Here is a 57,671-nt window from a genome sequence, read left to right as displayed (position 1 = left end):
TCACAAATGAATTTCTTCGAAAAGGTGCCTTTGGAAACAATAATCAGGGATATACTCTCTGACCTGGAGGTATTGATACAGGAAAAGAATGCTATCGTGACAGTGGGGCAGCTGCCTACAATCGAGGCGGTACCCAGCCAGATCCGGCAGGTATTCCAGAACCTGCTGAGCAATGCCTTTAAGTTCTCCCGCAAGGATGTACAGCCAATGATCAGTATTATGGCAACCCGGATTGCTGAAAAACGGTTTGACAGTATTGCCGATCCGGAGGGCAAATATGTCTGTGTGACCATTTCTGACAATGGGATCGGGTTCGATGAGAAATACCTGGATAAAATTTTTGTACTCTTCCAACGTTTACATACTAAGGACAAATATGAGGGAACTGGCATAGGACTTGCGGTTACGCGTAAGATCATTGAAAAACACCACGGAATTATTACGGCGCAAAGCCGTGAAAAAGAGGGGGCGACGTTTACTATTATACTGCCTGTAAAGCAGGATCAGGAGATAGGATGATCTTATTTTAATGCCAACATATTAATAGAAGTCCTTATTTTTGAACCATGACAAAGAAGAGTGTAATTTTCACATTTGCCAGCTTTATTTTTGGAGCTTCGGCTTTTGCTCAGAGTAAAACTACGGTGGGAATCCTCCGTTTTCAGTCCAACGCTTCTCAGAATACGAACAATGTAACCGCTATCCAGGATGCGGTGGCAGATGTATTCCTGAAAAACAAGCGTTTAGCAGTGGTTGGTCAAACTGATACTTCTTTTGAACAATCCAAATCGGCTGGTGCTCAATTTATTATCTCCGGAAGTATTGCGAAAGCGACCATGGAGATGAGACAGACCAATGTACCGATAGTAGGTACGACCAATACGAATGTGGCGGAGATCTCGTTTACACTGAATGTGACAGATGCAGGGCGTGGCGAAGTGATTGCTACTACGACCGTGAATGTGAGTGGTAAGGGGAAAAATGCATATGATGGGGCGATCAGTGATGCGAAATCACAGGTAGAGAAGTTTATGAAAGAGAACTTTAAGCTGACGGTGAGCATAGCGGAGATCGAAGATAAGAATAGCCTGGGTGCAGCCACTTCGGTGTTGATAGCAGGAGGTACATTGCTGGGCCTGAAGGTGAATGATGAATTCAGGGTGTACGAGGTGACGGAGATTACGGTGAATGATAAGGTGATGCAGCGGAAGAAGACCCTGGGTAAGATCGTCGTTACTAAAGTAGAAGATGAGAATTTTTCAGTGGCGAATGTAACAGAAGGAGGCGTTGATATTACAAAGAAGGTAGGAGATAAAGCGAATTTGAAATGTGAGCTGGAGAGTGAGCCTTCAGGGTTATTCTGGAAGAAGAACTAATAAGTTTAAAGGATTTAATTAGAAAAGCCCTTCGTATTAATACGAGGGGCTTTTTTCTGATAATAGTTTTCATCCCCCGTTGGAGAATTCCTTCTTTCATGAAAGTTTTATTGGGCTAAAAAGGAAAGCCGCTCCTTTCGAAGCGGCCGTTCCCCGTATTGCTCATTTTAACACTTACTCTAGTTCTTCATCTTCCTTATTCACTGTCTTGGCTTTCCTGTTTCTTTCCACCCATGCATACAGTGGTGGTATTAACAGTGGTGCAAAGATCAAGGTACTTGTCAGACCACCGATGATCACTGTTGCCAAAGGACGCTGAACATCAGAACCGATACCTGAAGAGGTAGCTGCCGGAATCAGACCCGCAATCGCTACGATCAGGATAGATAACAATGCGCTCAACTGCTCTTTTGCACCCAGGAATACGCTGTCCTGCAGGGTATGATCCGGTTTCTCCCGTAGCCGGTTGATAGCCGAAACGAGAAGTACACCTGCCATAACAGAGATACCGAAAATACTTACGAAGCCCACACCTGCCGATACGTTAAAGTGATACCCACGGATCAGCAGGGCGACGATACCGCCAGCCAGTGCAAAGAGGATACAACTTACGGTTACAACAGTTTGCGGCATATTTCTGAAGAGGATAAACAGTACTAAGAACACCATCACGATCGTAAGTGGAATAGTGAATGACAATTGCTTACCTGCACGTTCCAGGTTTTCATACTGACCACCATAGATAATGGAGTAGCCTTTTGGTATATGCAATTGTGCATTGATCTTCTGACCTACTTCACTTACAAAACCGCCCTGGTCACGACCACGGATATTTGTTCTCACCGTCACCATACGTTTACTATTGTAACGATAGATGTTCGTCTGACCCTGTACATAGCTGATATCTGCCAGTTGGTTCATTGGAATCAATGCACCGGTAGCGGATGGTACCTGTAAGTTTTTCAGGGACTCGATCGTACTACGTTCACCAGGCGTATAGCGGATGACGAGGTCATAACGTTTGGTTCCATCGTACAATGTAGAGATGGTTCTACCCCCAATCGCTGCTTCGATCATACCCTGGATATCTGCTACGTTGATACCGAAACGGGCGGCGTTTTCACGGTTTATATTGATCGCAATCTGCTCCTGCGGGCCTTCCTGCTCAATATTCACAGATTCAGAGCCCTGCATGTGTTTGACGATATCAGCAATCGTATCAGCCTTTGCACGCATCATGGTGAGGTCGTCACCTACGATAGAGATAGCGAGATCCGCCGCACTACCGGTTACAATTTCCATTACCTGGTCAATGATCGGCTGACCGGAAGAGAACTTCACAGAAGGCATGGCTTTTTCCAGGTCATGCCTGATATCAGTAACCAGTTGTTTTTTAGAAATGGTATCGCTCCACAGTTTGTATTCTTTCAGACCTACCAGGATTTCGTTACGGTTGGTTGGGAAAGGATCCGTACCATCGTCATTACGACCTGCCTGGGTGATAACGAAGGCGATCTGTGGATATTTAGCGATGACTTCCCTGATCTTCGGAGAGTACTTCGCATTCTCCTGGATGGTAATACCAGCGGGGAAGTTACCACGGAGGAAAATAGAACCTTCATCCAGTTCCGGTAAGAATTCAGAACCTAAGTTCGCACCGAATAATACCAGTACCACTACGACTGCAAAACCTGCCAGCACCGTCGTTTTCGGACGTTTCAGGGTCTTGCTTAATAATTTACCATACTGTTTGCTCAGGAAGTCCAGCACAATATTTTTGTGCTCCTTCATAGGCTTATCTGTATTATTAAATGCTTTCTTAAAGGCGAAGGAGATCAGTACTGGTATGAGTGTGAGTGCAGCCAGCATAGAGCCGATCACTGCAAATGCCAGGGTCAGCGCCATTGGAGAGAACAGTTTACCTTCTACACGTGTCATCAGCAGGATAGGCATATAAGCCAGGATGATGATGGTTACGGAGAAGAAGATCTCACGGCCTACTTCCTGCGAAGAGCGGAGGGTCAATGCAATGATACCCCGTTTCTTTTCTTCTGGTGGCGCCGTTCGATACGTTCGTATCAGGTGTTCCGCCATTACGCAGGCCCCATCCACGATGATACCGAAGTCGATCGCACCGAGTGATAAGAGGTTCGCCGGAATACCGGTTAACCGCATCAGTATAAATGCGAAGAGGAGGGAGAACGGAATGGTGAGTGCTACTACCAGTGCACTTCTCAGGCTACCCAGGAAGAAGATGAGGATGATCACAACGATAGATACCCCTTCTAACAGGGTATGACCTACGGTTTCCAGCGAGTGATCGATGAGGAAGCTACGGTCATACAGGGTACGGAGGTGTACGCCTTTGGGCAGTTCATCTCTTTCCAGGTCCTTGATCCTATCTTTCAGAATCTTCAACACTTCACTGGGGTTCTCATACCTGCGCAGCAGAATGATACCTTCCACGCCATTGCTCACATTGGTTTTCGTAGCGTTGAAAGTATAGCCCATTACACCGCTTGGTGGCGGTGGGGCTACTTCAACCGTAGCTACATCACGCAGGTAAACGGGGTTACCGTTAGCTGCTTTGAGTACGATATTACGAATGTCGGCTTCTGTCTTTACAGCACCCAGACCACGTACGGCAAATCCCTGTTCACCGCGGCTGATTACGTTACCGCCTGTATTCTGGTTATTCTTTTGTACGGCATCGATCACATCCTGTAAGGTGAGATCGTATTTACGCAGTTTATCAGGAGCGGTTAAGATATGAAACTGTTTGAGCGGTCCACCGAAAGTGGTGATATCCGCGATACCGGGTACCTGTAACAGGTAGGGTTTGATGACCCAATCCTGCAGGTCACGGATTTCGGTGGGTGTATAACCGGGAGGAGCTTCCACTACATAACGGAGGATTTCACCTACGGCAGTAGTAAGGGGTGCCAGTTCCGGGGTTACGCCATCCGGGAGTTCGGCGGCAGCCAGTCTTTCATTCACCTGCTGGCGGGCGAAGTAATCGTCCGTACCATCGGTGAAGGTAAGTTGTACAACGCTGAGGCCGAAGATAGTACGGCTACGGCGGTCAAGTACATTTGGCGTATTTTGCAGCGCTCTTTCGATGGGGATGGTCACTTGTTGCTCAACCTCTTCAGCAGCGCGGCCAGGATACTGCGCCACGATGATAACGTTGGTATCAGCAATATCCGGGTAGGCTTCAATCTTGAGCTGGGTAAAACACCAGTAGCCGATACCCATCAGGCCAAGTCCCATGAGGATGACCACCCACCTGTTTTTTAGAGAAAATATTAAAAGGTTACGAATCATTGTCGGATTATTTCGGTCAAATCTGGAATCGTTCTACTTTGGTGGTGATGATGAACCCACTGGTGATCCGCTTGCGCAGTTCTTTCAGTGTGTGCAGCACTTTTTCTTCTTCATCGATGAAGGTGATCATGATAGGTGGTTCATCGAAGCTGAAGATGCTGTCAGGGCGTTTCATCTGATGATGTTCCCCAAATCCGATCACTCCACGAAAAGCAGTAGCGCCGGCTACCTTTTGCTTGAGGAGGAACTGTACGATGTATTCGTACAGTGGCTGAGCGCCATGAACTTCATCCTTATCTATATAGATCTGTGCTTGTAACATTGTGGTTAAGGGTTTTATTAGTATCCGAAACTTAAACCTTTCAGCTGCATCACACCTTTGATCACCACATTGTCGCCATTCTGAAGGCCATTATATACTGAAATACGGTCACCGATCTGCTGACCAGTGCTCACCTGTTTTCTAACGAAAGTGGTAGGTGTTGTTTTTACAAACACATAGTTCTGGCCTTCGGCAGTGATGAGGGCATCTCTTATTACATTGATGGAGCCTGTACCTGTTTTCGTATTACCAGTAACGGTGAAGTTCACCATCGCAAACATACCCGCGCGGATCTCTGAATCCGGGGCTGAGAGCCGGATACGCAGTTTCACCATGCGGGTAACGTTGTCGATTACATCGGCGATGGCCTCTACTTTCCCGGCAAGTGGTTTATCGGGAAATGAGGATAGTATAACAGTGCAGGCAGTTCCTTTACTTACGTTGGTCAATTGTGTTTCGGGGATGTCGCAGATCACGAAGGCATTGCCAGGAGCGGTAGCGCGCAGGATTTCAGGATCGAAACCACCCGCTTTCAGACCGGATTCGTGTTCTACCAGCTGTGCTTTTTCATTTGCCAGGTTGGTTTGTTCCATTGCCAGGCTGGATTTAGCTTCCAGCAGATCTTTGCCGGAGGCGGCACCGTGATCGTAGAGGTCCTGTGTACGGTCCAGTTCTATTTTACGTTGCTTGATATTGATCTCTTCGATATGATTGACATTGATCTTGTGTTGTACCAATTGTGTATAATCACTTTCCAGGTCTGGATTGTCGAACAACACAACGTTTTGCGCACCTTCCTGGGAGCGGATTACAGTTGCCGCCACCTTGCCGGGGGCGTGCAGGGTACCACTCAGGGCAGAGTCACCTACAGGTTCGGTAGTGAAGAAGTTGGCCGAAGCAGTATCCGGGAAGGTGATCTGCTGTCCATTGTTGGTAATGGCAGGACCGGGATCGTCCGTCACTTCTTTTTTGTGTTCTTTCTGACCACATCCTGCCAGCAGGAGGGAGGCCACTAAAAAATATCCGGTAATGCGTTGCATAATTATAATTGGTTTATAAGGCCCGTAGCGAATAAGAGTTGAATATAGCTTTGATAGTAAGATTGCAGTCCATCGTAGTACAGCAGTCGGGTATCGTACCAGTTACGCTGTGCATCCAGGAAGTCAATGATGGTGGTGCCACCGCGGAGGTAAGCATACTTTACATTGTCGAGGATCTGTTGAGACTGGGAGAGGATGCCGCTGAACTTAGCCAGGTTTTGCTTTTGCAGCTGGTAAGTATTGTAAGCGGTGGTTACTTCTGTCTGGATCGTACGCTGGGTGGTATTCAGTTCCTGGTTTGCCTGTTGTGCCTGTATGTATGCCTTTTTGATCTCACCCTGGTTCCTGTTAAAGAAGGGAAGATCGATTGCAGCATAGAAGCCGATGTAAGGCACAGCGTTCTGCGGGTTGTAGATGATACCTAACTGGGGTTGTGGTACAGCGAGTGTTTTCTGGTATTTCACATTGCTGTTGCGCTCGTCGATGGCACTTTTTACAAGGGCGACGTCTGAGCGGTTGTCCATAGTCTGGGCAATGAGGCTGTCCAGTGTAGCGCTGGGGGCAAGAGTCTGTACATCGCTCAGGGTATCGATATCCACACTGGAAGGGATTCCGGTAAGGAGGCGCAGGTTTTGTAACTCATTCATGTAATCTTGCTGGAATACGCTGAGTTGTAGGTTGTACTGATCCAGCAGCACCTTTGTACGGGCGAGGTCAGTTTGAGTGATCACCTGGTTTTTGTAGCGCAGCTCATTGATCTTAACGAGGGTATCGAGGTTGCCTTTGCTGTCTTGCAGGAGGGCGAGCCGTTTTTTGAGCACCCAGCAGGTGATCCAGCTGTTACCGACGTTGAGAGAGAGGTTGCGTACGTTTTCCTGGTATTCATTGTCCGCCACTGTAACATCCTTTGAGGCTGTTTCAATTTTGTACTTACGCTGGTTGGGCCACTGAATAGGTTTCGTGAGCTGATACCATACCTGTCGGTTTGAGTTGGAAGACCAACGGGTATTGGGGGCGAAGTGAGCAGAATTGGCCAGTTGTAAGGTCTGGTTATTCAGGTTGGGATTAGGCCGGAGTTTGGCGGTAGTGACATCTGCCTGTGCGGCGGCGATGTTCATGTACTGGGCCTTAAGCACCGGGCTGTTAGTTCTGGCGGTATCGATAGCCGCTGCCAGGGTGAAGTTGGTTTGGGCGACAGCAACGTAGTGTATACATGTGAGTACACTGGTTACTACAGCCAATAGGAAGAGCTTCTTCATGTGATGCTGTTTGTCCGCATTTTATTTGTCAATAATTGCAAATTTCAATAATGGGGAGAATGGTTTAAAGACGGGCGGTTGATTTTAACCCGTTTTTAATGAAATTATTAAAAAGGGAATAACAGAATTTGTGGGGAAAATGTTTGGTGGGAGTGGAATTGGTAATGTTGGTGGGAGTGGGGGAAGCTTAAAAATGGAATAGGGTAGGGTTACCTTTTTGAGGGGAAATTGGCGGATCTATGCGATTTGCCGGATCTAAGAGATTTGTCGAAGGCAAATCTCTTAGATCCGGGGGGATTGTTTTCGGCGGCCGAAGGCAGGCGGAAAATGGCTACTGGCTTATTGGGAGATTGTCATTTGCTGGATGATGTTTTCAACTTCTGCCTCGGTGGCGCGTAACCTGGTCTGGCAAAAAGTGATCAGTTCTGAAGCCCGCTTTACTCTTGCTGCGAGCACATCCACAGAAACGGATTCCGTTTCTATTTCCCTGGCTATTTGTTGCAGCTCTTTATAAGCCGCTTCATATGTGAGATTCGTTTCCATCTGAGTTAATTGTGTGAATAGTGGCCTGTACGGAGGCATCAGCCATTTGTACGGTGATGTCTTCTCCTGATTGTAAGGCGGTGGCAGTTGTAATCAGTTTGCCCTGGTAGTAAACCAGTGCAAACCCCTTTTGTAATAAGGCCGTTGGGCTCATGAGGCGTACAACCGTTTCGTGATGTTGCAGCTTTTGCTGCTGCTGTTGCAGCAATTTACGGCTGAAGCTATGTAAGTTTTGGCGGAGGTAGGACAGGTCCTGTAGTCTCGAGGCCGTTAATTGTTTAGGCTTGGATAATATCTGTGCTGACAGTTGTATCATCCCGTTTCGTTGTTTAAGTAACAGGTTTCGGGCTTGCTGTGGTAATAACTGGTTATACCTGATCAGGCTTTCTTTTTGCCGGATCAGCACATCCCTGCTTCTGTTGATAATTGCATTGTTGAGGGCAGACAATTGTTGTTGTTTGCCAGAGACGGATTGTTGGAGCCGGATGATCAGTTGTTTTTGTGTACTGATCATGGCATCTTCAAACTGCCTGTTATGGGCGATGATCAGTTCTGCCGCGCGGGTAGGGGTTTTGGTGGCAGTATGGGCCATCATATCCGTGATGGTTTCATTCTTATGGTGGCCGATACCGGTGATGACAGGAATAGGAAATCCTGCTACAGCCTTACCCAGCTGGTACTGATCAAAGAGTAATAAATCTGTTTGTGCGCCCCCGCCCCTGATGATGACTACTGCATCGTAGTGTTTTCCTGCATCTTCGACTGCCTGGAGTTGTGCACATACCTGTGCGGCATTGGCTTCGCCCTGAACGGTCGTGAAATAATTGTCCGTATGGAAAATATACCCGTGGGCGTTGGCCTGGAGGGTATGCATGAAATCCTGGTAGCCGGCAGACGAAGGGGAGGAGATGACGGCGATCTTTTGCATGACAGCGCTGAGGGAGAGTTTTTTATTGCGGGTCAGGTAGCCTTCCGGTATTTGTTGAACAATATCTCCACACTCAGTCACGAGGCGCTGCAGGGTGGCTTGTTTCTGCTGTTCCAGTTGTCCGATGGTGAAGCTGGGATCTATATCCAGCACGGACAATTTGAGGCCGTATACGGCGTGGTATTCGACCTGTACCTGTAGCAATACATGCATGTCATTGCCAAAACGCTGACCGGTGGTGGCTTCGAAATCCCTGATCCGCAGGCTGCCGTTTCCCCATGCAGTGGCGGAGATTTTGGCGGTGAGCTGGTGGGTACGGGGATCTTTTTCGACCAGGTCAAAGTAATGGTAGCCTTTGGCAGGGTAGAAGGAGTGGCTGGTAATGTCGGCCACGATCCAGCTACTTTGACGGGAGAAGGCGTTTTTGATGGTACCCTGGATGTGGGCGGCCAGTTGTGATAACGTTATGTATTGTTGCGTACTCAAAGTGAGGACAAAGGTAGTAAACAAAAACGACTGCCTGGAAAGGCAGTCGTTTATAATAATTCCACGTTATGAAAACAAATCCATAAAAAGCTTCAGGCTGCTTTTTATTATTTTAACAATATTAGGAAGATGGTTACTTAAATCAGTTAATGGCTAGTTAAAGTATTCAGCATTAACATATTATTTACGAGCAGCGGGCGGGGCTGTGGGGGTAAAAATAGGCGATCGCCTATTTTTTGTTTGGAAGGTTTGTTGTATAGGAGGGTGAAAAAAAATCGCTTTTACCTTCGGCAAAAGCGATTTTTTTGGGCGTTTGTTGGCCTGCGGCCGGCTGAAAGAATGAAGCGTATTAAGCGCAACCGGGCTGCTTAGGTTCCAATGCTGGCTGCTTAAATTAGGGTGGTAAGAAATAAGTCGAGGCTTTCTTCTTTAGGTAAATTTAGTTTTTGTTTTAAGCGGTAGCGTGCCATTCTGATACTCTTCGCTTCTACGGCCAGGCGGGAAGCAATCTCTTTGTTGGTGAGCCCCATTCTTATGTAGGAACAATATTTTAGATCTAATCTTGTGAGGTTCTCTTTTGCTTTTTGCTGTAAGCGATTGAAGAACTCAGGATCTATTTCTTTGAAATCAGCTTTTGCTGCTTCGAATTCTTCATCCATTTTCCGGCTATCAGTAATGATGCGATCCATTTGTCGCAAGAGCGGATCAGTGCCGGATATGGTGGTGATCTTTTTTTGTAAGGATTGCAACAATTCATTCTTCTCTTCCACCTGCAAGGCGCCGGCCAGCAATTCTTTTTGTAATCGTTCCTGTCTTTCCTGCATGAGCAATTGCTCTGTTTCTAATCTCGCTCTTTCTTCTGCTTCCAATTTAAGTTGCAATTGCGTATCATGTTTTTCTAATTCTAACAATTGCTGGTTTTGTAAGCTGGCTCTTAAACGGAAATGATATGATCTGAAAAAGAAGATCAGGGCCAGTATAGCAGCGATAGCTAAAGAAATGTAGAAGAAATTCAATTCATTATTGAAGGAAGCTTTCTGTTGTAATAGCTGTAACTCCTTATCTTTTTTCTCTGCTTCGTATTGTGCACCTAAGCGTTTTGCGGTAGACAATCTTTCTTTGTCAAAAGCCTGTTGGTAGAAATCAACGTATTGTTTGTAATACTTTAAAGCCTTTGCCGTATTGCCTTGTTTCTCCGCCACATTCGCCAGTGCCTGCATGATATGAGATTTAACCTGAGCGCCACCTGCAGGATAACTTTCTACTGTGTAAAAGGCGGTTAATAATAAGTTTTCCGCCTCTTTCAGGTTGCCATCGTGTACTGCAATATCACTTAGCATACCATAGCAATTGGCCAGTATTTCCTGCTGCTCCGTGATCTTTGCATATTCAGTGGCCATGTACAGATAATGCATGATACTATCCTTTTGCTCCGGCCAGTATTCTGCAAACATATTGGCGGTGTTCAGCGATAATAACGCGGGTGCACTTCGGGTTACCAATCTTCCATTCTCAGCTTTAATGATGAGCAATGCCATCCTGTTGCAATACAACGCTGAGTCAAGAAGGTATTTGGAGGTATCATTCATCTTCGACCTGTATTTGTATTCCAGGTAGGTGCCCAATGCCTGGTATCCATTCACCAGGTCATCCGGCTTTTGGGTTTGCATGGCTGTGGAGAGAGATAACCTTGCATATTTTTCCTGTGCATCCAGGTCATTCCAGTCGCCGTAGGTGGCAGCTGTGAAGTAATAGATGGCCGGCTCGCAGGTTAATTTCTTTTGTCCATCCAATACCCGCAATGCTTCAAAGAAATAGTGGGTTGCACTGTCTTCCTGCTGTTCTATGATATGTAGCCATCCTTTGCGGTAATATGCTAATCCCAGTGCCTGCTTATCGCCCGATTTACGTGCGAGATATAAGGCGCTATCCATTGCTTTTGTAGCTAATGAAAAGCTGTCATCGAGCGCATATTGCTGTGTAAGATTGCTGAATATATTTGCCCGGTATTTCAGGTCTTTCAGGCCAGTGCTCATGGCCAGCGCCTGCTGATTGAGTACGATGGCTGCTTTCATGTCTTTATTCCCGGTAATCCGCGCCATCATCATGGTGCTGGTTATCCGGTCTTCCAGCGGTAAGTCCTTGCGGGACAATAGGTTTTGTAGTGAATCAATGAGGATTGACTGTGCATAAGCTGGCATTGGCAGACACAGTGATACAATCAACAGGATAAGGTATATTCTTTTTTGGGTCATTTAGCAAAAATAATGAGTATTCGCGAGTATTCTTACTCAGCTGACCACTCTCCTTTCCCCAATCTGTTGTCTCCACATAGCGTAGTATAATCCTTTGATTGTCAATAAGTGGTCATGTGTGCCTGTCTCTACGATCTTCCCTTTTTCCAGCACGTAGATGGTATCTGCATGCATAATTGTGGATAACCTGTGTGCGATGAGTATGTTCAACTGCTCTCTGCTGGCCGATATAGACCTGACTGTTTCGGTAATTGCTTCTTCTGTGAGCGAGTCCAGTGCCGATGTAGCTTCGTCAAAAATCAATAATCGCGGATGCCGGATCAATGACCGGGCGATGGAAATACGTTGTTTTTCCCCGCCTGATAGTTTTAGTCCTCCTTCACCCAGCAAGGTATTCAGGCCCTGTGAAGAGCGTGTGAGCAAGGGGGTTGCAGCTGCCTTGTGCAGGGCTTCGATCATTTCTTCTTCCGTTGCATCGGGTTTTACAAACAATAAATTGTCTCTGAATGTCCCTGCAAACAATTGTGTTTCCTGCGATACAAATCCAATCTGTCTGCGCAGCTGGTTGTAATGAATTTCATCTGATGCCACCTCGTTGAAATAGATATGACCAGATACGGGCTGATAAAGTCCCAGTAATAGTTTCACCAGTGTTGATTTACCAGATCCTGAAGGGCCTACAAAGGCAATGGTTTCTCCCAGTTGGGCGTCAAAACTGATATCATCCAGGGCGTTTTGTTCTGCTGTCTGGTGGCGGAATACAATGTGATCAAAGCGGATATTTTCCAGTGGTCCTAAAGTGACCGGGGTGTCAGGTTTATCTTCCACAGGTTTCTGCATGAGCTGATCAAATAACAGTAAGGAGCCTTCTGCTTCCCTGTAAAAGAGAATAATATTTCCCAACTCCTGCAATGGTCCGAAGATGGTAGTGGAAATAAACTGCATGGCAATCAGTTCTCCTGTACTCAATACTTTATGAAAGATAAGCCATAGTAAAATGAAGAGAATAGATTGACGCAGGATGTTCAGTGTAGTACCTTGCAGGAATGAAAGGGTTCTGACCTGTTTTACTTTTTTCATTTCCAGGTCGAAGATATTCTTAGTAAATGTTCGCAATCTTCTGATTTCCGGAAAGGTAAGACCAAGGCTCTTAACGAGCTCGATGTTGCGCAGTGATTCTGTGATGGAACCGGAAAGTTTTAAGGTTTCTTTGTTGATGCTGCGCTGAATTTTTTTCATCTTCCTGCTCAGTGCACTTGTCAGTGTACCTAACACACCCACGCCTACGAAAAACACAGGTACCAGCATCCAGTTTTTATGCAGGGCATACCAGGTGAGTACCCCTACACCTACTACAGATGAAAACAGGATGTTGATAAACGCATTGAAAAACCGTTCAGTATCGTTTCTTACTTTTTGAAGTAGTACAACAGTTTCACCGCTCCGTTGTTCTTCAAACTCCTGGAAAGAGAGGCGTAGTGTTTGTTTCAGGCCATCGTTGAAGATCTGCATACCAAAGCGCTGTACGATAAGGCGCATCACAAAGTCCTGCAGGGAACGGGCTAACCTGGCAACCATGGCTATTGAAATAGCGATGGTCAGCCAGAACAGCACACCTTTGACTAGAACGGTTTCCGTTCTGTCACCGGGGTGCAATGCATAATTGTCGATGATTTTACCAAAGATAATGGGGTCATACATGGTGGCCACCTGGGCGATGCCTGCCAGCACCAGCGAAAGCACGATCATCCAGCGATGAGGGCGCATGTATTGCCAGAAAATTTTCATGCGAATACAAGCGGCAAAAATTACACCACGTTGTTAATTTTTCAGGCTGGCTGGCAATATGCCATGCACTTTGCGGAAGGCGGCAGTAGGAATGCGTGGGGGGCCGGGGCCTGGATGAATAGAATGATTTAAAATATTTCCACTGCCGGCAGGCCTGGATGAAGACAATAATATTGAACTGGATCACCTGCTGGCAGGCGCCCTGCTTTAAAAGAGAAAGTACTTAAACCAGTAAATAACCTCCCTTATTCCTAATAATATTATTTTAACCATTCTATGCCCTAACCTGTCATAACTTAATAATATAATTTATCATATTACAGTAGTAACCAATATTTTGTGAAGCCCCTTGTGTGGTAAATAAAAAGCTGTATATTTAATATCATATTGGCTTTAGTATCATTATATATTAAGCAATATAGAACTGGAACCCCGGCCGCCAACAGCATTCCCATGAAAAACTATGGCCACAACCAGGGGGACCAAAGCACTAAAGAACCCTATTCGTATGGAAAGAAGAAATTTTTTAAAGCAGGCATTGATCACTGTAGCAGGCAGTGCAGTCTTGCCCGGAACTGTGAAAAGCATGGCATTATGGGAAGAACAACCTCCGTTTATTATCGATGCTAAGAATCCTGGAAAATTCTTTGAACCACACTGGAACAAAGGGGTTGGCGCCGGCAGGGCCAATGATGCTTCAAGACCAGTCTGGGGGGACCAGCTTTCGGTGGCGGCCAAAGCCTGTGGCTTTAAGTATGCACGTTTCACAGGCATTTTTCACGATGACATGGGGGTGTATAACGGGGGGCTGTATAACTGGACCCTGGTAGACGACCTGCTTGATAAAACGCTCAAAGCGGGTGTGAAGCCATTTATTGCATTCAGCTTCTTTCCAAAAGATATCGCCGGCAGCGATGCTACCCAGTTCAGCTGGAAAGCAAGGGTAGTGCCACCTACAGATTTTACAAAATGGAATGACCTTATCACAGAATTTACCAAACACATTGTGGGCAAGTATGGTGAAGAGGAAGTGAATAAATGGTATTTCGAAGCATGGAATGAACCGGATCTGCGTACATTCTGGGATGGAACCAAAACACAATATTTTACTTTATACAAAACAACCGTAACCGCCATGAAGGCGGTAGTGCCTAAAGTTAAAGTGGGCGGCCCTGCTACCAGCGGGCTTTCTGGCGATACACAGGGGGCATGGCTGGATGAATTCCTGGGCTATTGCAGACAGGAACAACTGGCAGTTGATTTCGTGACAGCGCATCCATATCCATCAGACAGTGCTGGTAAGCCCCGTGAATTAGGCGCTACGGCAAAGGATCTGACAGCATTGCGTGGTACGGTGATCAGAAATTTTCCACAGGCAGAAATCTTTGTGACCAGGTGGAGCACCAGCCCCATAGCTTCTGATGCGGTGCGTGACGATTTGCCAGCAGCGGCTTTTATCGTGAAAGAGAATGTGGATGCTGTTGGATTAGTGAATGGTGTGTTCTATAGTTCATTCATAGACGGACCTGAGGAGCTCAAAGATACTTTCCATGGCGGTCAGGGCTTGATGAATGCCAATGGTATTGCAAAACCAGCATTCCATGCTTATCGTATGTTAAATGCGCTGGGCGAAGAGTTGTTGTATAATAAAGATGGCATAGTCGTGACCCGTCATAAAGATTCAAAGAAGATCAGCGCCATTCTTTATAATATTCCTGTGACAGTGACAACCGGCGTATCTGGAGGAGATAGGGCAGCAGTGACTGCAATGATGTCAAAGGGAGAGACAAAATTATATTCATTCAAGATTCAAAATATGCATCCTGATGCCCGTTTCAATGTGGATATCTTGTCAAAAGAAGATGGTAATGCCATCTTTCAATGGACGAAGGCCGGTAGTCCGGAGCCATTGAACAGAGACCAGGTGGAAGTAATGAAACAGGTAGCCAATGGGTTGAATGAAGAGCAGGTTTTATCCAGTGCAGCCGGTGTGTTGTATATAGAGAAGAACCTGGCGCCCTGGGATGTGGTATTGATTGATGAATTGTCTAAATAGATAAAGGTCTGTCTTTATTTCGTGCGAAAAATGAAGGCGGCTTATTGATATTGTTGACGTTCATCCTTTTTATATTGTCATTTTGACAATATGGGTTATTTTTATACGCATATCCATGCGTTATGAAAAAACTATTTCTGCTACTCAGCAGTCTGTTCGCCTTACAAACCTTTGCCCAGCAACCTGGTCTCAAACTCTGGTATCGTCAACCAGCCGGAAATGTATGGACAGCTGCCTTACCTGTCGGCAATGGTCGTCTGGGTGGAATGGTCTATGGCAATCCTGCTCATGAAATCATTCAGCTCAACGAATCAACTGTATGGACAGGCAGTCCGAACAACAACGACAACCCCGATGCTTTGGCTGCATTGCCAGCCATCAGGCGATTGATTTTTGAAGGTAAGCAAAAAGAAGCACAGGACCTTGCTGCTGAAAAAATGCAATGCAAAACCAGCAGTGGGCAAATGTTTCAGCCAGTAGGCAATCTGAATTTAACCTTTCCCGGTCATGACCAGTTTACCGGTTATTACAGGGAGCTGGATCTGGATCGTGCTGTAGCTACTACACGTTATACCGTAAATGGTGTGACCTATACCCGCGAAGTCTTTGCCAGCGTACCAGCACAGGCGATTGTCGTACAACTGAGCAGTAGTAAGGCAGGTAGTCTGTCATTCAGTGCATACTTATCCACATTACAGCCAAATGCACCTGTCAAAGCAGGGGGCGATACCCTGACCATTCATGGTATTACCAATAGTCATGAAGGCGTAGAAGGAAAGGTCGTGTTCTATGGGATCTCAAAGATTGTGACCAATGGAAAACTCACAGCGAATGATACGGCTATCACAGTCAGCGGCGCAACGACGGCGTTGATTTATATCTCTATTGCGACCAACTATATCAACTACAATGATATCAGCGGGGATGCGGTAGCGAAAGCAGGTGTTTATCTGAAACACGCCAGTACTAAAGGATTTCCGGCGTTATTGCAGGAGCATGTAGCAGCTTATCAACATTATTTTAGCAGGGTCTCAATTGACCTGGGTACATCGCCAGCGGCGAATGAGCCGACTGATGTAAGGTTGAAAAACTTCGCGCATACTTACGATCCGCAGTTTGTAGCATTGTATTTCCAGTTTGGACGTTATCTGCTCATTTCCTGTTCACAACCTGGTGGACAACCTGCTAACCTGCAGGGCATCTGGAATGCGGAAATGCGGCCGCCATGGGACAGCAAGTACACGATCAATATCAATACTGAAATGAATTACTGGCCGGCAGAAAAAGATAATCTGCCGGAGATGCATACGCCATTGATTCAAATGGTGAAGGAACTGTCTGTCACAGGGCAGCATACTGCGCGGACTATGTATGGTGCGCGGGGATGGGTAGCGCATCATAACACTGATCTGTGGAGGATTACAGGGCCTGTAGACAGAATATTCTGGGGTGTGTGGAGTATGGGAGGAGCGTGGTTGAGTCAGCACCTCTGGGATCGTTTTTTATACAATGGTGATACTGTTTATTTGCGGGATGTATATCCTGCAATAAAGGGAGCCGCTTTGTTTTTTGTAGATGACCTGGTGGAGGATCCTGTACATCACTGGCTGGTGATCAATCCCGGTACTTCGCCTGAGAATGCGCCGAAGATCAGACCGGGTGTATCTTTTGATGCAGGGTGTACGATGGATAACCAGATTGTATTTGATGCATTGAGTGCAGCGATCCGTGCTGCGACTATATTGAAGCTGGATGCTGCTTTTACCGATACTTTACAAATGGTGAGACGTAAGCTGCCACCTATGCAGGTGGGGCAGTATGGCCAGTTGCAGGAATGGATGGAAGACCTGGATAATCCGGAGGATCATCACAGGCATATTTCTCATTTATATGGGTTGTTTCCTGCTGCCCAGATTTCTCCTTACAGGCATCCTGAATTGTATAGTGCCGCAAATACTACTTTGCTGGAAAGGGGAGACGTATCCACCGGTTGGAGTATGGGCTGGAAGGTAAACTGGTGGGCGAGATTGCAGAATAGTGCGCATGCATTGCAATTGATCAGAAACCAGTTGTCACCCGTAGGGGAGCATGGTGGGGGTACTTATACCAACCTGTTTGATGCGCATGCACCTTTCCAGATTGACGGTAATTTTGGTTGTACCTCAGGTATTACGGAAATGCTGATGCAGAGTCATGATGGGGCGATACAGCTATTGCCCGCATTGCCGGTGGAGTGGAAGCAGGGCCATGTGAATGGATTGAGGGCGAGGGGTGGGTTTACCATTACAGCGTTGGAGTGGAAAGATGGGAAAGTGGTGAAGCTGAAGATATTGTCAACCCTAGGTGGTAATTGCCGGATCCGAGTGCCGAATGCTTTGAAGGGAAAGGGTTTGGTGACAGCGAATGGGGAAAACCCGAATCCATTTTACGAGGTAGTGGAGATTGCACAGCCGATTGTAAAAAATGCCACGAAGGTTTCGCCTATGCAGATTTCATCTACACAACTATATGATTTGCCGACACAAAAGGGCAAAACGTATGTACTTACAAATTAATTGCTTATTTTTCTATTATGGTCAAACGTACATTACTATCATGCCTTTGCATGCTGCAGGCACTCACCGGCATGTCTCAAAACGTATACCTGTTCGCATATTTCAAGGGAAATGGTGAAGATGGGTTGCATCTTGCATACAGCAAAGATGGTTATAAATGGTCGGCATTAAAGGGTGATTCTTCTTTTTTAACACCGTTGGTAAGTAAGGATAAACTGATGCGGGATCCCTGTATCATCAGGGGAGGAGATGGGTTGTTTCACATGGTATGGACAGTGAGCTGGAATGATAAAGGCATTGGCTATGCTTCGTCAAAAGATCTGGTTCACTGGTCTGAGCAGGAGTTTATACCTGTGATGGCGAAAGAAGATAGTGCGAGGAACTGCTGGGCGCCGGAGATCACGTATGATGCGGCCTCAAAGACGTATATGATTTACTGGGCCACGACTATTTCAGGTCAGTATAAAGAAACAGCGGCAGCGAAAGAGAGTGGGTATAATCACCGCATGTATTATGTGACTACTAAAGATTTTAAAAAGTATTCGGCTACTAAATTGTTATATGATCCGGGTTTTAATGTAATTGATGCAACGATTGTAAAAGACGGTTCAAAGTATATGATGGTGATGAAAGATGAGACTATTGAACCACCTGCCAAATACCTGCGTGTGGCATATAGTAGTAAACTAACAGGACCGTATACCAAGGCAGGGCCTTCTATTACAGGTAAATACTGGGCAGAGGGGCCTACTACGATGCAGATCGGGAACACCTGGCTGATCTATTTTGATAAGTATACAGAGCATAAATATGGGGCGATCAGCTCTACAGATGGGAAGGTGTGGAAAGATGTTTCAGACCAGGTCAGTTTACCGAAAGGGATCAGGCATGGAACGATCTTTACGGTGACAGAGAAAGAGTTCGGCAATTTACTAACACAATAAGTTGGTTCCAGTTCACTAACTCAATAAGCCGGCTGCATGGCCACTTAAGAAAACCAACTTCTTATAAAGAGCTTCTGTCTAAGCCGGAGATGATTTTCGTACTATCTTTAAAAATAGGATGCATTCAAAAAGAGTGCATCCTATTTTGCTTTTATTTTGTATAACTCCAAAATTAATGACAATGAAATACAGGAAACTAGGCACTACAGGAGAATCATTATCTGCTATCGGACTGGGCTGCATGGGAATGAGCCAATCATATGGTGTTCCCGATGACAAAGAATCAATCGCAACTTTACACCGCGCACTTGAACTGGGTATCAATTTCTGGGATACTGCGGATGTATATGGTGATGGAGAGAATGAGAAACTCATTTCCCAGGTATTGGTACCCAACCGCGACAAGATATTTATCGCCACCAAGTTTGGCTTTAAATCGCTGGGTCATGGTAAACAGGTTTTCGACGGTTCGCCGGCTTACATGAAAACTGCTGTAGAGAAGAGTCTGCAACGCCTGCAGGTAGATCATATTGACCTTTATTATGCACATAGAGTAGATCCCAATGTTCCCATTGAGGAAACGGTAGGGGCAATGGCTGAACTGGTGAAAGAAGGAAAGGTAAAGTACATTGGTCTTTCCGAAGCTTCTCCTGCTTCTATCCGCAAAGCCCATGCAGTACACCCAGTTACTGCTTTGCAGAGTGAATACTCTTTACTCACGAGAAATGTGGAAAAGGAGATCCTGCCGCTCTGCCAGGAGCTGGGCATCACTTTTGTGCCATTCAGTCCACTGGCCAGGGGGCTGGTTACTAATACCCTGGATGTAAGTACACTGCCGGAAGGTGATTTCCGCAAAGGTATTCCCCGTTATCAACAGGAATATGCGGATAACAATGCGAAGCTGGCAGGCGGTTTTGCAGCATTAGCTGCTGGTAAAAACGCGACGCCTGCACAGCTGGCACTGGCATGGGTACTGGCACAGGGAGCGAACATCATCCCGATTCCCGGTACAAAGAAGCGGAAGTACCTGGAGGAAAATGCAGCAGCAGTAGACCTGGATCTCACAACTGAGGACCTGTCTGCACTGGAGGCATTACTGAAAAAGTATCCGGATACCGGCGCCAGGTATACGGAAATACAGGAGAAAATGGCGAATAATTAACCCAAATTAAAAGCACGTAAAAATGGCAACAACATTTAAACTTGGAGGAACACTGGAAATAAACCGTCTTGGTTATGGTGGTATGCAACTTACAGGTAAGGGCGTATTTGGAGAGGTGGATGACCGTGAGAATGCAAAGAAGGTATTGCAGGCGGCTGTGGCAGGTGGTGTAAATTTCATTGATACAGCGGAAGCATATGGTCCAAAGACGAATGAAACACTGATTGCAGATGCCCTGCATCCGTATAAATCAGACCTGGTTATAGCTACCAAAGGTGGTTTTGTACGTCCGGGTCCTGATAACTGGGTGCCGAATGGTAAACCTGATTTTATTCGGGAGAATATTGAAGGCAGTCTGGAAAGGCTGAAAGTAGATACGATAGATTTGTGGCAGTTACACCGAATTGATCCGAAAACGCCTGTGGAAGAGACGTTGCAACCGGTGATAGAAGCGGTAAAGGCAGGAAAGATCCGTTATGTAGGTTTATCGGAAGTGACAATAGACCAGATCAAACAGGTGCAGCAGATACTGCCGATCGTGTCTGTACAGAACCTGTATAACCTGGGTGAAAGGAAGTGGGAAGATGTGCTGGATTATACTACGGAACAGAACCTGGCATTTATTCCCTGGTACCCGCTGGCATCTGGTCCGCAAAAAATGGCGGACAAGATCAAGGCAATTGCTGATAAGCATCAGGCAACAACGGCGCAGATCGCATTGGCGTGGTTGCTGAAGCGGGCAGATAATATATTGCTGATTCCGGGAACCAAGTCAGTAGCGCATTTGGAGGAGAATCTGAAAGCTGCTGAGGTGGAATTGACAGCAGAGGAATTTGATGAATTATCAAAATAAAAGCCGGCTGGCCGCCAGATAAAGCCGGGCCGTGGGCCATATTACGAGATCCCAAACGTTTTTACAGAAGGTGAAATCGTTTGGGATTTCTCTTTACGAAAAAAGCATATTATATTTATTTTTTTAACCACGTTACTCTGTCCAATATGCTTTCTTATCCTGTACGTATCGCCCTGATTGCCGCCCTTGGCGGTTTTCTTTTCGGCTTTGAAACAGCCGTTATTTCAGGTGCGGAAAAAACCATCCAACAATTATGGTCACTCGATTCATTCTGGCATGGCTTCACGGTGGCCGCCAGTCTGATCGGTACTGTCATCGGTTCATTGGTTGTAGGCGGTCCGGCCCGCAATCATGGCCGTAAAAAAGTTTTGCTCACTATTGCCGTTATTTTCGTGATCTCGTCTATTGGCTGTGCTTCTGTCTCTGCATGGTTCCTGTTTGTATTCTTCCGTTTTACCAGTGGATTTGCAGTAGGGGCCTCCTCAGTAGTCGGGCCTATGTACATTTCTGAAATAGCGCCTGCACATCTCAGGGGCAGGCTGGCAGGTATGTTTCAGTTAAACATTGTAGCTGGTATCTTTATCGCTTATCTCACTAATTTCCTCTTTATAGGTTTAGGAGATCATGCATGGCGCTGGATGCTGGGAATAATGGTGTTTCCTTCTGCCCTCTTCTGGGTTTTGCTTCGTTCTATACCTGAGAGTCCCCGCTGGCTGATCCTTAACAACCGGGAGGCAGAGGCGATTCCTATTATGAACCGTTTACTGGAAACGGATGTCAATGGTGCGATACAATCCATCAAAGAATCTGTGCAGGCACACCAGGAAAAGCTGTTCCAGCGCAGGTATATGAAACCTGTGATGTATGCGGTATTGCTGGCGATGTTCAACCAGTTGTCAGGTATCAATGCGATCCTGTATTATGCACCACGCATATTTGAAATGGCAGGATTTGATGAAAGCAAAGCCTATTTGCAACCTGTGTACATTGGTGCGGCGAATCTCCTGTTTACCATGCTGGCGATGACGGTGATTGACAAATTTGGTCGAAAGACGTTGATGTTAATCGGGTCAGTAGGTATGATTGTTTTCCTGGGGCTGACGGCTTATGCTTTCAGGGATGCGCATGCTGCGAATAGTAATGTATTGATTTACCTGATTGGGTTTATTGCATTCTTTGCCTTCTCACAGGGTGCGGTGATCTGGGTGTTTATTTCAGAGATCTTCCCGAATTCTGTACGTTCACAGGGGGGATCACTGGGTAGTTTTACACATTGGATTATGGCGGCGATCATTTCCTGGACGTTTCCGATCATTGTGGAAGGCAGTGAGCATGGCGGTTTCTACTCATTTGTATTCTATAGTGTGATGATGTTGTTGCAGTTGTTGTTTATACTGAAAATGATGCCAGAGACGAAGGGTAAGTCATTGGAGGCGATTCAAAAAGAGTTGGGGATCAGGTAATTTTTCAAATACTCAAAAAGAGGGGGTGTATCAACAGACAGATACACCCCCTTTTTTTGTTTACAGCGCCAGCGGCGGGCAGGAACGTAACCGAATTTTGATTAAATTAGAAATCATTAACCCTTGCCACGCATGAAGCAACTACTCTTTGCCCTACTGTTTCCCCTCACGGTAGGCGCCCAGCAAACTCCCTTTGTTCTGAAAGGACAGATTGGCCATCTCGGGCCTGACTGTCAATTATTCCTGACCTATCTTTCCAATGGAAAGGAAATCAGTGACAGTGTACATTTGCAGGATGGAAAATTTGAATTCAAAGGCACCATCAATGAGGTTTCCGATGCGTTGCTGATGTTGACAACCCCACAAAATATGGCTGCTCTTCCATTGGATGCTATTCTCTTTTACATAGAAAAAGGGACGATGGAACTCACTGGCAGGGATTCGCTGATAACGGCCACCTTTACTGCCGGTCCTGTAAACCAGGAATACCAGGAGCTAAAGGCCCGGCTCAAACCAATCCGGGAAAAGCAAAAGAGCATCTATCGCGATTATACATCAGCGCCACTGGAAGCCCGGCATCTTCCAGCATTTCAGTCATCCATCGCGGATGAATACACAATCACCAGAAAGGACGAAAAGCAGGTGTACCTTAGTTTTGCAGCAACACATCCCAATTCCATCATCAGCATAGTAGCTTTGCAGTGGTATGCGAATGGGGCGCCGGATACGAAAGCCGATTCTTTGTATCAATTGTTATCGCCGGTGATAAAATCAAGTACGCAGGGGAAAGCCTTTAGAAAGCTCCTGAAATAGTTATATTTGATTCCATAACAATCAACAAATGGCGGACTTGTCTGTTTTTTATAAATTAGATGCTGATATTGCATGGGAGCCAACGGATCCCGGGGTAAAGAGAAAGGTCATGGCATACAGTGAACAGCTCATGATCGTAAAAGTGGCTTTCGAAACTGGTGCAGTAGGTACGTTACACGCGCACCCACATTTACAGATGTCGTATGTGGAAAAAGGATCGTTTGAGGTGGAGATAGCCGGCCATAAGAAAATATTGCAGACAGGTGATGTATTTTCTGTACCGTCTGGGGCCATCCATGGGGTAGTTTGCAAAGAGGAAGGAGTACTTATTGACGTCTTCAATCCCATGAGAGAAGACTTTTTACATAGATAATCAATTGTTTATCAACAAAAAGCGAACATTATGTTGTCACAAAGAATGCAGGAAGCGCTGAACAAGCAGGTTTTAATGGAGGCGCAGTCATCACAGGCTTACCTTGCCATGGGTAGCTGGGCGGACATTCAGCCAGGTCTGAAAGGAGTAACAAAATTCTTCTTTAAGCACAGTGACGAAGAGAGGATGCATATGCTGAAACTGATCCATTATATAAATGAGCGTGGAGGTTTTGCCCTCGTACCGGCATTGGCGCAGCCAGTGCTGACCTTCCCATCATTGAAGAAGGCTTTTGAAGAGCTGTTTGCCCATGAGGTGAAGGTAAGTGAGGGTATTAATGAACTGGTAGACATAGCATTGCAGGAGAAAGATTATGCTACGCACAACTTCCTGCAGTGGTATGTAAATGAGCAGATTGAAGAGGAAAGACTGGCCCGTGAGTGTAATGATAAGCTGGAACTGATTGGAGATGACAAAAGTGGTCTCTATTTGTTCGATCGTGACATAATGACGATGGAGCAGGAATAGGAAAAATATAACTCCTTGATATAGAAGGGGGAAGTAGTCCGGTAAAGGACTGCTTCCCCCTCTTTTTTTTGCACTAATCTGAGGCCCGTAAATATTAATGTATCGGTAATAATATATATTATAAATAATTAATTCAGAAAGATTTATTATTTTTATTTGCCATATACTTTTACTACATTGCTGTCCGAAATATAATGAAAAGTTAGAATGCAAAAAGAGGTTAATATAAATGATCTATGGGAGCGCTTCACGAAGGTGAGTGATGCCCGGTCATTTGAGGGTTTATTTCATGCATTAAACCCGCGACTCATTAAATTTTGCAAGCTGTACGTTCATTATCATCAAGTTGCTGAAGAGATAGTATCGGATGTTTTTGTGAAATGCTGGATGGACAGGGTTCAGATGCAGGCGGTAGAAAAGCCCGAAACCTATCTGTTTATTGCTGTAAAAAACCAGGCCCTGAACTATAATAAACGTTTTTCCAGTATACAGGTAGTCAATATTGAAGACCATGACGGAGGCGGAGTGTTGATTAATGAAGCCTCGCCGGAGTTGGAACTGGAGAAGAAAGAGCTGATTTTCAAAATGGATCAGGCGATTGGTACACTTCCCCGTCAATGTGGTATCATATTCCGGCTTATCAAGGAAAATGGTATGAAATACAAGGAGGTAGCAGAGATTCTCAACATTTCACATCGTACAGTACACACTCAGATGCTCCGGGCTATGAAGAAGATGAGTAAGGCGATGGATCCATATTTGAAGAAGGTAAACCGACAGGCGACAGACAATCTCATTAGTGCTATATTAGTTTTATTCATATTTATGGGTAATTAGGACTTGGAATTATATGTTAAAATTTTTTTTAAAGCTTGTACGCATATTACCATTAAAAAATTGTCCTATATACAAAGGGTTATTCCAACGGACAATGAGCGATCGTTTTTTTGAAATGGTTATAAAGGACCTGGTTGGTGACATCACACCTCAAGAAGGCCAGGAACTACAACATATCATGCGTGAGGATACTGCTTCAGCAAAGCAGTATGACATGTTCCGTACCTACTGGGCTCAGAATCAAACTGATTATATAGATGGGCGCAGGCTTTTTGAAAATGTGCAGACAAAGATAAATGAGTTGGAAAAAGAAGCAGGTACACCGGTCATGGCGCCACTGATGAAGCCTGTACACCATACAGGCCGTATGCGCTGGGTAGCAGCTGCAGCATCACTGGCACTCCTTATTACAGCAGGCGGCTTTTATTATATATATCAGCGCGGCTCCATGATGCAAAAAGTGACTGCCAAAGGGCAGAAATCCACTTTTATAATGGAAGATGGTACAAGAGTGACACTCAATGCGGACAGTAAACTTGAATATAGCGACGACTTTGCGACTAAAAACAGGGAAGTATACCTGACAGGGGAGGCATTCTTTGACGTACATGCAGATCCACAAAAACCTTTTATCATCCATACTTCCAAAATGGATATCAAGGTACTGGGTACTGCTTTCAACGTAAAATCTTATCCAGACGAAGCTTCTTCTGAAGCTACGCTGATTAAAGGGGCGATAGAGGTTACCGTGACTGACAATCCATCTGAGAAAATAATATTGAAACCTTCTCAGAAACTGGTGCTGACCAACTTTGACTCTACCAGGAGGAAAGCTGTCAGCATAAAAGATTTAGTACCCAATGTACCTAGTGTAACATCCATGACCTACCTGAATGACAGAAAAGATTCATCGGTAGTGATGGAAACCAGCTGGTTACAGAACAAACTGGTATTCCAGGACGAAGATTTTGGTACGCTGGCCAAGAGAATGGAACGCTATTACAATATCAGTATCCATTTCAACCGGGTTGGCTACAGACAGTTGCGGTTTACAGGTGTTTTAGAAGGGGAGACAATAGCAGAAGCATTGAATGCATTGCACCTGACAGAGAACTTCAACTATAAGATTGAAGATTCAACGATCGTAATATATTAAAGAAGAACCAGGTAAATCAAGAAATTCCTTTCATAAGTAGTGAAAGGTGAGATGAGGACCCTATGCCGATGCCTATGATGTGTAATACCTATGGAATCGCCCTTTCATTTCACCAAAAGCAAAGTAAAAACAACTAAAATTTTGTCTATGGGAAAAGAAAGCGATTACTACTGAATAAATGCGGGGATCATTTAAATAACCCCCGCTGAAAGATGACTTATTCCAATAAAACTGCGGGCCTTTTCGCACGAGTACTGCCGTTTTAACACTTTTATCACCTTTAACATCTAAGTTATGAGTTTTTATGTACGCCCTAAGGGCGTCAAGATCCCTTACGGGCTTTTAAGGCCATTGCTGATTTTACAACTAACGTTAGGGTTCATCCTTTTCCTGAATCTGCATGTAGTTGCAAATGTTCTTTCCTCAAAAACGATTACACTGAACCTCCGCTCTGTTGAATTTAAGGAGGTACTTTCTATTATCGAACACCAGAGCGATTACCGCTTTATGTTCAGCAACAGGAATATCCCTAACAAAAGCAAAGTGGATATATCTGTGAAAGATGCACAAATCTCCACCGTGATGGATATGATCCTGGACAATTCAGGATACACCTATCAGGAGCTGGCTAACAACCTGATTGTGATCGTGCCCAGGGGTGAGAGAATCACTACTGTGAAGATCACCGGTAAGGTATTGGATCAGACAGGTGAAGCTTTGATTGGTGCTTCAGTGAAAATCAAAGGAACTTCGGATGGGGTAGCTACAGATGAAAATGGTGGTTTTACTTTAAGTGTACCTGACGATGCAATCCTGGTGGTATCTTACGTAGGTTTCAAAACACAGGAAGTTCCTGTGAACGGAAAGACTGCGTTGACTATCACGTTGCAACCTGCAGATAAGATGATCAACGAATTTGTAGTAACGGCACTGGGTATCAAGAGAGAAGAAAAAGCGCTTGGTTACTCAGTTTCTACTATTACTTCCGAACAAATTAACGCATCTGGTAACACCAACTTCGCTTCCGCCTTATATGGTAAGGCGGCGGGTGTGAAAATCACCACAGCGCCAGGTGGTGCTACCAGTGCCGTTAACGTTCAGATTCGTGGTGTAAACTCACTAAACTATAGTACTCAGCCGTTGTATGTGGTAGATGGTGTGCAGATCAGAAATAATAACGAATCCGGTGGTGTAGGTGGTAACTCTTCCGGTTATTGGGATGACCCACGTATCCGTGGTAACGGTATCCTCGATATTAACCCTACTGACATCGAAAACCTGACCGTATTGAAAGGCGCGAGTGCGACAGCCTTGTATGGTTCTGATGCATCAAGTGGTGTGGTTGTAATCACTACCAAGAAAGGCCAGAAAGGCAGAGGACTTGGTGTTGATGTAAACTACAATACTACAAGAGAAACAATTGCAAATGCGCCTCAGTACCAGAACACTTACGGTCCTGGTTATGACAGAGCGAGCAACGTTTCGTTGGGTGCTAATGAAGATGGTTGGGTACCTTATGGTAGTAATGGTGTGGTCCGACCTTTCTTCAGAGCCTATGGCCAGTTCGGTCCTAAAATGACTGGTGAGATGGTGCCATGGTGGGATGGTTCTATGCATCCCTATTCACCTCAGCCCAACAACTATAAACAAATGTTTCAGAAGGGATACAATTCAAATTTGAATGTATCCCTTTCGAATATGAACGAAAAAGCAAATTATCGTTTCAGTTATACACGCGGTGATTATAAAGGTATCCAGATCGGTACCAACCAGGGTAAAAATACCTTCAACCTGAACAGTACGATCAAGCTGCATAGTAAGGTGAGCTTAGATGTAGTAGGTGGTTATGTGAATACGACCGTGACAAACAGGGCCCGTCTGATGAACCGCCTGTTCAACTCCTTCGATGGTTTCTTCGGTCGTTCTGAAGATATGGCTGTTGTGTTCGATAAGTACAAAACATCTAAAGGTTACAAATGGGTTCCCTATAATAATACCCAATTAAACCCGGATGAAGCATTGGTGTTCAACATCCGCCCGGAATTGCTGAACTTCCTTTGGTATCAGTTGAGGAATAATGAAGTGGAAAACCAGGATCGTTTGTTGTCCAGCATAACACTTAATATCGATCTGGCAAAGGGATTGAAACTCCGTACCAGGGTGGGTAATGATTTTACCAGCATCAATACAGAAGCTAAAGAGTATAACGAATATCCTATCTCTTTCAATACGACCAGCAGTACCGGTAAATATTCTGTTACCAAAAACCGTTATTCTATTGTATATACGGACTTCTTAGCCACCTATGCAAATGACCAGAATAAAGTATTTGGTTATAGCGTCAGCGGTGGTTTCCAGAGCCGTCAGGAGAGTTTTACAGATCAGTCTTCCAATACCAGTGGTGGTCTGGTAACCGCTAACTGGTTCTCTTTGAATAACTCTTATAATGCACAGACTACTTCCGAGGTACGTAGTAAGTTGCTGAAATACGCTTACCTGGGTATCGTGAACTTAAGCTATAAAAACTTTGTGTTCCTGGAAGGTACTGCCCGTCAGGAATATTCTTCTACGCTGCCTATAGCGAATAACCATTATTTCTACCCTTCTGCGAACTCTTCATTCATCTTCTCAGAGGCTTTTGAAATGCCCAAATGGTTAAACTATGGTAAGCTGCGTGCATCTTATGGTATGGTTGGTAATGCGCCTCCTCCATATGAATCAAATATCGTATATACGCAGAAACCGCTTGCTACTACTACCGGTTCTGTGCCTGTACTGACTGCACAAAATGCATATGGTAATGCGAACCTGAAGTCTGAAAAGAAAACTGAAATGGAGTTTGGTCTCGAAACCAAAATGCTGCAAAGCAGGATTGGTATAGACATCTCTGTTTATAACAGTAAAGTAAAAGACCTGCTGATGCGTTTGTCCACACCGGTATCCAATGGTGCATTGACACGTATTACCAACGTCGGTGAATTGAATAGTAAGGGTCTTGAAATCGCTTTCAATGCAACCCCGCTGAAACGTCCAAAATCAAGCTGGAACACCCGCATTAACTTTGCATTCAACAACTCTAAGGTGGTAAGCCTGGCTGATGGTGTAAACCAGATCGTATTTAAGGGTGGTGATGCCAACTCCGTGGAAATCGTAGCAGAAAAAGGACAGACTATCGGTAACATCTATATGTATCCTTACGCTAAAGACGAGAAGGGTAATAAGCTTGTGAACTCCAGTGGTTTCTACTATGTAGACAAGTCTAAATATGAAAAAGCCGGTAATATTCTTCCTAAAGTAGTGGGTGGTTGGTCTAATACCTTCAACTACAAAGCGCTGACACTGGATATCACCGTCGACTACCGCTTTGGTGGTGAGATTTTGTCCATGCCACAGAAATATGGTACCAACGCTGGTATGTTCAAGTCTACCATGAAATACAGAGATGAAGCAAATGGGGGTCTTCCATACTATGTGAACGAACAGGGGGTAGCTACCAGACTGGCGAGCCACAATGCGGTTTCTCCATATGGTAAAGTATACCATGATGGTATCATCCTGCCTGGTAAGAAGGAATCTGATGGTTCAGACAACGATATGATCGTAGAAGCAGCTAACTATTACCTGACTGTATTTGACGCTTCATCAAATGGTTATAACGGTCCTGCAGTGATCAAGAACAATTATATTAAATTCAGAGAAGTATCATTGAGTTACGCCTTGTCAAGAGGTACTGCCCAGAAATTACACATGCAGAATATTCGTTTGTCTTTGATCGGTAGAAACCTGTTTTACTTCTACAGAACGCTGAAGAACATTGACCCTGAGGCTCCTGTAGGTCAAAGCTGGTTAAACCAGGGTGTTGATGAAGGCTCTACCGGTGCTACCCGTAGTATTGGTTTTAGTTTAAATGCAAGTTTCTAACTATTCTGAAGACCTAACAAACAGACATGATCATGAAGAAATACTTTTTATATATAAGTTGTATTATTACACTGGCCATTGGGATGACCGGTTGTAAGAAGCAACTTGAAGACTATTATACAAATCCCGATAAAACGACCGATCCTACTATTGAGAAGTTATTTTCCTCTATCCTGGATAATAACCGTATTCGGCCTATGTACTGGGACCTTCGTACTTTACAGCTTAACCAGATGGGTAAGTATTGTCAGATGACCGCGTTTTTAAATGAGCTGACAACCTATTCCCAGAACGATGACTATATTGAGGATCGCTGGAATGATTTCTATACACCTAATAACCAGGGTAGCAATGCGAATGATGCAGGTAGTGGTAGCGGGCCTATGGCACAATACCGCACTATGCAGCGCCTGTACAAGGAATTGCCTGTAGATGAACGGCCTAATATGGAGGTGTTCATGATGGCAGGAAGGGTATTGCTGTTGGATCAGGCAGCACAGATGGTAGATATGTTCGGAGATATTCCTTACTCTGAGGCAGGTAGCCTGGATGCTACAGCTACGATCTCCAATCCTAAATTCGATTCACAGATTGCAGTATACGATACCGTATTAACTCAGTTGAAAGAAATGGCAGACTGGTTTGCAGCAGCTACGCTCAATACGGTTGCTTCCTCCGCTTTCGCTAACCAGGATTATGTGGGTCATGGTAGCCTGTCTAAATGGCGTCGTTATATTAATTCCCTGCGTCTCCGCTATCTCCTGCGTCAGTCTTATTATGATGAGGCAAGAGCTAAGACTGAGATCCAGGAAATTTTATCCAGCCCACTACAGTATCCATTGATGGATGGGGATGGGGTAGGTGATAACTATAGTCCTTACAACACGGATATGTTGTTATTCCAGTTGACGACCTATACGAACAATCTGAATAGTGCCTTCACCGAAATCAGTGCGCATGCAGCGCCGGACTATATGCTGAATACGGTGATGTTGCCTGTGGATGATCCACGTATTCCGCTGATGTTTGATAAATTTGGGGCTACTGTAAATGGTGTATTTGTTCCGAATGCAACTTACAGAGCCATGTCACAACAGTGGACTTCAACGATGCAGGGGGACAGTATTAATAACTACTCTACCATTGACTCCACTACTTACCGTTTCAACTCTCACCTGCCAGGTATTATGATGAGTGCAGCTGAGACCAACTTCCTGAAAGCGGAAGCTTTTGAACGTTGGGGTCTGACTGGCGGTACTGCGGCAGCGAGTTATGAACTGGCGATCCGTCAGTCCATTGCGTTCCAATATTACCTGCACTCCACCAATACTACCCAGTATGAATCTGTAACACAGCCTTCTACTGCTGTGGTAGATGCATTCATGGCTAAAACAGCGATTGCTTATTCAGGTACTTCAGAGGAAAAACTGGGTAAGATCTGGACACAGAAGTGGCTGGCATTTGGGTTTACACAGTGTGGACAGGCATGGGCTGAATATCGCAGAACCAACTATCCACAGATCACCGTTTGGCAATCAACTTCTTCCATATATCCTACTCCTCCAACCAGGTTTACTTATCCTGCTAGTGAGAAGGCATATAATACAAGTTATGCAGATGTTCAGGCAAATGATACCAGGACCACAAAAATTTTCTGGGATGTAAACTAATCAACATACTTATAATTTAGATGGTGGAAGGCCACAAGGATTTTTATCTTTGTGGCCTTCCTGTTTTTTAAATAAATGATATGAAGAAAGGATTATTGTCATGTTTATTATTGAGTGGGTTATTGCCTTTGATGGCACAGAACAAGGCTACACTGGTAAGAGAGGAAATGGTGATGGATAAACCACCGGTACCGGCAGCCCATGCTTCTACGATGACAGAACTGGCAGATGGCAGGCTAATGATGTCGTGGTTTGGCGGGAGCCGGGAGAGTGCGAAGGATGTATGTATTTATACTGCTATATATTCCGGCGGAAAATGGTCAGCACCAGTGGTGGTGGCAGATGGGGTCGTGAATGATACTACCCGGTATCCGGCCTGGAACCCGGTGTTGTATACAAATAAGAAAGGGGAGTTGCTGCTGTTTTATAAAGTAGGACCTAATCCACGCGAATGGTGGGGATTGATGAAGACTTCTAAGAATAATGGGAAGACCTGGTCTAAGGCGGTGCCACTGCCGGATAGTATTTTAGGGCCAATCAGGAATAAACCGGTGTTGTTGTCTAATGGGTTGTTGTTGCATCCTTCCAGTACGGAGAGCCTGGATGAGAAGGTGTGGAATGTGCATGTGGAATTTTCAGATGTGTATGGAAAGAACTGGAAGCGGGTAAATATAGATTGTGATACGTTTGGGGTGATACAGCCTACGATTCTTTTTCATCCCGGAAATAAGCTGCAAATGCTGTGTAGGAGCAGGCAGAATGCGATTGTGGAGAGCTGGTCTGCAGATAATGGGGCGACGTGGTCAAAGTTGAGGAAACAGGATATGTTGAATCCGAATAGTGGGATTGATGCGGTGACGACGAAGAGTGGGGTGCATGTGTTGATTTATAATCCGGCGGTGAGTGGGAAGGATTGGTCTGATGGGAGGAATGAGTTGAGGGTAGGCGTGTCGAAGGATGGAGAGCATTGGGAAGATGTGTATGAGCTGGAGAAGCATGAGAAGGGGGAGTTTAGTTATCCGGCGGTGATAGAGGGGAAGAATGGGGAGATACATATTAGTTATACGTATGATAGGAAGAATATAAAGCATGTAGTGATAAAGCTTTGAGTAGTTTAAATTAACGAGCCTTATAAGTTTTGCCTTTGGCAAAACTTATAAGGCTCGTTTCTGGCTTTTTGATTTTTGCCGGAGGCAAAATCAAAAAGCCAGAAAAATCACGAAACCGGAAATAATCACGAAACCGGAGGCAAAATCCATCTGGTAATTTTTAGTATACTTGTTCAAGTAAAACAGCATCAACTCATGAGTCAGCAACTAGAAGTATGGATGCGCGGCCCCGTTGCAGGCATCCCCACCCTCCTCCAACCCATCGCCCACGCCCTCCTGCAGGCACAGGAAGAAATTCATGCCCACCTCAAAGACTTCCCTGCATCCAAAATCTGGGACACCCCATTCGATTGCGCCTCTGTCGCCTTCCACCTCCAACACATCAGCGGTGTACTGGATCGTCTCTTCACTTATGCCGAATCCAAATCCCTGAACGAAGCCCAACTCACCGCACTCGCTGCCGAAGGCAAAAAACAATCACATATTACAATGCATTCATTACTCACTGCCCTCGATGCGCAAATCACCATCAGTCTCGCTAAGCTACAATCCACTGAAGAATATGCCCTCGCTGTACCCCGCGGCATTGGTAGAAAACAAATTCCCACTACACTGGGGGGATTATTATTTCACTCCGCAGAACACACCATGCGCCATACCGGCCAGTTAATCGTCACTATAAAAATATTAAAACATCAATCCTAACGGAGATGGTTATATAATGAAAAAAGCGTGCTTCATCGCTAAGCATCTAATTGTTAATGAATTTTAAACATTGTTAACACAATTTAAAACCCGGCTTATCAGTTTTGGATTGTGAAAAACTTCTCTATTTTTACTACCGGTAGCTAAATCGAAAACTCTGAAATGAGAACTGATGTAGCATTGAGAGAGTCGCTGATCATAGACAAAAAATTAGTAGACAGCATTGTATAATCGACGTTATTGAACCTGGAGTTACATTGTTTTTAATCAGTCATTTTAACCGAACTAAAATCAAAAATGGAGATGATGATTGAATCTGCGTAATACCTGCCAGTTTTTTTTCAAAAAATTATGTGTGATTGAAAGACCGTAGTGCAAAGTGACTATTGTTCCTGAGTTGTAGAACTAAACCAAAAGCTTTGTCCACTGCCAATTCCAGCAGTGCACAAGCGAAATTCGTGCGTCATTCTGATCGTAACTGCATGCGCTGAAAAGCTTTTTTTCATCGCACAGTGAATGTATTGTCATTTTTTAAATAATCAATTGCTATCGCTGCAAAAACAAGTTGCTGCGAGCGGGGGAAGTATATGCCAACTTTAAAAGGATACGCTTAATAATTCTGCTTAATACCAAAATCAAAGTATATGAAGAGAAGACTCGTTTTTCTTTCTCGGATATGCCTGCACAGTATATGGATGTTATTCCTTTCTATGCTCGCATTTTCCCAGGCCCGCACCATTACCGGAAAGGTTCTGGATGCAGGCGGACAAAGTCCCTTACCCGGTGTGACCGTACAGGTAAAGGGTGCTACAATCGGCACCCAGACCAAGGTTGACGGTTCTTATTCCCTGAATGTTCCCAGTGGTAACATTTCCCTGGTATTTACTTTTGTAGGTTACAAAACGGAAGAGTTTCCGCTAGGATCTTCCAATACTGTCAATATTAGTTTAACTGCGGATGTTACTGCGCTGAAAGACGTGGTAGTAGTAGGTTACGGTACGCAGAAGAAACAGGAAGTTACTTCGGCTATTACTTCTATTGAACCGACAGACTTCCGTCAGAGTGGTGCCCGCAATGCGCTGGACCTTGTACAGGGTAAAGTAGCTGGTCTGCAGATCACCCGGACTGGTGGTTCTAACCCCAATACCAGTCCAGCTATCCAGTTGCGTGGTGTAACTTCATTAACCGGTAGTATGTCGCCACTGATCGTAGTCGATGGTATTCCTGGTGGTAACCTGGATCTGCTGCAACAAGATGATATCGCATCCATCTCTGTATTGAAAGATGGTTCTGCTGCTGCCATCTATGGTACACAGGCGAATGGTGGTGTAATCATCGTGACTACCAAGAAAGGTGTGAAAGGCCCTGCCCGTGTGACTTACAACAACTACTTCCGCAAAGAATTCAAATCACGTATTCCTAAATTCCTCACTGCTGAAGAATATGCAGCGAAGATTGCCGATGGTGAAATCAATGCTATTGACAAAGGTTACAGAACTGATTTCGTAGACCTGCTTGTAAATCACGACAACTTAACACAAAACCATAACCTGGCATTTTCTGGTGGTGGTGAGCAGTCTAACTATCGTGCAAGTGTGTATTACCTGAACCAGGAGGGTATCCTGAAGGAAAATGAGCGTCAGCAATATGGTGGTCGTCTGAGCATTACCTCCAAAGGATTGAATGATCGTTTGACTTCCCAGTTCAACCTCGCTACCAACTTCAATAAAGCGAACCTGCTGACAGATGGTGGTAACCTGCAGGGGTATTATACTTTTAACCCTACTTATTCTCCATACAACCCTGATGGATCCTGGTATTTTGAGCAAACCAGTACCAACGAACTGGCCAGGTTGCACCAGCAAACAGACATTCGCCAGCAGCAAACTACTTCAGGCGATGCGAAGGTATCCCTGGATATCGTGAAGGGGCTGAAAGGATCCATTTTTGGTTCTGTAACCCGCGATAGCTATTCTGAAGGTGGTTATGCTGACCTGCTATCTGAGCTGTCTGTTGAAAACTATGACTCTTCCGGCTATGCATGGCAGTCTTCTTTCCTGAACCTGAAATATGCTATAGAGCCAACACTGGAATATAATATCACTGTTAACAAGAACCATAACTTCACCGCTATTGGTGGTTATAGCTACCGTTATGAAGTAGAACAATATTTTGATGCCAGTAACTACGGCTTCGTAAATGACATCTTCGAGGAAAATAATCTTGGTGCGGGTAACCAGCTCCTGACTGGTAAAGCAAGCATGAGCAGCTATAAAAATGATAATAAGCTCATCGCATTCTTTGGTAGAGTCAACTATAACTACAAAGATAAATACATGGCCAGCGTGATCCTGCGTCATGAAGGTTCTTCCCGTTTCGGTGCGAATAATAAATGGGGTAATTTCCCGGCGTTGTCTTTGGGTTGGAACATGCGTGATGAACCTTTCATGCAGGGTGCTACTTTCCTGGACGACCTGAAACTGAGAGCTGGTTATGGTGTAACTGGTAACTCTGGTATCAGCAACTACAGCTCACTGGTGACATTAGGTACCGGTGGTAACTATCTGAATCCGGATGGGGTATGGCGCCAGACTTATGGTCCTAACAAAAATCCTAACCCAAATCTGAAATGGGAAAGAAAATCTGAATACAACGTGGGTGTTGACTTCAGTTTCTTCAAAGGCCGGCTCTCAGGTGCGATCGATGTGTACAAACGTATCACCAATGATCTGCTGGAAAACGTAACGACCCAGCTCCCTCCTTTTGTGACCAGTAGCATCTATGCAAACGTAGGCCAGGTATCTTCCAAAGGTGTGGAAATCACCCTTACCGGCGTACCTGTCAGAACAAAGGATTTCTCCTGGACAGTAGACGTAGCATTCAGCAATTCGAAAAATATTCTGGACCGTTATTCTAATGAACTGTATACAATCAAATACCAGTCTTATGCTGATATTGGTGGTTATGGTGCGCTGGGAAATGCGATCCGTACTTATGAAGGTGACCGTATCGGTAACTTCTACGGTAAGCGTTTTGCGGGTCTGACTGATTCCGGAGACTGGCTGTTCTACAAAGCAGATGGTACTAAAGCTTCTGCTGACCAGCTGGATAGTGAAAAAGACTTTGCAGTGATAGGTAATGCCGTTCCTAAAGTATACCTGGGTATCACCAATACTTTCAAGTACAAAAACTTTGATCTGAGAGCGTTCCTGCGAGGTAAGTTTGGTTACAATATCCTGAACACCATGGAAATGTTCTACGGTTCCAAAGCTTCATTACCTAGCAATGTGCTGAAAACAGCGTTTACCAAGAATGGTAAGATCACAGGCGGTTACCAGTATTCTGATTACTACATAGAGAAAGGTAATTTCATGAAACTGGATGAGTTGACTTTGGGTTATACTGTTCCATTCAGGAGCAAAAAGACTATCCAGAGCCTGAGATTGTATGCAACTGCTTCTAACCTCTTTATTATCACGAAGTATACAGGTAACGATCCTGACTACGTAAGAGATACAGGTCTGACACCAGGTGTTGATGCCCTGAATGCTTCAGATAGCCGTACTCCATATATGGGCACCCGCGGCTTTATGTTTGGATTGAATGTAGGATTCTAACATGTACCCATTTAAAACTTGTCGAATGAAACGATTTAAAAAGATAGCTGTATATACAAGTTTAGCTTTACTTCCGGTACTGGCGAATAGCTGTACTAACCTGGATGAAAAAGCATACGATACACTGCTTACTAACAACTTCTATAATAACAAGAACGAAGTAGTGTCTGCCGTACTCAGACCTTACACCCACGCAAATGCATGGATCACCCCTGGCCAGAGTGGCTGGTGGCGTTTGAGCGAGCTCTCTGCCGATCAGCTGGCATGGCCACAGAAAGGTCGTCATGGTTACGATAATGGTCAGTGGATCCGTCTGCATTACCATACCTGGACTGTAGATGAATCTACAGTACGAAACTGCTGGAACCTGTTGTGGACAGGTCTGGGTTTCTGTAATGACGCCATTGGTAATATCGATAGTCGTGATGCAAGTGCGATGGGCCTTACACAGGAAGAGAAAGATGGCTTTACGGGTGAACTGCGTTTACTGCGTGCTTTCCATTACCTGCGCCTGATGGATATTTATGGCAATATTCCAATCGTCACTAAAGTGGGTGACCCTGTCAGCCCCGAAACAAAGCCTCGTGCGGAGGTATTTTCATTCATCGAGCAGGAGATCAAAGACAATCTTGATAAGAGCCCTGTGCTGTCAAAAGCATTGCTGGGTCGTATGTCCAGAGCAGGTGGTTATGCTATGCTCGCTGAATTGTACCTGAATGCTGAAAAATGGTCTGGTACTGCACGCTGGGATGATTGTATCGCTGCCTGCGATGCGCTCATTAATAATACCGCCGGAGGTATGAACGGTGCAATGGCACTGGATACGAATCTGACAGATACTTATAAACCAGCTAACGATCTGTCAAAAGAAATAATCTTCTCTATTGCTTACGACTATATTGTCTCAAACTTTGCACCACAGTGGCCTGGTGATTTCTATCACTTTAACCAGAGCCAGATCAATGGTAACCCGATCAATGGGAATGATGGGGTAGTAATGATACCTGGTGTGTATACTACATTTGAAGATGCTGATAAGCGTAAGAGCGAGTGGATGCTGTATGGCCCACAGTGGAAGTATGGATCTAATGGTACTGATCCGGTAATTTGTAGTGGAGGTAATGAGTATGATGGCCAGCAGCTGGTATTTGTGGATAACATCCGGAAGAATGCACAGGGAAGCACTGTTTCTGATATGACACAGGGAGAAGAGAACAGTGGCGTGCGTTTTAACAAATACAGACTCGGTCCATTGAGTGATCCAAGTTATCGTAGTTGTGACTGGGCAGTATATCGTTTGTCATGGATATATTTTGTAAAGGCAGAGGCGATTATGCGTAAGAATGGCGGGGTGGCTACACAGGAGGCCGTTGACCTGGTGAATACAATTAAACAACGTGCTTATAGTGCGGCGGATTGGCCTGCGCATCAGTATACTGTTGCTACACTCACATTGGATGAGTTGCTGGCTGAATTGGGCCGGGAGTTCATTTTTGAAGGGTATAGAAGGCAGGAGCTGATTCGTTTTGGGAAGTATACGACAGGTACATGGTGGGATCATGTGGCTTCTGATAGTTACAGAGAGTTGTTCCCGATTCCAAGAACGCAGTTGCAGTTGAATGCGAACCTGAAACAGAATGATGGGTATCCGAACTAAATAGATCGGTATCCAAATTTAATAGTCAAATTAAAAAGGTTTTGCCGCTGGCAAAACCTTTTTAATTTGGAGGGGAACCCACCTTCTATTTTTTACCTCCGGTGAAAATAGAAGGTGGGTTTTTTAATCGAATAATGACAGCTGTGTGCTATTGCTGCTATTTCCATTTATATGTATTATTTCTCCGAAGTTGGAAAGAGAAATACCTAATAGTCGTATCGGTTTGTCCTCGTGATCTACTGCTGCCAATAACTTTTTCGCTGTTCTTACAATAATATCAAGATCGTCCGTTGCAAATGGCAATGACTGATTCCGGGTTATTTGCTTAAAATCGCTGTACTTTACTTTTAGCGTAATTGTACGCCCCTTTAAATTGTGCCTTTTAAGCCGCGTAGTGACCAGTGTTCCGATCCTTTCCAACTCCCTGTTCATCTCTTCAACCTCCGTTAAATCGACCGGAAAAGTGTCTTCTGCGCCTGCTGATTTTGTTTCTCTGTGTGGTTGTACTTCTCTCTCATCAATCCCTCTTACAATCCTGAAATAAAACGCTCCTGGTTTTCCGAAATACTGCTTGATTTCATTCTCCGATAATCGTTTCAGATCCGCACCGGTATGCAATCCCATCTTCTTCATTTTCTCTGCTGTCACTTTTCCCACTCCATGAAACTTTTCCACAGGTAATTGTTCCATGAAGTGATTGATCTGAGACGGTCCGATAAAAGTCAGGCCATCCGGTTTATTCATATCAGAGGCAATCTTTGCCACGAATTTATTGATAGATACGCCGGCGGATGCAGTGAGTTGCAGCTCATCTTTAATTGCCTGTTTGATGAGCCTGGCAATCTCGATTGCCGAACCAATCCCCTGTTTATCCACACTCACATCCAGGTAGGCCTCATCTAATGACAAAGGTTCTATTAGGTCTGTATACCGGCTGAAAATTTCCCGGATATGCCTGGACACTTCTTTATACACATCAAATCTTGGATAAACAAAAATCCCTTCGGGACAAAGTTGAACCGCTCTCCTCGAAGACATGGCAGAACGGACGCCGAATTTACGGGCTTCGTAAGAGGCTGTAGCAACTACCCCGCGGCTATTGGGGGAGCCTCCTACGATAACAGGTTTGCCGCGGTATTCAGGATGATCCCGCTGCTCTACGGAAGCATAGAAAGCATCCATATCGATATGAATGATCTTTCTTTTTTTATTTGCTTCCTGTTCCATAGCACCTGTCTATAAAGTGCAAAGATACATTAATCATTTACCATCACCGCCATATAATCTTTTTCAAATGGCTCCCCATATATCTGCTCATATTCGTTTTTGAAATTCCGGAATAAACTCCTCGCTGTTGCATGCTGGTGCATAGTTACCAGCGCCCTGCACTTGTACATCACCGCTTCCTCACAGAGGGAATCAAAATGCAGCATACTATCGCAGGTCTGTATAATCTGTTCCGGGTGTAACTGTTCTGCATGCTCATCCAGGTGCCTGGTAAAAATATTGAGCAGTTCTGTACCCAGGTCCGATTTAAATTTATCCAGCCAGCTATAATCTGTCTCCATCAGTAAGCCTCCCCTGCCACATACCTGTACCAGTTGTGCGATGTGGTGATCTTCCATTAACTGATGGCTATGCCGGATATCCACATATACACCCTCCTCAAATGTTAATTTCCATTTCCCGTTTTCCTTCGCTAAACTATAGTCGCCTAGTTTCTCAAGAATGTTTTTCAGCTTCACCATATTCACCGACCGGTTATTCTTTGCATCTTTTACTGATCGCCCTGTCCAGAGTATTTCATTAATCTTTTCGGAAGAAATACCTTTTCTGCCGAATGAGGAATGCAGGAATATTAATAAGAATAATTCTTTCACCAGCGGACTGAATAACTTGCTGATATCATTTCCTTCTTTATCGATGACGGTAAAATGTCCGAATAAATAAATCGATGCGTTTTTCTTTTCAACAGGTGCAGGGAGTTCAATGACCCTGAATACCGGGGCTTTTATGGGCGGTTCCGGTAAATGATAAATAGTGATCCTGGGGGCGGTCTGTTCCAGTTTCTTTCTCCACAGTGATAACCCGATTAATAAACTGGTTAATACCAGCAGACCCCATAACAGGTATTGGTAATTCTTAACTCCCACACCTTCGTCATGCATTAATAATACTGGTGGAAAAAGTATGGTGTTAATCTTTATTGTGGTGACGTTATTCTCTGGATTGTATAAAGTGACGGCGATTAATTCCTGTCCTCTTGCATAATAGTATAAAGCTGCGCTGGACTTAATATCATAAAACTGGTAAGGCAATTCATTGCCCAGTTTCTCATATGCAGGTTTATCAAGAGACCCTTTAATTAACTGCAATGCGGACGCCATCCTGTCATTCGCATAAGACAGTGCATAATAGGCACGTTCTTTTGTATCTATCACCATCGTATTCCCAAAGGCTATGGGCACCTCTGGTTTATCCAGCGTATAGATCTTTTTGAAGGTATGGGTCTTTACATCGAATAATAAAAGGTCGTAAAAATTTTCAGGGTTCAGGAGCTGATCGCCAGTAGCACTGCCGTGTCCACCGAGTATATAAGCCGAATCGCCTTTTTCAGTAGCGCCCAGTGCTGCCATATATCTTGGTGCAAATTTATCGCCCTTTGCAACGACTGTTTTCCACTGATCATCTGCGGTGCTATACTTTTGTACTTCGGCTGTGTAATGATAATGTCCATAACCACCAAAGATGTATAAGCTGCTATCGTAGGGTGAATAAAAATGACTGTGCTGCCAGAATCCTGTTACTTTATTTCCTTCAACAGGATTACTCCATGTATGTTGTGTATTATCAAACCGGGCTACCTGTTGCTCATCTACAAAGTAATTCAGGAGTTGATGTCGTTTTGTATCAAATTCAGTCACATTGCCAGCTGGCAATATGCTGGATTGTGCCAGTGGTACTGCACTGAGTTTATTTCCATTACAGGTGAACTGATAGAGGGAATCACTACCTGTTATATATAATATGCCATTTTCTTTATCGAATGTTACGCCAGCGTTACCATTTACAGTAATTGTTTGCCGGGTATTCCATTCACTATATGCTTTTGCAAGCCAGATAGGATGTTCGATTACTGCTTTGCTATGACTGATCAGATCAAATTCCTTTTCTCCATCATGCTGTCGTAATGGCCAGTGGTATTGGGTTTTGCCGGCCTGTGCAATCTGTATGTCGCGCAGTCGCATGGTAGGCAGGTCAAATGTATTGCATTGTTTATAATGATTTGCACCAAAGAAGATGCGCAAATGGTTTCCTAAAGAAGCAGGCATAGTAGTGCTTCCCGCCAGTTGGCCGTTAATTTTTAATGTCGTAATACGCGTAGCCTGGTTGAATGAAAACTGCAGGTGATACCATTTTCCTACCACTTCTGATGGAGGGAATTTGAAAAGAATACCTGTGTATTCATCGCCGGATACGAGATTAATGGACTGTGTCTGGTTACTATATATAAGGTCTGTATTTTGTCCCAGTTCATTAGTGATTCTAAAAATGTAACCGAAATAAGAATCATATCCCGGTGCAAATGAGAGATCAAATGAAAGGTCGCAATCGTCCTTTACAGTAAGCGGGTTGTCTGGAAAAAGATTCAATGAAGTACGTAACTCCTGTGCAATTTTTTTACCTGCAAACTCAAGCCCATACACATCTTGCGCATATAAACCACATGGCAATAATGCGAACAGCGACAACAGAATAGTAGTAATAAATAGATGGTTTTTTACTACATCAGAAGAGGTAAGCCCTGGCATACTCCGATTGGCTTTTTTAAATAACGTGGCAAATTACTTTTTGGTTGTCTATTAAATGCAAAAGGAACGTTAAGTTAACTTTAAATATCCTGCTGCGTTAACTGAAAATAATTAATTAATCCGGAGAATCATAATTTTTTCTGATTAATGACCACGTTAATCTCTAATTAACCGCCCTGTTCACCCCTGAATTCTTCTTTTGCAGTACAAAAAAAATACTCCTCATGAAAAGATGGTTATGCATCCTTCTATTTACATGTTGCGTGCTGAACACATATGCACAGTCGCGTATCGTGAAAGGCCGGGTGACTGACGAAAACGGGCAACCGATTATTGGTGCAACAGTAAAAGTACTGGGCACTGCTATCGGGGCTGGTACTGACGAGAAAGGTCAATTCAGTCTGAATGCAACAGAAAATCCAACTTTGGTAATCAGTTCCATCGGCTTTTTGTCCGACACCGTACAGGTACCTGCACAAGGTGATGTTCGTGTAGCGATGAAAAGTAATGTATCATCCCTCAATGACGTAGTTGTAGTGGGTTATGGTACACAGAAAAAAATAAACCTGACAGGTGCTGTAACACAGGTAACTGGCAAGGTGTTGGAAAACCGCCCTATTCCAAACCTCAGCCAGGGGCTGCAAGGTGTAATCCCTAACCTGAACCTGACTATGGGCGATGGTAAACCTATCCAGTCACCAGCTTACAATATCCGTGGTACGACCTCTATTGGCCAGGGTGGTAATGCACTGGTACTGATCGATGGGGTGGAAGGCGACCCAAGCATGCTGAACCCATCTGATGTAGCCAGCATCAGTGTGCTGAAAGATGCATCTTCCGCTGCGGTATATGGTGCAAGAGCTGCCTTCGGGGTTGTGCTCATCACCACCAAAACACCTTCTAAAGATAAGGTGACTGTGACCTACTCTTCCAACTATTCCAGCAAAAAACCTACTACTGTACCTGATATGGTATCTAACGGGTATCAATATGCAACGGGCTTCAGCGATGCATGGTCTGCGTGGAACGATTATGCACAGACTCCTCAGAATATCAACAAAACCCAGAAGTTCTCTGCAGCTTACCTGGCAGCGTTGAAAGAACATAACGACAATCCTGCCCTGTCTAAAACAGAGCTGGACGGGAATGGTAACTATGTATATTATGGTAATACTGACTGGTATGACTTATTATATAAGAACCATACTTCAGCAATGGACCAGAATCTCTCTGTTTCTGGTAGCAGCGGTAAGGCCTCTTATTATATTACCGGTCGTTACTATGGTCAGGACGGTCTCTTCCGTTTTAATTCTGACGATTACAAAATGTATAACATGCGTGCCAAGGGTACAATTCAACTGACCCCATGGTTGCAGATATATAATAATACAGAATACGCCAACCGCTCTTACCACAACCCACTGAACGTAGGTGAAGGGGGCGGTATTTTCAGAAACATGGCGGATGAGGCACACCCTACTTCCATGCTGCTGAACCCGGATGGTACCCTGACCTATTCAGCAGCTTATACAGTAGGCGACTTCTATTATGGTAAGAATGGCATCAACCTGTATCGCCAGATGTTCAGAAATACCACTGGTTTTACTGCCAATATTTATAAAAATAAACTCCGCATCAATGGTAACGTAACCTGGCAGAACATCACTGACGATCAGAAGAGAAGAAGAGTACAGGTTCCTTATAGTGCTGCACCTGGTGTAACTGCCTATGTAGGTACTGGCTATAATGACCTGATGAATTCCGATTCATCTACCAAATACCTCGCTACAAACCTGTATGCAGAGTACGAAACTAACATTGGCCCTAACCATTACTTCAAGGCAATGGCAGGTTTCAACTATGAACAATCTACCGGTAGCGGTTTCTCCCTCACCAGAAATGGCCTGATTTATAGCGATGCAAATGATATGAACCTGGCACTGGGTAGCAATATCTCTACTGCCGGTGGTTATGAGAAGTGGGCGATCCAGGGTGAGTTCTTCCGTTTGAACTATGCCTTCAAAGAGCGTTACCTGTTAGAAGTAAATGGTCGTTACGATGGTAGTTCCAAGTTCCCTACCAACCAGCGTTATGCGTTCTTCCCATCTGTATCCGGTGGTTGGAGAGTGTCTAGAGAAGCATTCTGGAAAGTACCTGCTAAAGCGATCTCTGACCTGAAACTGCGTGGTTCATGGGGTTCACTGGGTAATGGTAACATCAACTCTTATGCATTCCAGGAAAAATTTGCAATCACACAGAGCGGTCGTGTCATCAATGGTGTAAGGCCGCAGCAAACCGGTCAGCCTTCTGTGATTCCGAATGGTCTCACATGGGAAACGTCTACCACCCGCAATATTGGCCTGGATCTGTCTGCACTGAACGATCACCTGACTTTCAGCGGTGATATGTATACCCGTGTGACTACCGACATGTTCACCGTAGGTCAGACACTGCCTGCAGTATTCGGTACAGATGTTCCAAAAGGTAACTATGCAGACCTGAAGACGAAAGGATGGGAAATTTCCCTGACCTGGAGAGATCAATTCAATGTAGCAGAGAAACCACTCCACTATTCAGTTACAGCTAATCTCGCCGACTATACAGCAACAATTACTAAATATAATAACACCAACAACAAGCTGACTGACTACTACGCAGGTCAGAAGTATGGTGAAATCTGGGGTTATGAAAACGATGGTTACTGGACTGCGGACAACGTAGGGAAGGCTGCTGCTTCACAGGCACTGTTCAAAGCATCTACCAGTGGTCAGTGGCTGCCAGGTGATATTAAATTCAAAGACCTGAATGGAGATGGTGTGATCAACAACGGTACAAACACGACAGGTAATCCTGGTGATATGAAAGTGATTGGTAACTCAACTCCACGCTATACTTATGGTGTAGGTGTGAATGCAGACTGGAACAATTTCTTCTTTGGTGTATTCTTCCAGGGTGTAGGAAAACAAGACTGGTGGCCTGGTAACGAGAACGATGTATTCTGGGGTCAGTACAACAGGCCTTATAACTATATGCCTAAATCACAGGTAGGTAAGATCTGGTCAGCAGAGAATCCAAATACTTACTTCCCACGCTATCGTGGTTATGTAGCACAGAATGGTTCGGGTGAACTGTATGCTAAGCAGACCAAGTACCTGCAGAATGTAAGATACCTGCGTATGAAGAATATACAGGTGGGTTATAGTCTGCCAAAGACACTGGTGTCAAGGGCAAAACTGCAGAGTGCAAAAGTATACCTGTCAGCAGAGAACCTGTTCTCCTGGTCTCCGCTGTATAAGGTTACCAAAGACCTGGATGTGGAAAGCATTGGTCGTTCCGACATGATCACCAACCCGAATCCTACAGACAATGCGGGTAACGGTAACAACTATCCGATTCTGAAGAGCTTCACATTAGGTTTAAACATTACCCTGTAAAAAATAAAAAAAAGCAACATGCAACAATATATTACCCGGTTGAAATGGACCTCGATGGCGCTGGTGTTGTGGGTACTGGCAGGCAGCTGTTCGAAAGAACTGGAACAGCGTCCTGTATCCACTGCAGACAGAGATGCGATCTTCGGAAACGAAGCCGGTCTGAAATTATACGCCAATTCATTTTACGATGTACTGCCTGCTATGGGCGATGTGTTCAGAGGCGATGCAATGGCAGATTACAGTGCGGTGAATGCTGTTCCTGATTTTCTTCGTGACGGTGCTTACAACTCCCGTGTACAGGCGGAAATTGACAACTGGAAATGGACCAAACTGCGTAACATCAACTATTTCCTGGCGAACAATACCAACCCTGCAGTAGGGCAGACGATTCGTGAAAACTATAATGGTCTGGCGCGTTTTTTCCGTGCCTGGTTCTACTTTGATAAAGTAAAGCGTTATGGTGATGTGCCCTGGATCGGTACCCCAATGGGTATTGCAGACAGTTCACTGTATGCAGCACGCGACAGCCGTAAACTGGTAATGGATTCTATCATAGCTGACCTGGATTATGCAGCCGCGCATATCTCGCTGAATACTGATGCAACAGCCAGCCAGATCACTAAGTATACAGCGTATGCACTGAAATCACGTGTATGTCTTTTCGAAGGTACTTTCAGAAAATACCATACTTCTCTGGGGCTTACAGCTGATGCGCCTGCTTTATTGCAGGCAGCGGCCGATGCGGCAAAGGTAGTGATGGATCAGGGTAGTTTTAGCCTGAATCAGGCAGGTGGCACCAGTGGATCTTACCGTCAGCTGTTCATCAGTGCATCGCCTGTAACGACAGAAGTCATGTTGTCTAACGTAGCCAGCAGTACCCTGTCTGTCTTCAACGATGCAAACTGGTATTACACCAGTGCTACATATGGGGTGCGCCTGAGTTTAACACGTAAGTTTATCAACACTTACCTGAACATTGATGGTACCCCTTTCACCAGTGTGAGCGGTTATGAAACCAAACCATTTGTAGAAGAAACAAAGAACAGGGACCTGCGCCTGTCACAGACTATTCGCATGGGTAGTTACACCCGTACCGATAATGGAAAAACAGTTGCTGCTCCGCCGGTATTTTCTTATACTTACACCGGGTATATGCCTAAAAAATGGTGTCTGGATGATACCTATTATGACGGAGGGTCCAACAATACGAATTCCATTTGTATCATGCGTTATGCAGAAATACTGTTGAACTATGCGGAAGCCAAAGCTGAACTGGGTACACTGACTGATGCCGATTGGGCAGGTACAGTAGGTGCGCTGAGGGCAAGAGCTGGTATTACCAGTGGTATTACTACAAAACCAACAGTGGCTGATCAGTATTTAGTTACAAACTATTTTAACAAAGGTGGTGATCCTACCGATCCTTCTATCCTGGAGATCAGAAGAGAGCGTGGTATAGAGCTGGTGCTGGAAGGTTTCCGTTTCTATGACCTGGTAAGATGGAATGATGGTGAACTGCTTGTACAGCAGTGGAATGGTATGTATGTACCAGCGCTGGATGTGCCAATGGACCTGAACGGTGATGGGGTGAACGATGTATGTTTCTACCAGACATTGCCTGCTACACAGGTGAGGGGTGTGACTTACATTAGTGTAGCGCCTACCGTAAACGGGGTAACGAATCCTACACAGTTGTCTCATGGTACGTATGGAGAGATCAAATGGCTGGATAACATTTCCAGGGTAACCTGGGCAGACTTCCGCTACCTGTATCCATTACCATACACAGAACTGCAGCTGAACACAAAGCTGGTGCAGAATGTAGGGTGGGAGAATTTGTAATTATTATTTCATAAAATAGATGCAGATGAAAAAATGGTTCTTAATGATGGTTGGCTTTGCCGTAATGACCACCGCTGTGATGGCACAGCAATTTACGGTAGGCACTTACAACATGCGCAACAATAACCATGACAATGGTGATGTAGAGCGCGGCGATGGATGGCAACAACGGTACCCGGTGATCACGTCGTTAATTCGTTTTCACGGGTTTGATATCTTCGGCACACAGGAGTGTCTGAAAGATCAGCTGGAAAATATCAAAGACAGTTTGCCCGGTTATGCTTACATCGGTGTAGGTCGTGATGATGGAAAAGATAAAGGAGAACATTCTGCTATCTTCTATAATACCGCGAAATTTAAACTGCTGGAAAAGGGAGATTTCTGGATGTCTACAGTGACAGACAAGCCTAATAAAGGATGGGATGCCGTGTTGCCAAGAATTTGTTCATGGGGTAAATTCAAAGAAATCAAAACCGGTTTTACTTTCTTTTTCTTCAACCTGCACATGGATCATATTGGTGTAGTAGCGAGAGCAGAGAGTGCAAAGCTGGTAATGTCGAAGATTAAGACAATGGCGGGTAATACACCGACTATCCTGACAGGTGATTTCAACGTAGATCAAACCAATGAATCTTACCAGCTGATCAATAATTCAGGCTTACTGAAAGATGCATATGAAACCACTGCTTTACGTTATGCGCTGAACGGTACGTTTAATGCATTCAAACCTAATAGTAAGACTGACAGCCGTATCGATCACATCTTCCTGACCAAACAGTTCAAAGTGCAGAAGTATGGTATACTGACAGATACTTATCGCAGTAAAGATGCAAATGCATCAAAGACTGATTCCGGCAACTTCCCGAAAGAAGTGGGTTTGGAAAAGTATACTGCGAGAGAGCCATCAGATCACTTCCCTGTAATGGCGGTAATTAGCTTAAAATAATTTTCTACTATCCTGCGGAAACCCAGAGGCCGTATCAACAATAAGATACGGCCTCATTTTTTTCGGGTACCTATGGGAATAGGTAGTCCTTTAAGCAATTTGGAGGAGGTTTATTAATTCCTGGTATACCCTCTTTTTTTGTCTTATTAAATCAATAAAAATTTTGTGCGACCTGCTGTACTTATTCCACTATTACTGCTGTGTTGTTGCCGCCCGGCAGCGCCTGCAGGAAATGAACAATATATAGACCCAACGATTGGTAATATCTCACCGTTATTACAAACAACTAAACCACAATTGCATCGACCTAACCAGATGATCAGGGTGTATCCTATCCGAAAGGATTATACCGATGATCAGATCACTGCATTTCCCTTACAGGTAGTAGGGCATAATGCAGGAGAGGTATTTTGTATAAAACCTGTAACAGATAGTACGGGATGGGAAAGGAAACAGCTGTATGATCATGAGCAGGAAGAGATTCATCCATGGTATTATCGTAACTGGCTGGTTGAAGATCAGATACAGGTAGAATATGCGCCCGGTCGAAAATGCGGTATGTACAGGTTTACGTATCCTGCACATGGAGCACATCGCGTATTGTTATCACCTGTGGATAACTGGGTGCTGAATGGGAATGGAGAGATAACAGGAACGAGTTTATATCATGGTGATACGAAAGTGTATTTATATGGGCAGTTTGACACGCCTTACGATGCTTCGTTAACTTTTAAAGATAGTGTTGTGTCATTGCGATATGCCATCTCTTATATCAGTGTGGCTGCAGCGAAAGTGAGCTTTGAACAGGAGTTGGCCGGGAAAGGATTTAATGAAATAAAAAAATCGGCGGAGGCAGCATGGCGCCGTGTGATGAACCAGGTTAGTGTAGAAGGTGGTACAGCAGCACAGCGGCGTTCGTTTTTTACAGCGTTGTACAGGTTTCATGAGCGCATGGTGAATATCAGTGAAGAAGGTGCTTATTACAGTGGTTTCGATAAACAGGTGCATGCAGATGTGCGGCCTTTTTATGTGGATGATGCAACGTGGGATACTTACCAGGCCATGCATCCATTGAGAATGATATTGCATCCGCACCAGGAAGAAGATATGTTAGCATCTTATGTACGGATGTATGAGCAGAGTGGATGGATGCCTACATTTCCGAGAGTATATGGGGATCATCCGTGTATGAATGGGTTTCATTCTACGATAGTATTTTTGGATGCATATAGAAAAGGATTGCATATTCCGGAAATGGAGAAAGCATATGAGGGGATGAAGAAGAATGCATTGCGGGCGACGATGTTGCCGTGGAGAAATGGAGGGCTAACGCCGTTGGATATATTTTATGCACAGCATGGTTATTATCCGGCATTAAAGCCTGGTGAGCGGGAAACAGTGGCAGCTGTAGATACATTTGAAAAAAGACAGGCAGTGGCGGTCACGTTAGGGCATAGTTATGACGACTGGGCATTGGGTGAACTGGCGAAAGAATTGAAGCATGCCGATGATGCGGAGTTTTTTAACGTGCGGTCAAGGGCTTATTTGAATTTGTGGAATGGGGAGAAAGGGTTTTTCATGCCAAAGGATAAACAGCATGATTGGATAGATATAGATCCGGGATGGGATGGAGGACCTGGGGGCAGGGATTATTATGATGAGAATAATGGCTGGACGTACCAGTGGCAGGTAGCATTTAATATTCCTGCATTGATTGAGATGATGGGAGGGAAGCAGGGATTTGAGCGAAGGCTGGATACCTTGTTTCATGCGGGTCTGGGCAGACAGCGGTACCAGTTTTGGGCGAAGTTTCCGGATGCGACGGGGTTAGTAGGGCAGTTTTCGATGGGGAATGAGCCGGGTTTTCATATTCCGTACTTATATAATTATATAGGGAAGGGGTGGAAAACGCAAAGGATGATACGTTCATTGCTGGATATATGGTTCAAAGACAATGAGTTTGGGATACCGGGAGACGAAGATGGGGGAGGAATGAGTGCGTTTGTAGTGTTTTCATCGATGGGGTTTTATCCTGTCACGGCGGGGGAGCCTGTGTATACCATTGGTAGTCCTGTATTTAGTAAAGTGGTGGTGCATTTGGAGAATGGGAAGGATTTTACAATGGTGGCACATAATTGTTCAGTGGTGAACAAATATGTACAGGGGGTGAAGATGAATGGGAAGGAGCGGAAGGATTTGTTTTTTACACACGGGGAGTTAATGGCTGGTGGGGTATTGGAATTAGAGATGGGTGATAAGCCGCATTTCTAGCGTACATTTCTACATTCAGCTTGCATTTCCAGGCCGCCCGTAGGGCTATATCCGACAGAGAGGTTTCACCGAAGGGGAGAAACCTCTCTGTCGTTTTTAAGTACCAGTACTCAGGTTCCAGAAAGTAAAAAAATAATATCCTTCTGGAATCATGTTGATACCCAGTTACTTGTTACGTAATAATAAAAATTGCAATATAAATCTCGTTTGTTGCACAGGTTTTATCAAACTAATCCCCCATACATTGCGTATATTTTGAATGTATTTATACGCTCATTTTTAGTTTACCTATGATACACTTACAAGATAGCACTGTCTACGTAGCAATCTTTGGAATTTTTGTTTCCTTGATTGTTTTTTTATTGACACGACATTTCTTTTCCCGACATGGCAAGACTGACTACATTAAGAAGTTGGAAATTGCCAATAACGAAATGTTGTATTCCATCAGACCGTTGCTGGTAGAAAAAAAGGTTCCCTCAAAAGAGATCTTAATGGCCGTAAGATTTTCGACCGCTAAAAAGTACGGTGTCGAACAAAATGATCTTTATGATGAATTCTCTCTAACCAGCGATTTAATCAATGAAACGATAGCTAACTCGTTCCTTACATCGGATCAGAAGTTAGAGTTCTGCAATCTTTTACAATCAATTAAGTAAAAGAACGTCGTGTAAACCACTTTTAAAGGTCCTTAAGATTTTTTCTTAGGGGCCTTTTTGTTTGTGGAGGTGGCGGCTGGTTTCTTTGCTGTTGCAGTTGATTTTGTTTTCGCAGCAGAATTTGTAGCAGCTGGTTTTCTCGTTAATCTTTTCAGTTCTTTATTAGCGAGTTCTTTTGCTTCGGTGTCCCCAAATTTCAATGCCTGTTCGTAGTACTTCACGGCATTGGTGGTATCTTTCTTTTTATTGTAGATATTCGCGATGTTGTTGAGTACGATAAAGTCTTTCGGCTCTATAGCACTTGCTTTCAGGAAGTATCTCAGTGCCATATTAAGATCTCCTTTCATGGTATAGACGATACCGAGATCTGACAGACTTTCCACATGTTTAGGATAGTATTTCAGTACGGTTTCGGCGATTTCCTTCATGTTATCCGCCTGGCTTTTGCCGGAGTTGTAGATGGTGGCTACATATTCCTGGATGGCGCTGAGCATGAAATCTTCAGGTTTGTCCAGCAATTTGTTGTCAGTCCATTTCCATTTGTTCTGGATGGTGGTGGAGTAATTTAATACGTTGACCAGTTCCTGCGTGAGGGCAGCATATTTGTACGTTTCGCCCAGCATATATACTTTACCGAAGCGCATATCGAGGCGGTCGGGGTACTTGGCGATGCCGGCGTTGATGTATTTGAAACCTTTACCGAGTGGTTCAGCTCTGTAACCGATTTCGCTGGTATATCCTGTTTGCTTTTTGGCTTTGGGTTTTGTATCAGCGTCAGGGTGGGTTACTTTGGTAACAATTTCAGTTTTACTCCTGCTTACGTAGAAATTGAAATAGGCAATGTACAATTCTGCATCGTTAGGACGGCCTTTTTCCCACTTTTCTAACAATTTCTTTTGTTTTGCCGTATCCCCCTGTTCACATAATTTTTCGAACTCCTGTTTGTAATTCTGAGCCAGAATGGAAGTGGTGGACAAAGAGCATAATAGAAGAAGCGTAAATAAATGTTTCATAGTCATCATAGGATCTAGGATCGGATAAATAATCAAGCTAAACTTCTGCACAGGGGTTCCTGGAAACAGATGGAATAACATTGTATTACTACAATCTGACATTTGCTGACTTATGCCCATGTCAATTTAGACACTAAAGTATCTGATTGCCTGTAATTTCTGATTTAAACTATTGATTATACAAATATAAGTATATTATAACGTATAGGACATTTATAATTTTATTTTTGGATAGGGCTGCTTATTAAGTGGTCGTTATCCGTTGTATTCGGCTAATCGTTGGAGGAGGGGAAGGAATGCTTCGATGAGTGCAAGCTCTTCTGTGGAGAAGAGGTTGTCCATTGCTTTTACGAGCCATTCTTCCTTAATCCGGCGGTTTTCGTCGAGGTGTTGTTTACCGCTTTCTGTGAGGGAGATAAGGATTTTTCTTTTATCTGACTCGTCGGTGGTGCGTGCAACGACGCCTACTTCAACTAATCTATTGATAATCTGTGAAATAGCTTGTGCAGAGATGCGTTCCAGGTCTGCAAGGGCAGATGGAAGCATGCTACCGTGTTGGTCCAGTAAGCCCATGGTAAGGAGTTCGGCATTGGAGAATGCGGAGGAGATGTTTTGTTTTCGCAGTTGCCTGTTGAGGCGAGTGACGGTGCTGCGCAAGGAGGCAGCTACCTCATAGGTTTTAGACATTTGACAAAGGTACTTTAGTTTTTTTGAATTTCCAGCCAGGGGATATTCTCATTTATGGAGGTCCAGGCTATTGGCAGGAAATGGAAGAAATCACTCTTTTCCAATCAATTTTGATTCATTTTACGCCATATCAGACCTTATTTGGCCCCGGTTTACCATTGTTTACGATTCAGTTTTAACTTTTACGTGAAATAGAATTCCTTAAAAAGTTGTAATTTCGTAAAGTAACTTTATCAATTTAGTTTAGCATATGAGGATAGCAAGGTCATTTTTAAGCAATTCATCTATATTTCGTTCACTTAAACACAAGAACTTCAGATTACACTTCACAGGTCAATCCGTTTCCCTCATCGGTACCTGGATGCAAAGAGTTGCCATCAGCTGGTTAGTATACCGGATCACGGGCTCTACCTTTTTATTAGGATTGGTTACCTTTTTAAGTTTAATCCCTTCTCTCGTGCTTGCTCCTTATGCAGGGAGTTTTATAGACAGACATGATAAATACAAAATTGTGTTCATTACCCAGATCGGTCTGATGGTACAGGCAGGGATTCTGGCGCTGATTGTCTGGTTGAGCTATTATAATATTATGATGATTGCGACCCTGAGCCTGGCGCAGGGGATTATAAATACATTCGATACCACGGCTCGTCAGTCACTGATGGTTGACCTGGTAGAGGATAAGGAAGATTTGCCCAATGCCATAGCATTGAACTCTTCAGCATTTAATGCAGCGAGGTTAGTAGGACCCGCATTTGCCGGTTTTATACTGAGTGCTTTTGGTGAGGACATTTGTTTCCTGATTAACTTTTTGAGTTTCTTTTTTGTAATCGGATGTTTGTTGCAGATGAAACTGAAAATTAAACAGCAGGAGAAATCAGAAGAAAATATCTGGGCTGATTTGAAGAAGGGATATGATTACTTGCGTGAATCACCTGATTTATCTTCATTGATATTGATGCTGGCAGCATCCAGTTTGCTGGTGATTCCATATACTACTTTATTACCTGCAATTGCAAAAGATGTGTTTCATGGTAATGCCACAACGTTTAGCTGGTTTGAAAGTGCAGCGGGATTAGGTGCATTGTTTGGAGCTATTTATATGGCGATGTTAAGACCGGGTAGGGATCTGAATCAGTTGACTATTATATCCAGTATTTTATTTGCTGTAGCGGTCGTGTGTTTAGGATTCTCTTCTCAGATCTGGCTGGCATTGATTGCAACAGGTTTTACAGGTGCAGGTTTGATGGTGCAGAACTCTGCGATCAATACATATTTGCAGACACATGCATCTTCTGAAATGAGAGCAAGGACATTGAGTTATTACATCATGGCGTATCAGGGTGTGTTGCCGATTGGTAGTTTGATAATGGGGAGTTTGGCAGAAAGATTAGGCGTGAGTGCAGTGGTATTTGCAGAGGGTGTAGCAGGTATATTGATTGTGATTGGATTTATATTGCATCAGCGGAAACTGCATGATGGAGAGTGGATGAGGTCAATGAATCCATTGCGATTCAAACATTGATAAGATGTTGTTTCGATTAAGCGTGTTGCCTATGGCATGTATAACTTATGATGATTTTTTATGCTTGAATAAAATTCAAAATATACATTAAGGAAAAGAAACGAGTAACAACTGTGACGGATGCATATCCAACCCTTTCGCCAATTTATATAATGTAGTAAAGCTTAGATTTTTCTTCCCGTTTTCGATTCTTGAAATATCTCCCTGATTTACGCCACTGCTCACTTCCAGGTCAAGTAACGTAAGCTGCTTTTCCTTCCGGAGTTGCCGGAGATTGTTGCCGAATACGAGTAATATTTTTACCTGATCAGGAGCCATTTTCTTGTGGCGTCCAAGTTGGGCTAAATGAGCAAAATATTTATTGGTCGATCACCCAAGATTTGAGAAAAAGATTTACATTCGACCAAATTTTATGGTGAATTTTCGAGGGAGCTACAACAATTTGATAGTAGCCCGATCAATTCAGGCATGTTAAGACCAAAACCACACTTACAGGTTCTAAATGACACCCCATTCCTATATCGTTAATGTAATAGTATTATGACAGGACGCAAAATCACGATTGATAGCGCTGTTATTTATATGCGAAAATTGCAGGGCACTTCGCATATGCGTATACGCTTCAAGGAAGATGAGTTTTTATTGTTAAGACACAAAGGTCAGGCGCCTACATTTGAAACAAAGCCGGATTTACCTGAGGAAGCATTGGGTAAAATAATCTGGGCGGTATCACATTATTTCCCGCTTAGAGAGCGGGAGAGGTAGGCTGGACCAGTTTATTTTTTTCTGATTGGAAAGTGGAGTGGGTAGATTGGACCATTCAATTTTTTTACTTAGAATGGGTCATTCAATTTTTCTACTTAAAGAGCGGAAGAGGTAGACTGAACTAATTCAATTTTTCGGCCGTCGAGATCTGCAATGACGGCGGTGTAGCCCCAGGGGGTGTCTGCTCCTGGTGTCACCAATTTTCCTCCTAATGATAATATGGATTGCACAATGATATCGGGGTTCTCAACTGAGAAGCCAAGGCGGGTACTTGCGTCAGGAATGGTTTGAGATTTTAAGAGCGGGTAGATTTCTAAAGTGGGAGTGGTGCCTTTGCTGGCATAGTGCATAGGGCCGTTTCCATGTTGGTGGTATTCGAATTCAAATCCGAGGGCGGTGTAAAACTGAGCCTGTTCGTGTAGTTTGTTGGTGCGAATGACGATGAGGTTGCAGGAGATCATAGCATAAAGATAAAAATAAGCCAAGGAATTTATGCAGCTTCCTGCTGCCCGGATTCATTGACCGGCCAGGATAAAACCGGCTGCCGATTTTATCCTGGTATTATTTAAAAACTTTTTATACTTTACATTCCACCAAAACGCGCACGTTATGAAATTGTTCCGGATGCTACTGCCGTTCTGTTGCTGCTTTTTATACATTACGCTGTATGCCAACGACGAACCTATAAGAAACCTCGGTATTGAAAACGGCTTATCCAATAACGCCGTCATGAACGTATACCAGGATTACAAAGGCTTCATGTGGATCTGTACTTACGATGGCCTCAACCGCTTCGATGGCTACAAATTCCGCATCTTCCGCAATAAAATCGGCGACACCACTTCCCTCAATGATAACGGGAATTTCACGATCGAAGGCGACTACCTCCACCGTATCTGGCTCGGGGGGCGCAAGGGTATTAGTGTATTCAATCCCGTCAATGAGCAATTTACCACCGCCCGTTTTACCCCTTATAAAAGCCCCACTCCCCGCCCTGAAATCGGCGTTATCCACATCATCCGCGCCGGCGATAGTGGAAAAACCGTCTTAGCAGGTACGGAACGTGACGGCCTCTTATTATTTCATGAAAATGTATATGCCGGTATCCAGGTACCCATCATTCAATATACAACTACCCTTACCAATTACGAAGTGACCGGTATCGACTTTGACCACAATACTGCTTTTGTATTTGTTCAGGACATTGGCCTTTGCAAATACAATCCCAAAACACAATCCCTGCAAATCATCAACCAGAGCATCCGCCAGGCAAACTGTCTTCGTAGCGATCTGCAGGGTGGCCTATGGTTAGGTACTGATAATGGCCTGTTTCGATACAGTCTTACTAATAATTCTTTTTCCGAAAATTACATCCAGACCCACAACAAAGTCGTAGGCCTCTGCATTGACAAAAACGGCAGGATCTGGGTAGCCTCTGACGGGGCAGGTGTCTTCATCGTCTCTTCGCGTGAAAATATAAATAAGTGTCAATTAAACAGTAATGCGGTGTATGCTGTTTATGAAGATAGAGAAGGCCGTATGTGGATCGGCACTTTAAGAGGTGGTATCAGCATTGTCGCTCCTCGCCGTAATCCATTCGAACTCCATCGTTTCAATGGAGAAAATACGGTGTGCAACTTTATCCTTTCCTTCTGCGAAGGAGTGAATAACGATATCTGGATAGGCACTGATGGCGGAGGTCTCAAGCACTGGGACAGACCTCATAATCAATTCACAGCTTTCACTGCCGATGCTACCAAACCCAACGCTATCAGTAGCAACTTTATCACCTGCATTCTTCGTGATGCGCAGGATGATATCTGGGTATCCACCTGGTTCGGCGGCATCAACAGGTATAAAAAAGGCAGTAACTCCTTCGAGCATTTTCATTGCAACAACCCTATTACCAATGCTATTGAAAACAATGTATGGGTGGTATACGAAGATGCACAAAAACAGATATGGGCCAGTACCACT

The 57,671-nt window shown here is 44.4% G+C and carries 40 protein-coding genes (2 of these 40 running past the window's edge); 26 read left to right on the top strand and 14 right to left on the bottom strand.

Annotated elements, in window-relative coordinates:
* On the top strand, nt 1-519 hold the 3' portion of the coding sequence (locus SIO70_RS32740) for a CheR family methyltransferase (protein ID WP_320578077.1). It extends 3,984 nt beyond the left edge of the window; only the last 519 of its 4,503 coding nucleotides appear in the window; its start codon lies beyond the left edge, outside the window; its stop codon occupies nt 517-519.
* 47 nt (nt 520-566) lie between these two features.
* Nucleotides 567-1,376, top strand: coding sequence for a hypothetical protein (locus SIO70_RS32735; protein WP_320578075.1), 810 nt, complete (start codon nt 567-569; stop codon nt 1,374-1,376).
* Nucleotides 1,377-1,550: 174 nt separating this feature from the next.
* On the opposite strand, the gene SIO70_RS32730 is transcribed toward SIO70_RS32735, so the two are convergent.
* The 8 genes from SIO70_RS32730 to SIO70_RS32695 all read right to left on the bottom strand — a co-directional run bounded on the left by SIO70_RS32730 (nt 1,551) and on the right by SIO70_RS32695 (nt 13,321).
* On the bottom strand, nt 1,551-4,700 hold the full coding sequence (locus SIO70_RS32730) for a CusA/CzcA family heavy metal efflux RND transporter (protein WP_320578073.1): 3,150 nt from the start codon (nt 4,698-4,700) through the stop codon (nt 1,551-1,553).
* Nucleotides 4,701-4,716: 16 nt separating this feature from the next.
* Nucleotides 4,717-5,022: a DUF190 domain-containing protein gene (locus SIO70_RS32725; protein WP_320578071.1), complete on the bottom strand. Its 306-nt coding sequence runs from the start codon at nt 5,020-5,022 to the stop codon at nt 4,717-4,719.
* A 17-nt stretch (nt 5,023-5,039) separates the two neighbouring features.
* Nucleotides 5,040-6,062 (bottom strand): efflux RND transporter periplasmic adaptor subunit, encoded by a 1,023-nt coding sequence (locus tag SIO70_RS32720; RefSeq protein WP_320578069.1) that lies wholly within the window; start codon nt 6,060-6,062, stop codon nt 5,040-5,042.
* Nucleotides 6,063-6,064: 2 nt separating this feature from the next.
* Nucleotides 6,065-7,321 (bottom strand): TolC family protein, encoded by a 1,257-nt coding sequence (locus SIO70_RS32715; protein WP_320578067.1) that lies wholly within the window; start codon nt 7,319-7,321, stop codon nt 6,065-6,067.
* A gap of 339 nt (nt 7,322-7,660) precedes the next feature.
* Entirely contained in the window at nt 7,661-7,864 is a 204-nt protein-coding gene (gene xseB, locus SIO70_RS32710) for an exodeoxyribonuclease VII small subunit (protein WP_083720193.1), read from the bottom strand.
* Nucleotides 7,842-9,278 carry an exodeoxyribonuclease VII large subunit gene (gene xseA / locus SIO70_RS32705; protein WP_320578064.1) on the bottom strand — a complete coding sequence of 479 codons (1,437 nt, stop codon included), beginning with the start codon at nt 9,276-9,278 and terminating at the stop codon, nt 7,842-7,844. The genes xseB and xseA overlap by 23 nt, the downstream gene beginning before the upstream one ends.
* Before the next feature lie 389 nt (nt 9,279-9,667).
* A complete protein-coding gene (locus tag SIO70_RS32700; RefSeq protein WP_320578062.1) occupies nt 9,668-11,533 on the bottom strand; it encodes a helix-turn-helix transcriptional regulator in 1,866 nt (621 codons plus the stop codon).
* 36 nt (nt 11,534-11,569) lie between these two features.
* A complete protein-coding gene (locus SIO70_RS32695) occupies nt 11,570-13,321 on the bottom strand; it encodes an ABC transporter ATP-binding protein (protein ID WP_320578060.1) in 1,752 nt (583 codons plus the stop codon).
* Nucleotides 13,322-13,829: 508 nt separating this feature from the next.
* Between SIO70_RS32695 and SIO70_RS32690 the strand changes: the two genes are divergently transcribed.
* The 17 genes from SIO70_RS32690 to SIO70_RS32610 all read left to right on the top strand — a co-directional run bounded on the left by SIO70_RS32690 (nt 13,830) and on the right by SIO70_RS32610 (nt 38,740).
* Nucleotides 13,830-15,377: a GH39 family glycosyl hydrolase gene (locus tag SIO70_RS32690; RefSeq protein ID WP_320578057.1), complete on the top strand. Its 1,548-nt coding sequence runs from the start codon at nt 13,830-13,832 to the stop codon at nt 15,375-15,377.
* Between the two features lie 122 nt (nt 15,378-15,499).
* A complete protein-coding gene (locus SIO70_RS32685; RefSeq protein WP_320578056.1) occupies nt 15,500-17,932 on the top strand; it encodes a glycoside hydrolase family 95 protein in 2,433 nt (810 codons plus the stop codon).
* A gap of 17 nt (nt 17,933-17,949) precedes the next feature.
* Nucleotides 17,950-18,876 carry a glycoside hydrolase family 43 protein gene (locus SIO70_RS32680; protein WP_320578053.1) on the top strand — a complete coding sequence of 309 codons (927 nt, stop codon included), beginning with the start codon at nt 17,950-17,952 and terminating at the stop codon, nt 18,874-18,876.
* 181 nt (nt 18,877-19,057) lie between these two features.
* Nucleotides 19,058-20,038, top strand: coding sequence for an aldo/keto reductase (locus SIO70_RS32675; RefSeq protein ID WP_320578052.1), 981 nt, complete (start codon nt 19,058-19,060; stop codon nt 20,036-20,038).
* A 22-nt stretch (nt 20,039-20,060) separates the two neighbouring features.
* Nucleotides 20,061-20,891 carry an aldo/keto reductase gene (locus tag SIO70_RS32670; RefSeq protein WP_320578051.1) on the top strand — a complete coding sequence of 277 codons (831 nt, stop codon included), beginning with the start codon at nt 20,061-20,063 and terminating at the stop codon, nt 20,889-20,891.
* Nucleotides 20,892-21,037: 146 nt separating this feature from the next.
* Nucleotides 21,038-22,354 (top strand): sugar porter family MFS transporter, encoded by a 1,317-nt coding sequence (locus SIO70_RS32665; protein ID WP_320578050.1) that lies wholly within the window; start codon nt 21,038-21,040, stop codon nt 22,352-22,354.
* Between the two features lie 132 nt (nt 22,355-22,486).
* Complete coding sequence (locus tag SIO70_RS32660) at nt 22,487-23,167, top strand: DUF4369 domain-containing protein (RefSeq protein WP_320578049.1); 681 nt, start codon at nt 22,487-22,489, stop codon at nt 23,165-23,167.
* Between the two features lie 28 nt (nt 23,168-23,195).
* A complete protein-coding gene (locus SIO70_RS32655) occupies nt 23,196-23,540 on the top strand; it encodes a cupin domain-containing protein (protein ID WP_320578048.1) in 345 nt (114 codons plus the stop codon).
* Between the two features lie 30 nt (nt 23,541-23,570).
* Nucleotides 23,571-24,068: a ferritin gene (locus SIO70_RS32650; RefSeq protein ID WP_320578046.1), complete on the top strand. Its 498-nt coding sequence runs from the start codon at nt 23,571-23,573 to the stop codon at nt 24,066-24,068.
* Between the two features lie 207 nt (nt 24,069-24,275).
* Nucleotides 24,276-24,905 (top strand): RNA polymerase sigma-70 factor, encoded by a 630-nt coding sequence (locus tag SIO70_RS32645; protein ID WP_320578044.1) that lies wholly within the window; start codon nt 24,276-24,278, stop codon nt 24,903-24,905.
* A 94-nt stretch (nt 24,906-24,999) separates the two neighbouring features.
* Nucleotides 25,000-26,061, top strand: coding sequence for a FecR family protein (locus SIO70_RS32640; protein WP_320578042.1), 1,062 nt, complete (start codon nt 25,000-25,002; stop codon nt 26,059-26,061).
* Nucleotides 26,062-26,355: 294 nt separating this feature from the next.
* Entirely contained in the window at nt 26,356-29,982 is a 3,627-nt protein-coding gene (locus tag SIO70_RS32635; protein ID WP_320578039.1) for a SusC/RagA family TonB-linked outer membrane protein, read from the top strand.
* A gap of 32 nt (nt 29,983-30,014) precedes the next feature.
* Nucleotides 30,015-31,652, top strand: a complete 1,638-nt coding sequence (locus SIO70_RS32630) for a SusD/RagB family nutrient-binding outer membrane lipoprotein (RefSeq protein ID WP_320578037.1) — start codon at nt 30,015-30,017, stop codon at nt 31,650-31,652.
* An 80-nt stretch (nt 31,653-31,732) separates the two neighbouring features.
* On the top strand, nt 31,733-32,761 hold the full coding sequence (locus SIO70_RS32625; protein ID WP_320578036.1) for a sialidase family protein: 1,029 nt from the start codon (nt 31,733-31,735) through the stop codon (nt 32,759-32,761).
* Nucleotides 32,762-32,956: 195 nt separating this feature from the next.
* Nucleotides 32,957-33,466, top strand: a complete 510-nt coding sequence (locus tag SIO70_RS32620; RefSeq protein ID WP_320578034.1) for a DinB family protein — start codon at nt 32,957-32,959, stop codon at nt 33,464-33,466.
* Nucleotides 33,467-34,176: 710 nt separating this feature from the next.
* Nucleotides 34,177-37,083, top strand: coding sequence for a SusC/RagA family TonB-linked outer membrane protein (locus SIO70_RS32615; RefSeq protein ID WP_320578032.1), 2,907 nt, complete (start codon nt 34,177-34,179; stop codon nt 37,081-37,083).
* Nucleotides 37,084-37,108: 25 nt separating this feature from the next.
* Nucleotides 37,109-38,740 carry a RagB/SusD family nutrient uptake outer membrane protein gene (locus SIO70_RS32610; RefSeq protein ID WP_320578030.1) on the top strand — a complete coding sequence of 544 codons (1,632 nt, stop codon included), beginning with the start codon at nt 37,109-37,111 and terminating at the stop codon, nt 38,738-38,740.
* Nucleotides 38,741-38,863: 123 nt separating this feature from the next.
* Here the strand turns inward: SIO70_RS32610 and dinB are convergent, their stop codons facing one another.
* Entirely contained in the window at nt 38,864-39,967 is a 1,104-nt protein-coding gene (dinB, locus tag SIO70_RS32605; RefSeq protein ID WP_320578028.1) for a DNA polymerase IV, read from the bottom strand.
* Between the two features lie 29 nt (nt 39,968-39,996).
* Nucleotides 39,997-42,552, bottom strand: coding sequence for a kelch repeat-containing protein (locus tag SIO70_RS32600; protein ID WP_320578026.1), 2,556 nt, complete (start codon nt 42,550-42,552; stop codon nt 39,997-39,999).
* A gap of 224 nt (nt 42,553-42,776) precedes the next feature.
* Between SIO70_RS32600 and SIO70_RS32595 the strand changes: the two genes are divergently transcribed.
* The 4 genes from SIO70_RS32595 to SIO70_RS32580 all read left to right on the top strand — a co-directional run bounded on the left by SIO70_RS32595 (nt 42,777) and on the right by SIO70_RS32580 (nt 51,045).
* The gene (locus SIO70_RS32595; protein WP_320578024.1) at nt 42,777-45,986 is read left to right on the top strand and encodes a TonB-dependent receptor; all 3,210 of its coding nucleotides are present in this window, start codon (nt 42,777-42,779) and stop codon (nt 45,984-45,986) included.
* 18 nt (nt 45,987-46,004) lie between these two features.
* Nucleotides 46,005-47,828 (top strand): RagB/SusD family nutrient uptake outer membrane protein, encoded by a 1,824-nt coding sequence (locus SIO70_RS32590; RefSeq protein ID WP_320578022.1) that lies wholly within the window; start codon nt 46,005-46,007, stop codon nt 47,826-47,828.
* A 25-nt stretch (nt 47,829-47,853) separates the two neighbouring features.
* Nucleotides 47,854-48,774, top strand: coding sequence for an endonuclease/exonuclease/phosphatase family protein (locus SIO70_RS32585; protein ID WP_320578020.1), 921 nt, complete (start codon nt 47,854-47,856; stop codon nt 48,772-48,774).
* Nucleotides 48,775-48,939: 165 nt separating this feature from the next.
* On the top strand, nt 48,940-51,045 hold the full coding sequence (locus SIO70_RS32580; RefSeq protein ID WP_320578018.1) for a GH92 family glycosyl hydrolase: 2,106 nt from the start codon (nt 48,940-48,942) through the stop codon (nt 51,043-51,045).
* Between the two features lie 691 nt (nt 51,046-51,736).
* Here SIO70_RS32580 and SIO70_RS32575 read toward each other — a convergent pair.
* Together SIO70_RS32575 and SIO70_RS32570 are read right to left on the bottom strand one after the other, a co-directional pair.
* Nucleotides 51,737-52,717 (bottom strand): tetratricopeptide repeat protein, encoded by a 981-nt coding sequence (locus tag SIO70_RS32575; protein WP_320578016.1) that lies wholly within the window; start codon nt 52,715-52,717, stop codon nt 51,737-51,739.
* 255 nt (nt 52,718-52,972) lie between these two features.
* Entirely contained in the window at nt 52,973-53,404 is a 432-nt protein-coding gene (locus SIO70_RS32570; RefSeq protein ID WP_320578014.1) for a MarR family winged helix-turn-helix transcriptional regulator, read from the bottom strand.
* A 250-nt stretch (nt 53,405-53,654) separates the two neighbouring features.
* Here SIO70_RS32570 and SIO70_RS32565 point away from each other — a divergent pair, with 250 nt between their 5' ends.
* A complete protein-coding gene (locus SIO70_RS32565; protein WP_320578012.1) occupies nt 53,655-54,929 on the top strand; it encodes an MFS transporter in 1,275 nt (424 codons plus the stop codon).
* Between the two features lie 87 nt (nt 54,930-55,016).
* Here the strand turns inward: SIO70_RS32565 and SIO70_RS32560 are convergent, their stop codons facing one another.
* Entirely contained in the window at nt 55,017-55,247 is a 231-nt protein-coding gene (locus SIO70_RS32560) for a helix-turn-helix transcriptional regulator (RefSeq protein WP_320578010.1), read from the bottom strand.
* Between the two features lie 222 nt (nt 55,248-55,469).
* Here SIO70_RS32560 and SIO70_RS32555 point away from each other — a divergent pair, with 222 nt between their 5' ends.
* Nucleotides 55,470-55,694, top strand: a complete 225-nt coding sequence (locus SIO70_RS32555; protein ID WP_320578008.1) for a hypothetical protein — start codon at nt 55,470-55,472, stop codon at nt 55,692-55,694.
* Nucleotides 55,695-55,789: 95 nt separating this feature from the next.
* On the opposite strand, the gene SIO70_RS32550 is transcribed toward SIO70_RS32555, so the two are convergent.
* On the bottom strand, nt 55,790-56,155 hold the full coding sequence (locus SIO70_RS32550) for a VOC family protein (protein WP_320578006.1): 366 nt from the start codon (nt 56,153-56,155) through the stop codon (nt 55,790-55,792).
* Nucleotides 56,156-56,303: 148 nt separating this feature from the next.
* Here SIO70_RS32550 and SIO70_RS32545 point away from each other — a divergent pair, with 148 nt between their 5' ends.
* Nucleotides 56,304-57,671 carry the 5' portion of a two-component regulator propeller domain-containing protein gene (locus SIO70_RS32545; RefSeq protein WP_320578004.1) on the top strand. Its footprint extends 2,610 nt past the window's final position, so 1,368 of the gene's 3,978 nt are visible here — the first part of the coding sequence; it begins with the start codon at nt 56,304-56,306; the stop codon falls past the right edge of the window.

Origin of the sequence: Chitinophaga sancti (assembly GCF_034087045.1) — a bacterium.
In the GTDB taxonomy this organism is placed as follows: Bacteria; Bacteroidota; Bacteroidia; order Chitinophagales; family Chitinophagaceae; genus Chitinophaga; species Chitinophaga sancti_B.
This window is presented reverse-complemented; position numbering and strand designations above follow the sequence as displayed.

What these genes read in the sequence shown, in the direction of transcription:
- SIO70_RS32735 (WP_320578075.1), top strand. Translation starts at nt 567, where the DNA reads ATGACAAAGAAGAGTGTAATTTTCACATTTGCCAGCTTTATTTTTGGA.
- SIO70_RS32730 (WP_320578073.1), bottom strand. Translation starts at nt 4,700, where the DNA reads ATGATTCGTAACCTTTTAATATTTTCTCTAAAAAACAGGTGGGTGGTC.
- SIO70_RS32725 (WP_320578071.1), bottom strand. Translation starts at nt 5,022, where the DNA reads ATGTTACAAGCACAGATCTATATAGATAAGGATGAAGTTCATGGCGCT.
- SIO70_RS32720 (WP_320578069.1), bottom strand. Translation starts at nt 6,062, where the DNA reads ATGCAACGCATTACCGGATATTTTTTAGTGGCCTCCCTCCTGCTGGCA.
- SIO70_RS32715 (WP_320578067.1), bottom strand. Translation starts at nt 7,321, where the DNA reads ATGAAGAAGCTCTTCCTATTGGCTGTAGTAACCAGTGTACTCACATGT.
- xseB (WP_083720193.1), bottom strand. Translation starts at nt 7,864, where the DNA reads ATGGAAACGAATCTCACATATGAAGCGGCTTATAAAGAGCTGCAACAA.
- SIO70_RS32700 (WP_320578062.1), bottom strand. Translation starts at nt 11,533, where the DNA reads ATGACCCAAAAAAGAATATACCTTATCCTGTTGATTGTATCACTGTGT.
- SIO70_RS32695 (WP_320578060.1), bottom strand. Translation starts at nt 13,321, where the DNA reads ATGAAAATTTTCTGGCAATACATGCGCCCTCATCGCTGGATGATCGTG.
- SIO70_RS32690 (WP_320578057.1), top strand. Translation starts at nt 13,830, where the DNA reads ATGGAAAGAAGAAATTTTTTAAAGCAGGCATTGATCACTGTAGCAGGC.
- SIO70_RS32685 (WP_320578056.1), top strand. Translation starts at nt 15,500, where the DNA reads ATGAAAAAACTATTTCTGCTACTCAGCAGTCTGTTCGCCTTACAAACC.
- SIO70_RS32680 (WP_320578053.1), top strand. Translation starts at nt 17,950, where the DNA reads ATGGTCAAACGTACATTACTATCATGCCTTTGCATGCTGCAGGCACTC.
- SIO70_RS32675 (WP_320578052.1), top strand. Translation starts at nt 19,058, where the DNA reads ATGAAATACAGGAAACTAGGCACTACAGGAGAATCATTATCTGCTATC.
- SIO70_RS32670 (WP_320578051.1), top strand. Translation starts at nt 20,061, where the DNA reads ATGGCAACAACATTTAAACTTGGAGGAACACTGGAAATAAACCGTCTT.
- SIO70_RS32665 (WP_320578050.1), top strand. Translation starts at nt 21,038, where the DNA reads ATGCTTTCTTATCCTGTACGTATCGCCCTGATTGCCGCCCTTGGCGGT.
- SIO70_RS32660 (WP_320578049.1), top strand. Translation starts at nt 22,487, where the DNA reads ATGAAGCAACTACTCTTTGCCCTACTGTTTCCCCTCACGGTAGGCGCC.
- SIO70_RS32655 (WP_320578048.1), top strand. Translation starts at nt 23,196, where the DNA reads ATGGCGGACTTGTCTGTTTTTTATAAATTAGATGCTGATATTGCATGG.
- SIO70_RS32650 (WP_320578046.1), top strand. Translation starts at nt 23,571, where the DNA reads ATGTTGTCACAAAGAATGCAGGAAGCGCTGAACAAGCAGGTTTTAATG.
- SIO70_RS32645 (WP_320578044.1), top strand. Translation starts at nt 24,276, where the DNA reads ATGCAAAAAGAGGTTAATATAAATGATCTATGGGAGCGCTTCACGAAG.
- SIO70_RS32640 (WP_320578042.1), top strand. Translation starts at nt 25,000, where the DNA reads ATGAGCGATCGTTTTTTTGAAATGGTTATAAAGGACCTGGTTGGTGAC.
- SIO70_RS32635 (WP_320578039.1), top strand. Translation starts at nt 26,356, where the DNA reads ATGAGTTTTTATGTACGCCCTAAGGGCGTCAAGATCCCTTACGGGCTT.
- SIO70_RS32630 (WP_320578037.1), top strand. Translation starts at nt 30,015, where the DNA reads ATGAAGAAATACTTTTTATATATAAGTTGTATTATTACACTGGCCATT.
- SIO70_RS32625 (WP_320578036.1), top strand. Translation starts at nt 31,733, where the DNA reads ATGAAGAAAGGATTATTGTCATGTTTATTATTGAGTGGGTTATTGCCT.
- SIO70_RS32620 (WP_320578034.1), top strand. Translation starts at nt 32,957, where the DNA reads ATGAGTCAGCAACTAGAAGTATGGATGCGCGGCCCCGTTGCAGGCATC.
- SIO70_RS32615 (WP_320578032.1), top strand. Translation starts at nt 34,177, where the DNA reads ATGCTCGCATTTTCCCAGGCCCGCACCATTACCGGAAAGGTTCTGGAT.
- SIO70_RS32610 (WP_320578030.1), top strand. Translation starts at nt 37,109, where the DNA reads ATGAAACGATTTAAAAAGATAGCTGTATATACAAGTTTAGCTTTACTT.
- dinB (WP_320578028.1), bottom strand. Translation starts at nt 39,967, where the DNA reads ATGGAACAGGAAGCAAATAAAAAAAGAAAGATCATTCATATCGATATG.
- SIO70_RS32600 (WP_320578026.1), bottom strand. Translation starts at nt 42,552, where the DNA reads ATGCCAGGGCTTACCTCTTCTGATGTAGTAAAAAACCATCTATTTATT.
- SIO70_RS32595 (WP_320578024.1), top strand. Translation starts at nt 42,777, where the DNA reads ATGAAAAGATGGTTATGCATCCTTCTATTTACATGTTGCGTGCTGAAC.
- SIO70_RS32590 (WP_320578022.1), top strand. Translation starts at nt 46,005, where the DNA reads ATGCAACAATATATTACCCGGTTGAAATGGACCTCGATGGCGCTGGTG.
- SIO70_RS32585 (WP_320578020.1), top strand. Translation starts at nt 47,854, where the DNA reads ATGAAAAAATGGTTCTTAATGATGGTTGGCTTTGCCGTAATGACCACC.
- SIO70_RS32575 (WP_320578016.1), bottom strand. Translation starts at nt 52,717, where the DNA reads ATGAAACATTTATTTACGCTTCTTCTATTATGCTCTTTGTCCACCACT.
- SIO70_RS32570 (WP_320578014.1), bottom strand. Translation starts at nt 53,404, where the DNA reads ATGTCTAAAACCTATGAGGTAGCTGCCTCCTTGCGCAGCACCGTCACT.
- SIO70_RS32565 (WP_320578012.1), top strand. Translation starts at nt 53,655, where the DNA reads ATGAGGATAGCAAGGTCATTTTTAAGCAATTCATCTATATTTCGTTCA.
- SIO70_RS32560 (WP_320578010.1), bottom strand. Translation starts at nt 55,247, where the DNA reads ATGGCTCCTGATCAGGTAAAAATATTACTCGTATTCGGCAACAATCTC.
- SIO70_RS32555 (WP_320578008.1), top strand. Translation starts at nt 55,470, where the DNA reads ATGACAGGACGCAAAATCACGATTGATAGCGCTGTTATTTATATGCGA.
- SIO70_RS32550 (WP_320578006.1), bottom strand. Translation starts at nt 56,155, where the DNA reads ATGATCTCCTGCAACCTCATCGTCATTCGCACCAACAAACTACACGAA.